Below are 56244 nucleotides of genomic sequence, written 5' to 3' on the forward strand. Positions count from 1 at the left end.
CAAGCGGCCATGACGGCTCCCGCGCATCGGGCAGATCGGGGCTGAACAGAAGCCAGGCCAGATCGCGCACGGCCGGCTCGCGCAGCGACCCGAGCCGGCCGGCCGCGATCGACGGTACGCCCGGCGACGCATCGGCGGCGCGGCCGGCGGCGTTCATCCCTCGCCGCCGCCCGCCGAGCGCCAGGTGTCGCGCGCGAGGCACAGGTCCGTCCAGGCCTTGGACTTGTCGTTGAGGCTGCGCAGCAGGTACGCCGGGTGGTACGTGACGATCACGGGCACGCCCTCGTAGCGGTGCACGCGGCCGCGCAGCGACGCGATGCTGCCGTCGGTCTTCAACAGGCTTTGCGCGGCGAAGCGGCCCAGCGCGACGATGATCTTCGGCTGCACGAGCGCGACCTGGCGCTGCAGGTACGGCTCGCAGCGCATCACTTCGTCGGGCTCGGGATTGCGGTTGCCGGGCGGCCGGCACTTGATGACGTTCGCGATGTAAACGTTCTTGCCGCGCGCAAGCGAGAGCGCGTGCAGCATGTTGTCGAGCAGCTTGCCGGCCTGGCCGACGAACGGTTCGCCCAGGCGGTCCTCGTTCTCGCCGGGCGCCTCGCCGACCAGCATCCATTCGGCCTCGCGATCGCCGACGCCGAACACGGTGTTGGTGCGGCGCTCGCAGAGCCGGCATTGCTGACAGGCGGCCACGCGCTCGCCCAGTTCTTCCCAGCCGAGCGTGGCGACGGCGTTGCGAGAGGCGTCGGCGGCGATCGGAGCGGCGGCATCCGCCGGCTGCGCGCGATCCTCGGGAGCCGCCGCGGGATCGTCCAACCAGGCGAAATCGTCGTCGGGCCCGGACGGGTTGGCGGCGTTAGGGGCGGCCGGCGGCCTCGTGCCCGCCTCCGGCCGCGCAACGGACGGCGTCGAAGGCGCCCGCGCAGACGCTACCGTCGCATCGAAGGCGGCCGGTTCAGACAAGGCGTCCTCGCGTGCTCCGTCGCTCACGTCATCATCGCGCCCGGCGACGGCGAGCGACGACGACGATTCGCCGGTCTTCTGCGCCGCCGGCGCGCGTCCGCGGCTCACCCAGCGCGGCATCAGCCCCAGTTCGGCGAGCGCGATCTCATCGAGCGACATTCGCGCCCTCCCCTGCAAACGAAAAGCGCATCACGATGGCATCCTCGCGGCTGTGATAACGGGCCGGATAATAATTCTTGCGTCGTCCGATCGACAGGAAGCCGAACTGCTCGTACAGCCGGATTGCCCGTTGATTGGACGGCCTCACTTCGAGCAGCAGTCCTTCGAGTCTCGCGGTGCGCGCAATCCGCGCCGCCTCGCGCAGCAGCGCGAGGCCGGCGCCGGCGCCCTGCGCGGCCGGCGCCACGCACAGATTGAGCAGATGCATTTCGTCGACGACCGGCATCAGCACGCAATAGCCGATCAGCGCACCCGTCAGGTGCCGCATGCAGACGCCGAAATAGCCGTTGCGCAGCGAGTCTTCGAAGTTGCCGCGCGACCACGGGAATTCGTAGGCGGCTTTCTCGACCAGCACCACCTCGTCGAGGTCGCTTTCGGTCATTTGCGCCATGTAGCGGTCGGTCAGCAACACGCCGCTCATCGACGGACCTCGCCGCCTTCTTCGCCGGCCTTCGCGGAACGGGCCGCCAGCCGCTCGGCCGTCGTCTGGGCGACCTTGTCGCGCACGTATTCCGGGGCCGCCTGATCGGCCCTCACGGCCCGACCGGCGCGCAGCGCCCGCAGCGCGGCGAAGGCAAGCGGCCGGGCATGAGGCAGCGCCTCGCCGTCGACCGTCCTCGCCCGCGCCGCCGCGGCGAGCCGCGCACCGAACGCGGCCGCGGCATTGCCGGCCAGCGTGAACGGCGCGTCGGGCGGGGGAATCTGTTCCGGCGCGTCGAGCGCGGCCGACCGCAGCGTGCGCCATTCTCCGGCCGCCTCGTCCCAGCGATAGTCGGCCCAGTAGGCCTCGTCCATGCGTGCGTCGAGCGTCGCCAGCACCCGCGTGACCGACGGGTCGCGCAACCGCGCGCTTTCCGCGCAGACGAGCAGCGTGCCGACCGGCACGACCGGAATGTCGAGCCCGAACGCCAACCCCTGCGCGACGCCCGTCGCCGTCCTCAATCCCGTGAACGAGCCGGGACCGGCGCCGAACGCGATGGCATCGCACCGGGCCAGTTCGAGCCCCGCCTCTTCGAACAGTTCGCCGACGGCCGGCAGAAGCCGCGTGCTGGATACGGCGCCGGTGGCTTCGTGACGGACCCACACGCGAGGTTCGGGCGCGGGCGCACTGTCGGCAGGCGCGGCGGCGGCGCGCAGCAACGCGACCGAACAAAACTCGGTGGAAGTATCGAGGGCAAGCAGCACGGTTTCTGTCATGACCGCTATTGTAATGCGGCGCCCCTGCAAGCCGCGCGCCCGCCTCGCGACGCCGGGTCTGGAGGAATCACTCCAGACATACGCCGATTTGCGCTGCTACCATCGTCTCCACTGTCGATCAAGATGGAGCAAACCATGAGCGATGTCGATGTGCAGTTCGTGCAGGCCCAGGAAGACGTGAAACAACTGCCCGAGCGCCCGGGCAACCTGACGCTCTTGCGTCTGTATGCGCTCTTCAAGCAGGCGACGCTCGGCGACGCCCGCGGCGACACGCCCGGGCTTACCGACATCATCGCCAAATACAAGCACGACGCCTGGGCGGCGCTGCGCGGCACGCCGCAGAACACGGCCAAGCAACGCTATGCCGAACTCGTCGAGGCGCTGAAAAACGGCAGCGCCGCGTAAAGTAAATCCACGGCAAGCCCCCCGCCGCGTCAGTCATCCCATCCGCCGTCCCGCCGCTCCGCCTCGCGCTTTCGCGCGCGGCCGGACGCGCCGGAGAAGGCAATGCCGGCTGCCCGAACATCCCGCTGGCGCGGCGCAGCAAAAATCCTTATAATGGCGGCTGCGCTTGGTCGGAGCCGCTCCGGTTCACCGGATCTGTCCCGAATCCGCGCTTCGTTGCGTTAAGCTCCAATCCAGTTTAGAACCTGTCCCCTCCTGCCGTGGCCCTTCGGGCCGTCATATACCAGGCTGGCGACAAGCCACTTCCGGCGCGTCGCATCCGATACAGCTTCTAACGAAAAAACTCGCCGTGGTTGCGAGTTGCCCCACGTTTTTCGATTTGCTCGCTGCTTCATTGCTCGCTGAATCCGACGACCAGGGTATGCCGATTGGCGCCGACGTTTCATTTCCTGCGTACCAAGGATTTTCAATGACTTCGAGCAATACCCCCAGCCCGCTCAACGCCCTCGCCGATCAGGTCTTCGGCGCCGACGACGCAGCTCCCGCAACGCACGACGATCACGCCACCGTCGAAGCGACGCCCGAAGGCCCGACGTTCGCCTCGCTCGGCCTTTCGCCCGAAATCGTCTCCGCGCTGACCGCCGCCGGCTACAAGATGCCGACGCCGGTCCAGCAGCGCGCGATTCCGGCCGGGATCGCCGGCCGCGACCTGCTCGTGTCGAGCCCGACGGGCTCGGGCAAGACCGCGGCATTCATGCTGCCGGCCATCGAGCGTTTCGCCCAGTTGCAGAAAACCCAGGCCGCGCAGCCGCGCGAGCCGCGTCCGGCGAATTCGGCCAATCCGGCGGGCGATCGCCGCCAGCGCGGCCCGCAACCCGTAGCGCGCCCCGGCCTGCTCGTGCTCACGCCCACGCGCGAACTCGCCATGCAGGTGACGACGGCCGCCTCGGCCTACGGCAAGCATCTGCGCCGCCTGCGCACCGTCAGCATTCTCGGCGGCGTGGCCTACGGCCAGCAGTTGATGCTGCTCGCGAAGAACCCCGAGATTCTCGTCGCGACGCCGGGCCGCCTGCTCGATCACCTCGAGCGCGGCCGCATCGACCTCTCGCAACTGCAAATGCTCGTGCTCGACGAAGCCGACCGGATGCTCGACATGGGCTTCATCGACGACATCGAGACGATCGTCGCGGCGACGCCCGAAACGCGCCAGACCATGCTGTTCTCGGCCACGCTCGACGGCAAGATCGGCTCGCTCACGGGCCGCCTGCTCAGGAACCCCGAGCGCATCGAAATCCTGCAGCGGCTCGAGTCGCGCACGAACATCGCGCAGACGGTGCACTACGTCGACGACCGCGACCACAAGAACCGCCTGCTCGACCACCTGCTGCGCGACTCGGGCCTCGACCAGGCCATCGTGTTCACGGCCACGAAGATGGACGCCGACCAGCTCGCCGGCCGTCTCGCGGACGCGGGCTTCGAGACCGCCGCGCTGCACGGCGACCTGCCCCAGGGCGCGCGCAATCGCACCATCAAGGCGCTGCGCGAGCGCCGCGTGCGCGTGCTCGTCGCGACCGACGTCGCCGCGCGCGGCATCGACATCCCCGGCATCACGCACGTGTTCAACTACGACCTGCCGAAGTTCGCCGAAGACTACGTGCACCGCATCGGCCGCACGGGCCGCGCGGGACGCTCGGGCATCGCGGTGAGCCTCGTGCATCACGCCGAGCAGGGCGCGCTCAAGCGCATCGAGCGCTTCGTGCACTTGACCCTGCCCGTCAACATCGTCGAAGGCTTCGAGCCGCGCAAGGCGCCCCCGGCGAACAATCGCGGCGGCTTCGGCCGCGGCCGGCCCGGTGGCAATGGCAACGGCGGCGGCAACGGACGGCGCTACGGCAGCGGTAACGGCGGCAAGCCGGGCGGCTATGGCAATGCCGGCAACGGCGGCGGACGCGGCGGCTGGAGCGGCAAGCAGGCCGAGGCCGGCGCGCGCAGCGGCGGCTTCGGCGGCCAGTCGCGCGATGGCGGCTACGGCGCGCGCGGCAACGCGGGCAATACCGGCAATGCGCCGCGCAGCGGCCAGGGTCCGCGCGAAGGGTTCGGCCGTTCGCGCGACGGCGGCTACGGCGCGCGACGCAACGACAACCCGCGCGGTCCCCGTCGGGATAGCTGATCCGCCCGCAAGGCATCCTCGACGCGGAAAGATTCGTCATCCTCGATAAAAGACCGGCGCCCTGTTCACACAGGGCGCCGGTTTTTTTCATTTCTCGCCGTCTCGCGCGATACGCGCCGTTCTACCGGTAGACGATCACCGGAATCTTCGTGTGGCTCAGCACGCGCTGCGTCTCGCTGCCGATCAACAGGCTGCCGAGCCCCCGCCGCCCGTGCGAAGCCATGAAGATGACGTCGCAGCCGCCGTGCTCGGCGGCCTCGATGATGCCGAGCCACGGCGACGGATGCACGCTAGTCCGGCTGCGGCAATCGACGCCGGCATGACGCGCGGCCTCCTCCACCTCACTCAGATGCGTGCGCGCCTCGTGTTCGCTGCGCCGCTGAAAGTCGCCCGGCGGCTCGATGGCGACGTCCGAATACGGCGAGCACGGATACTGCGGCAGGCATGCGTAAGCGGTCACGCGCGCGCCGACCGTGCGCGCGAAGTCGAGCGCGCCGTCGACGGCCTTCCTCGACAGGTCCGAGCCGTCGGTCGGCAGCAGGATGTGCTTGAACATGGGGCGTCTCCGTGTTCGACAGCGGCTATGCGGCAACCCGGCCCCGGATCGTCCGGCCGGTCTTCTCCGCGACTGGATTGTAGTGTGCCCGCGCGCGCGGCAGCGCGCCCATGCGTGTATTCCCGATGGCGTCGATGCGTCGTTCGCGCGAACAGGGCGCGTTAGCCCTGGCCCCAGTAATCGGGATGTCCGTAGGTATGCTTGAGAAGATCGAGAAAGAGCCGGACTCGCAGCGGCAAATGCCGGCGCTGCGCAAACACCGCGTGGATGCCGACCGGCGGCGCCTCGAACGCGTCGAGCACGCTCACGAGCCGACCCGCGGCGATGTCCTCGCCCACCTCCCACCACGAACGCCAGGCGAGCCCGCGTCCGTCGAGGCACCACTCGCGCAGGACCGCGCCGTCCGAGCATTCCACCGTGCCCGAGACGCGGACCGACACCACCTTGCCGTCCTGCCGGAACGTCCAGCCGCGCTGCTGGTTCGCGCTCGCGCCGAGCGCAAGGCAGTTGTGACGCGCGAGATCGGCAAGCGTGACGGGCGTGCCGCGCGCCTTCAGGTAGGGCGGCGCGGCCACGCAGACGCGCCGGTTCTCGCCGAGCCGCAGCGACACCAGCGACGAGTCGGGCAGCTCGCCGAGCCGCACGGCGCAATCGAACCCCTCGTTGACGAGATCGACCATCCGGTCCGACAGGTCGAGCGTGATCGTGACGTCCGGATGCTCGCGCGTGAACTCGGGCACGAGCGGCGCCACGTGGCGGCGGCCGAAACCGGCCGGCGCGGACACGCGCAAATGCCCGCTCGCCCGCACGCCGCCGGCCGAGACGCTCGACTCGGCGTCCTGCATGTCCTGGATGATGCGCTGACAGTCCTCGAGGAATGCCGAGCCCTCGAAGGTCAGCGTGATGCGGCGCGTGGTGCGCACCAGCAGCTTGACGCCGAGACGCGCCTCGAGCGCGTCGATCCGGCGGCCGATCACGGCGGGCGCCACGCCTTCGGCCTGGGCGACGGCCGACAGGCTCCCTCTCGCCGCCACGGCGGCGAAGGTCTCGATCTGCTTGAAACGGTCCATCGGGCGGGTACGAAAACAGGCGGAACGGGATTGAAGGGATTGAACGGATCGCAGATTATGTTCTTAAAAGTAAAAGATCAAGTGCGTTCTGATTTATTTATAGCGACTCCCATCACGAATAAGATGCCTCTCGATCTTTGAACCCAACCGATCAGGGAGCCATCATGGCGAACACGTTGTCACTGCCCCAGGGCATGCAGATCACCGGAAACATCCGGCCCGGCTTCGAAACGATCCTCACGCCGGCGGCGCTCGCGCTCGTCGCGCAGTTGCATCGCGCGTTCGAGCCGCGCCGCCAGGCATTGCTGACGGCGCGCGAGGCGCGCACGCAGCGCCTCGACGCGGGCGAGCGCCCCGACTTCCTGCCCGGGACGAAGTCCGTCCGCGAGGGCGACTGGAAGATCGCCCCGCTGCCGCTGGACCTCGAATGCCGGCGCGTCGAGATCACGGGCCCGGTCGAGCGCAAGATGATCATCAACGCGCTGAACTCGGGCGCCGATGCCTACATGACCGACTTCGAGGATTCGAACACGCCGAACTGGGACAACCAGATCACCGGCCAGATCAATCTGCGCGACGCCGTGCGCCGCACGATCTCGCTCGAGCAGAACGGCAAGTCGTACCGGCTCAACGAGAAGACCGCCACGCTGATCGTGCGCCCGCGCGGCTGGCACCTCGACGAGAAGCACGTGAGCGTGGACGGCCAGCGCGTCTCGGGCGGGATCTTCGACTTCGCGCTCTACCTGTTCCACAACGCGAAGGAACTGCTCGCGCGCGGCAGCGGCCCCTACTTCTACCTGCCGAAGCTGGAAAGCCATCTCGAAGCGCGGCTCTGGAACGACGTGTTCGTCGCCGCGCAGGCAGCGCTCGACATCCCGCGCGGCACGATCCGCGCCACCGTGCTCGTCGAGACGATCCTCGCCACGTTCGAGATGGACGAGATCCTCTACGAGCTGCGCGAACACAGCGCCGGCCTGAACGCGGGCCGCTGGGACTACATCTTCTCGGCCATCAAGAAGTTCCGCAGCGACGGGGACTTCTGCCTCGCGGACCGTGCGCAGATCACGATGACGGTGCCGTTCATGCGCGCCTACGCGCTCGAACTGCTCCGGACCTGCCACCGCCGCAACGCGCCGGCCATCGGCGGGATGAGCGCGCTCATCCCGATCAGGAACGATCCGGCCGCCAACGAAAAGGCGATGGGCGGCGTGCGCGCGGACAAGGCTCGCGACGCGACCGACGGCTACGACGGCGGCTGGGTCGCGCACCCGGGCCTCGTGCCGATCGCGATGGAAGAATTCGTCAAGGTACTCGGCGAGAAGCCGAATCAGATCGCGAAGCAGCGCGACGACGTGAAGGTGTCGGCGAAGGACCTGCTCGACTTCCGCCCCGAAGCGCCGATCACCGAAAACGGCCTGCGCAACAACATCAACGTCGGCATTCACTACCTCGGCTCGTGGCTCGCGGGCAACGGCTGCGTGCCGATCCACAACCTGATGGAAGACGCCGCGACGGCCGAAATCTCGCGCTCGCAGGTCTGGCAGTGGCTGCGCTCGCCTAAAGGCAAGCTCGACGACGGCCGCAAGGTTAGCGCCGAACTCGTGCGCGAGCTGATTGCGCAGGAGCTCGCGAAGGTGAAGGCCGTGGTCGGCGGCGACACGAAGCCCTACGATCGCGCCGCGCAAATCTTCGAACAGATGTCGACGGCCGACACCTTCACGGCATTCCTGACGCTGCCGCTCTACGAGGAAATCTGACGAAAGCCGCCTTGCGCCCGCCCGCCTCGGCCAGGCGGGGTGCGGGCGGCCGCGATGCTTCGGGCGGATCGTTACCCCCGAGGCATCGCGTAAATCACCGGCGCAGCACCCGCGAACGGCTCGTGAATCGCCCGGGGATCAATCCGGGCCGCCGCCCGAATCCCGCGCCCGCCGGTACGCGACCCAGTCGCCGCCGGGAATCTCGGGCAGCCCGGCCACCGACTCGCGCGCGACCGGGTAAAAGAGGCACGGCACGCCGCGGCCGTCGATCTCGACGACGATCTCCCGCGCGAGGAACAGGCCCTCCACGCCCGGATACACCTCCTCGATTTCGTCGAGCACGGCGACGAGAGCGTTTTCGATCCCATAGACGTCGCCCACCACGCGCGCGTTACCCTCCCCGACGACGAGCCCCGGATAGGCGCCGAAATCGAACAGCCGCCCGGCCACGGCGGCTTGCCCCACCCGCTTCGGCGCGGCGATGCCGGCACGCGCGGCCGCGACGCCGATGTCGTTGATTTCGCCCGCCCGCAACGTACCGTAGACGAATACGTATCGCATGGTCCCGCACACCCCCCTCGAATTGTCGGTCCGCGTGAAGCCGGCGGCCCGACGCGAACGCCTACAATAGCAAAAGCCCGCGTCCCCGCCGCACCCTCATGCCTTCGTCCGCCCGCACTACGCCGCGCCGCACCGATTTCAACGACATCCCGCCGGAGTTCGAGCCCACGCGCACGCATCCGATCCGCGTGCGCTCGCGGCCGATGCCGGACAGCGTGCGCATCGCGGAGCACACGCACGGCTGGGCGCAACTGGCCTACGCCTCGCGCGGCGTGCTGCGCGTGACGACGCCGGGCACGACGTGGATGGTGCCGCCCTCGCGCGCCATCTGGATACCGCCGCGCGTGACCCACGAAGTCCTGATCGTCGAAGAGGCCTTTCTGCGCACGCTCTACGTCGACGAATCGATCGTGCCTCGCGAGCTCGCGGCCTGCCGCGTGGTCGAGGTCTCGGGCCTGCTGCGCGAGGCCATCGCGGCGCTCGACGTGCGGGATTTGCCCCACGCGCGCGAACGGCTGCTCTGCACGCTCGCGCTCGATGAAATCATACGGTCGGCGCCGCTGCCGCTTGCCGTGCCGATGCCGCGGGAAAAACGCCTGCGCGCCCTCTGCGAAGCGCTGCTCGCCGATCCGGCCCATCCCGGCTCGCTCGAGCATTGGGCCGCGCAGGTCGGCGCGAGCTCCCGCACGATCGCGCGGCTCTTTCGGCAGGAGCTCGGCCTGAGTTTTTCGCACTGGCGGCAACAGGCAATCCTCGCCCGCGCCATCCCGCTCCTCAACCAGGGCAAGCCGATGTCGTTCATCGCCGAGACGCTGGGCTACCGCAGCCAGAGCGCGTTTTCCGCGATGTTCCGGCGCGCCTTCGGACAAAGCCCCCGCGCGTTCATCGCACCGGGCAACGCGCCTCACGCCGACGGTCGCACGGATACGGATGGACACGAAACAACCGCCGGCAAGGCCCGGGAAAGGGAGAAGAAAACGGACGACGACTTGGGGTTGTCCGGCGTCAGGGACGACGACGGCAACCGGCAAGAGAAACGGGACGGGACGCGTTCAGACCGACCGGGTCATATGACGGATCAGGCCTAGCTGCGCGAGCCGCGGCCCGGCGAGCCGATAGCCCATGCGCCAGTAAAGACGGGCCGCGGGATTGTCGACGAACACCCGCAACTGCAGTTCGCGCAGCCCGCGCTCGCGCGCCCAGCGATGCGAGGTGTTGAGCAGGAACGTGCCCGCGCCCTGCCCGCGGTATCCGCTCGCGATCTGCAGGTCGCGGATATGGAGCGAGTCGCCTTCCTCGGTCAGGCGCAACAGGCCGATCGGCTCGCCGTCAGATTCGAGAATGTAATTCTCCGATTGACGATAACTGGCCAGAAAGAACTCGCCGGCCCAGGTCAGACGATGGCGAGTGTAGTAGCCGACCATGTTGGTGCGCGTCAGCGTTTCGGCGAACGCGGAATCGTCCATGCCGGCGGCACGCAAATGGAATCGCGACGAGAGATCGTTCAGGGCGAACATAGGCAAAATTATGAGTCGGCCAGGTCATTCCGGATAGACGTTAAGGTACCGCGCGCCCGCCAGCAATGGAAGCCGGAGGAGCGCGGAGTCCGGGCGCGAAAGTGGACGGGATCGCCCCGGCCGTCAACGCATGCCCTTCGGCGCCTTCCACTCGGGATACAGGCCGCCGTTCGTGGGCGGCTTCGACACGGAGCCACTGCCGTTCTGGCCGATGAAGTTGGGATGCCGACGGTCGTTAACCGGAACCCACTGGATACGGTCGGTTCCCGCCTCCTGAACCATGGCTGGCATCAAATCTTGCCGGTGGCGGTTGTAGTTCTGTTCGGAGAAATGGTTGTCGAGCGCAGCGCTACGCTCCTCCGAGTCGGGCATCCGCGAACGGCCGGACTTTACGGGCATGTGCTGCAGCGAGGATGAGGCGGTCTGCCGCGTACTGTAGCTTCGCGTGGAAGACCGCGAGGACGGACCCGAACTGCGGCTCCGGAAAGTGTCCGTGTCGCTCGGCCACCCGCCGGGCACGCGTTCATTCCCGCTATGGATTGTGTTACTAGAAACATTTCCCATCTCGAGCTCCTGTTTTCAAAGTTCGGTTCAGTCATGGCGGATCGTCGAATTGCCGGGCGAAGAAGGCGAAGAAGATCGTTCCCGGGAACGCTTAAACGCCCTCTCGCGCCCGCGCCTCGACGACCAGAGCATAGTGGAGAGGAAATCGGACCTGAAAACGGCGTTTCGCGTAGGCGGACGTCATTTCGTTTCCCGGTCGGAAATCTGCGGTTGCGGCGATGACCCGCCCGATGCGGCGCGCAGATAAGTGCCACGAGGAGATGGAAAGGGAGCGAGACGGCAAGCGGGCACGCCGGCACCGGGTTTGGCTATCGCCGGCCGGACAATCGTGGCTTCAACCGGGCGATTCAGGACAAATCCAGGACACGGCGCCCGGAAAACACAAAAGGGTTACGTCGCATTCGACGTAACCCTTTAATTTGACTGGCGGAGCGGACGGGACTCGAACCCGCGACCCCCGGCGTGACAGGCCGGTATTCTAACCAACTGAACTACCGCTCCAGTCTCGATACGCATGCGGGCGTCGGTCGTTTCCCGCATGGCGCGGCGCCATTGCATGGCACTGCGAATGTCTGGCGTCCCCTAGGGGATTCGAACCCCTGTACTCACCGTGAAAGGGTGATGTCCTGGGCCTCTAGACGAAGGGGACCGCAACCCAAGGCTTACACCTTTAATTAAAAAGCCCGCTCAAGCATACTTGAACGGGCTTATCTGGCGGAGCGGACGGGACTCGAACCCGCGACCCCCGGCGTGACAGGCCGGTATTCTAACCAACTGAACTACCGCTCCAGTTTCGACACACACGCGGACGTCGGTCGTTTTCCGCATGCTGCGGCTCCATGCTCATGGCGCCGCGAAGTCTGGCGTCCCCTAGGGGATTCGAACCCCTGTACTCACCGTGAAAGGGTGATGTCCTAGGCCTCTAGACGAAGGGGACATAATCTTTGCAGATTTGTCTCGTACCCGCTGCCAACTTTCGTCAACAGCGAAGAACGACATTCTAGCTGCTTTACCGCGCATTGTGAAGCCCTTTCTTCGGACCCTTCTTTGCGCAGCTCATGCGTTCGCTACAACCGGCACGCACAACCTCTTAACCACCTCTAACCACCGGCAGCCACCGCCGAACGCAGATATTTGCCGGAAAGTCTTGTGAAGTGCTTCCTGCGTTTTGCCGTGCTTTCCCGCATAAATCGCGGAAATCGACTGCGAAACCATCGTCAGCGAAGTCGGCGATTATACGCAGCCACGCCGGGCCCGCGCAAGCATTTTCGATTTGCCGAAGCAGGCTGGGCATGGCGCAAGAGGTCAAGGACAGGTGCAAAGACAGGGGCAAATACAAGGGCCGAAGACAGGACTAAGGACACGGCCAAAGGCGCCCCATCCGGAGGCATTCGAGACCGGCATGCCGCGCTCGCCGAGCGTGCATCGAGCACGTTCTCATCGTGCGCCGCGCATCGTCCGGCCTACGGACACGGCCATCGCCCATCCGGCCGTCGCGCTCATGCTACGATTCAGCCCTCGTTGCCACCCTGCCTCTTCACGATGCGCTGCTCCCTGTGCAACCGGATGCTCAAACAACCGGATGCCAGCTCACCCCACTCCGCCCTCTCGCTGTTCGGCAGCCCCCGCAAACTGCGTCCCATGCTTCGCCGGCCCGTCGTGTTGACGCGCTACTGTTGCGGCCTTTGCGGCACGCAATGGCTGCACGACGCCGACCCGTTGCAGCCCGTCGGCCAGCGCTGGATCTGTCTCGAACGCGCGGCGAGCGTGCTCGCCCCGCTCACCATCCGGCTTTCGGCCACGATCGCGCCGTCCGTCTGCTGAGCGGCCCGCGCCGTCGCGACGGCGCGGGCCATGCGTCATCGCCATGTGCGCGATCGATCGACGCGACCCGCGCGCCGTCGGCTCACTCGGGCAACACCTCGCCCTTCGTCTCCGGCGCGAACGGAATGACGAACAGTCCGACCACGAACGCGATCGCCGTCAGCGCCACGGGCACGCCGAGCGTGTGCATGTTCAGCACCGCCGCGCCGAGCAGAAAGTTCACGCCCGCACCGACGAAGCGGCCGAACGACGTGCAGAACGCGAACGCGGTCGCGCGCACACGCGTCTCGAACTGCTCGGGCAACCAGAGGCTGAAGAGTGCGAAGTTGCCGCCGAAGAAGCCGAGCACGACGAGCCACGCAATGAACGGCGCGAGCCCGTTCGGCAGGTAGTAGGCCCAGCCGAAGCTGCCGACGATCGACACGGCCATGCCGACGAAATAGATCGCCAGCGTCCAGCGGCGACCGATGCGTTCGGCAAGCGGCGGCAGCGCGAGACAGCCGAGGATCGTCGCGACGGACAACAGCCCCGTCGCGATCGAGGCCGTGCGGATCGCGTCGGGTTTGCTCGCCCCCGCCTTCGTCGCGAGCTGGATCACGGCCGACGGCTCGTAGACGGCGCCAGCCCACAGCCCGATGATCGCGATCGTCAGCAGAATGCTGGCGGCCCAGGTGCGGCGCCGGTAGGCCGGCGCGAAAATCTCGCGCAGCGGCCGGCTGCGCACGACGCGTGCGTCGACCTTCTGCCACTTCTCCGGCTCCTTCACGCGCAGTAGCACGAGAATCGCGACGACGACGGGCACGGCGCCGGTCAGGAACATCGCGCGCCAGCCGTAATGCACGCCGATCGTGTAGTTGAGCGCCGCGGCAAGGAAAAAGCCTGCGTAATAACCCGTCTGCAAATAGCCCGCGCCCATCTTGCGGCGGTCCTCGGGCCACGACTCGGCCACGTAGGTGCCCGCCAGCGCCCACTCGCCGCCGATCCCGACGCCCGCGAGAAAGCGGTAGAAGCCGAGCTCCCAGACGTTCTGCGCGGTCGCCGCGAGCCCCGTGAAGACCGCGAACATGAAGATCGTGCCGGCGAGCACGCGCGTGCGGCCGAAACGATCGGCCAGCGGCCCCCAGATAAACGACAGCCCCCAGCCGACGAGAAACAGCGCGAACAGGATCGAGCCCGCGAGCCCGACGTGACCCGCCGTCGGCGCATAGCCCGAGCGCGGCAGCAGTTCGGTGAGCGCCGGCGTCAGCACGAGCGCGTAGATGAACGAATCCATGCCGTCGAGCGTCCAGCCCGCCCATGCGCCCCAGAAACCGGCGATCTGCGAGCGGTTGAGCCGCGTGCGCGTGCGCCCGCGCGCGCCGCGCGCAGGCTCGGTGATCGAATTCATGATGCTCCTCTCTGCGGTGCTACGGTTATCGATGGCGGTGCCCGAACAAGACACGGGGCCCAACCGCGCAGCCCACCACGGACCTTGCGTCCGCGGCGCGCCTCCTCCTGATACGGCCCGTCTGGCGCGGGCCTGTCCGGCTGGCGCCGGCTTCGTTTTATATATAATATTTGATCCCATGAGCGACGCAACGAATGGTTTTCCCCTGGAGCGCGCGGGCGTGACGAACGGTCTGCCGGTTGCTGCGGCGCCGCGCACCAGCACGTCGAGGATGGTCGCGGACGCGCTGCGCGCGGCGATCGTCGAGGGCGCGCTCGCGCCCGGCGCGCCGCTGCGTCAGGACGCGATCGCCCGTCACTTCTCGGTGAGCGCAATTCCCGTGCGCGAGGCGCTGCGCCAGCTCGCCAGCGAAGGCTGGGCGAAGATCGAAGTGCACAAGGGCGCGAGCGTCGCGTCGCTCTCCACGGGCGAGGTGCGCGAAATCTACGAGATCCGCTCGGCGCTCGAAAGCCTCGCGCTCGGCCTCGCCATCCCGCATCACACCGACGCCTCGCTGCGCGAGGCGCGCGCGCTGTGCGACGCAGCAAAACGCGAGCGCGATCCGTCGCGCTACGTCGCGCGCAACGAGGCGTTCCACATGAGCCTCTACGCGCCCTGCCGCCGGCCCCAGTTGCTCGACATGCTCGAAACGCTGCACCGGCGCGGCGAGCGCTATCTGCGGCTCAAGTTCGGCTTTCCGGACTACAAGCGCGAGTCCGACGCCGAGCACGCGGCCCTCCTCGCCGCCGTGAAGCGCCGCGACGTCGCCGCCGCGCAATCGCTCGTGGCAGCCCACCTGCTCGGCACCGGCGAGCTGATCTGCAGCGTGCTCGACGCCGGCACCGAACCCGACGCATCCGCCGATGCATCTGCCGACACGAAGCGGCGCCCGCCGAAGCGACGCGCGCCGCCGTCCCGCACCCGGAGTTGAATACGCCGATGACGCCTACCGCCACCACCCCATCCCCGTCGCCGCAGCCGACCCGTTCGTGGACCACGCGACGCGACGAGAAGCACCGCCGTCTCGCGGCCGTCGCCGGCTGGCTCGAGGACGGCGTGCTGCCCGCCGCCCGCATGACCGACGCGCTCGAACTGCTGATCCGTCCGGGAGACCGCGTCGCGCTCGAAGGCGACAACCAGAAGCAGGCCGATTTCCTCTCGCGCGCGTTCGCGCGGGTCGATCCGGCGAAGGTGCACGACGTGCATCTGCTGATCTCGAGCATCAGCCGCCCCGAGCACCTGACGCTGTTCGAGCGCGGCATCGCGCATCGCGTCGACTTTTCCTACGCGGGCGCCCAGAGCCTGCGCGTCGCGCAACTGCTCGAAGACGGCCAGCTCGAGGTCGGCGCCATCCACACCTACGTCGAGCTCTATGCGCGGATGTTCGTCGACCTGATTCCGCAGGTCGCGCTGCTGTGCGCGGAAAAGGCCGATCGCCACGGCAATCTCTACACGGGCGCGAACACCGAGGACACGCCGACCATCGCCGAGGCCGCCGCGTTCAGCCAGGGCATCGTGATCGTGCAGGTCAACGAGATCGTCGACACGCTGCCGCGCGTGGACATTCCCGGCTCGTGGGTCGACCTCGTCGTGCAGGCGGACCGGCCGTTCGCGGTCGAGCCGCTCTTCACGCGCGACCCGCGCCACATCGGCGACCTGCAGGTGCTGACCGCGATGCTGGTCATCAAGGGCATCTACGCGCCCTACGGCATCACGTCGCTGAACCACGGCATCGGCTTCGACACCGCTGCAATTGAGTTGCTGCTGCCCACCTACGGCGAATCGCTCGGGCTCAAGGGCAAGATCTGCCGCAACTGGACGCTCAACCCGCATCCCACGCTGATCCCGGCCATCGAGTCGGGCTGGGTCGAGAGCGTGCACTGCTTCGGCAGTGAGGTCGGCATGGAAGGCTACATCGCCGCGCGACCCGACGTGTTTTTCACGGGCTCGGACGGCAGCCTGCGCTCGAACCGCGTGCTCTGCCAGATGGCGGGACAGTACGGCGTCGATCTCTTCATCGGCTCGACGCTGCAGATCGACGCGGACGCGAATTCCTCGACGGTCACGCGCGGACGGCTCGCGGGCTTCGGCGGCGCGCCGAACATGGGACACGACCCGCGCGGGCGGCGCCACGCGAGCGAGGCCTGGCTCAAGCTGCTCAAGGATGCGGGGCCGGTCTCGCGCGGCCAGAAGCTCGTCGTGCAGCTCGCGGAGACCTGGAAGAAAGGCGGCGAACCGACCTTCGTCGACGAACTCGACGCCGTCGCCGTGGGCCGCAAGAGCGGCATGCCCGTCGCGCCCGTGATGATCTACGGCGACGACGTGAGCCACGTCGTCACCGAGGAAGGCATTGCGCATCTGCATCGCGCGCAAGGCGTCGACGAGCGGCGCGCGGCGCTCGCGGCCGTCGCCGGCGTCACGCCGATCGGCCAGCGCGCGCAGCCGGAGAAAACCGCCGACCTGCGCCGGCGCGGCATCGTCCAGTATCCCGAGGACCTCGGCATCCGACGCGGCGACGCGAAGCGCTCGCTGCTGGCCGCGCGCAGCATCGACGATCTCGTCACCTGGTCCGGCGGGCTCTACGAGCCGCCGGCGCGTTTTCGCAGTTGGTGAAGAACGTCATGCGCGCGCCTGCCGCTCCGCCCCGAACCGATGCCGCGCCGCCCGTCTGCGAACGGGCCGGCGCAGGACGCCCGTGCCCCGATGCGCGCGCATCGGACGAGACGCGCGAGCCGTGCGGCCGACGCGAGGCGCACGACGCCCTGCTCGCGCGTCTCGCGATCGACGCGCTGACCGACGAGGCGCGCCTCACGCCCAAGCCCGCGCTCGTCGATGCGCGCGGCAGCGGCGCGCACCACGACCTCGATCTCGCGACGATGCTGCGCTCGGCCCATGCGCTCGCGCCCACGTTCCGGGCGCTCGCGCGCGCCTCGCGCGGCGCCGCGCCGGGCGTTGCGCTGCGCACGGAACTGGCGCGCCTCGGCCGTGCCGGCGAAGCCGCGATGCTGCGCGCGACGAACGGCAGCAACGCGCACCGCGGCGCGATCTGGATCGTCGGGCTGCTCGTGGCCGGCGCGGCGATGTCGCCCATACTCGCCGTGCCCGCCGCCCGCGCCGCGCGGATCGACGCCATCGGCACCATCGACGCGATCTGCACACTCGGCGCGCAGATCGCCCGCTTCGACGACCGTCTCGCCGTGCCGACCGACAGCCACGGCGAGCGGGCGCGCCGCCGCTACCGCGTGGGCGGCGCGCGCCGCGAGGCGCAGGAAGGCTTTCCGCACGCGCTCCACGTCGGCCTGCCCGCCCTGCACCGGGCCCGCGCCGACGGCCACGACGAAAACACGGCGCGCCTCGATGCGCTGCTCGCGATCATGTCGTCGCTCGACGACACCTGCCTGCTGCACCGCGCGGGCCTCGCCGGCCTCGCTGCCGCGCAGCGGGGGGCACGCCGCGTGCGCGCGCTCGGCGGCATCGCGACTCGCGCGGGACGCGACGCGTTCGACGCACTCGAGCGCACGCTACTCGCGCTCAACGCTTCGCCGGGCGGCGCGGCCGACCTGCTGGCCGCGACGCTCTTTCTCGACGCGCTCGTCGCGCGCCGCCTCGAACCGGGAACCGTCTCATGGAACAACTGACCTTCGATTACCCCGCGCAGCGCGCCGTGACGGCGCGCGCGCACGTCGGCGTCGTCGGCTCCGGCGACCTCGAAGTGCTGCTGCAGCCGGCCGGCGCGATGCGCTCGCGCGTCGTCGTCCACACGAGCGTCGACGGCTACGGGCACATCTGGCAGCGCGTGCTCGACCGCTTCTTCTCGCGCTACGACGGCGCCGCGCTCATCGAGATCAACGACTTCGGGGCCACGCCGGGCGTCGTCGCGCTACGGCTCGCCGAAGCGGTCGAAGCCGCTGAAACCGCCGAGGCGACAGCCGAAGCGAACGGAAACGCCACGCCGGGAGGCACCCGATCATGAGCACCGTCGAAACCGTCCAGCCGCGCACGCTGCTGCGCGAGAGCTTCATCGAACTGTCGGCGCGCGAGCGCTCGCGCGCGCTGCTCGACGCCGGCACGTTCCGCGAACTGCTCGGCCCGTTCGATCACCTCGAATCGCCGTGGCTGCCGTTGCAGGGCATCGTCTGCCAGGCCGACGACGGCGTCGTGATCGCGCGCGGCACGATCGACGGCGAACCGGCCGTCGTCGCCGCGATCGAGTCGGCATTCCAGGGCGGCAGCATCGGCGAGGTTGCCGGCAGCAAGATCGCGGCGGCGCTCGAGCTCGCGCTCGCGGACTGCGAGCGCGGCACGCTCGTGCGGCCCGTCGTCCTGTTCGAAACCGGCGGCGTGCGCCTGCAGGAGGCCAATCTCGGCCTCGCCGTCATCGCCGAGATCCAGGCGGCGATCGTCGCGTTGCGGCGCCACGTCCCCGTCGTCGGCGTGGTGGCCGGCATGGTCGGCTGCTTCGGCGGCATGTCGCTCGCCGCGGGCCTCTGCTCGTTTCTCGTCATGACGAAGCAGGGCCGGCTCGGCATGAACGGGCCGGAAGTGATCGAGCAGGAAGCCGGCATCGACGAGCTCGACGCGAGCGACCGGCGCCGCATCTGGCAACTGATCGGCGGCGAGCAGCGCGCGCGCACGGGCTTTGCCGACGCGCTCGTCGAGGACGCCGCGGACGCCGTGCGCGACGCCGTGCGCACGGCCTTTTCAACCGGCGGGCGCGCCGCGCATCGCAGCGAGCAGATCGAGACGTATCTGGCGCGTCTCGCGCAGATCGATCCAGCCAACGCGACGCCCGAAACGATGCGCGCGGCGTTTCCGGCCGCCGCCCGGACCCCGAACGGAGGCGCAGCATGAACGACAGCACCGACCTCGCAACGAGCCGCGGCGCGCGCTGGCTGCGCGCGCTGGCGGGCGAAAGCGCGACGGCCGCGCCGGTCTGGCAGGCCGACGCGCCGCTCGGCGGCGAGACCGCGCGTTTCATCGCGGTCGTGCCCGACGCTGCAAACCGCTTTCCGCGCGCGAGAGAGAACGTCGTCGGCCTCGAACAGGGCTGGCGGCTCGCGCAGGCCGTGCGCGACGCGATCGGGCAGGACGCGGCAACCGACGCGCGCCGCCCGATCGTCGCGATCGTCGACGTGAAGAGCCAGGCCTACGGCTATCGCGAGGAAATGCTCGGCATCCACCTCGCCTGCGCCTCGGCCGTCGACGCCTATGCGAGCGCGCGCCTGGCCGGCCACCCGGTCGTCGCGCTGATCGTCGGCCCGGCGATGTCGGGCGCGTTCCTCTCGCACGGCTACCAGGCCAACCGGATCGTCGCGCTCGACGCGCCGGGCACGCTGGTCCACGCGATGGGGAAAGAAGCGGCCGCGCGCGTGACGCGGCGCAGCGTCGAGGCACTCGACGCGCTCGGCGAGACGATCGTGCCGATGTCGTATTCGATGGCCTCGTTCGCGAAGCTCGGCCTGCTCGACGCGCTGATCGAGGGCGTGGACGCCGACGCGCCCGATGCCGCGCAGATCGAGCGCGTGCGCGCCGTGCTCGCCGCGATGGTGCGCGACGCGCGCGCCGACGCGACGCGCGACCTCTCGCATCGGCTGCGCCAGGAGGCGGCGCAGCGCACGCGCGCGGCGTCGATCGAGGTCCGGCGCCGGCTCGCGCAGCAATGGAACGCGGGCTGATCCGCCGATGCGCGACGAGGATGACACGCCGGCCATCGTGAACGCGCGCTGGCGCGCGCACGACCTGCTGCGCGCGAGACGGTTGCCGGCCGTCGACGGCGAGGCGCCCGCCTGGCTGCGCGACGCCTTCGCCCGCGCCCCGTTCGCCGTCGTGCGCCGCGCGCGCGCCGCGCCCGGACGCGTGGCCGTGGGGCTGCGCGGCACAACGCGCGCCGAGCGCCTCGCCGCCTGGCTCGACGCCGACGACGTCGAGGCCGCGTACTCGCCCGAGGACCTCGTCGCCCTCGCCCCGCTCGCGGATCGCGCCGCCCTGCCCGCCTTCGCCGCGCTCGCCGCGTTGCGCGACGCGCCGGCCTCGCCGCTGCATGCCTTCGCCTGGGGGCCGACCGGCAGCGCGGGGTTCGAACTTGCCGCGCGCACGCCCGCCGTCCAGGCGTCGAGCGACCTCGATCTGCTGATCCGCATGCCGCGGCGCTGCGATCCCGATACCGCTCGCGCGCTGCTCGATGCGCTCGACCGTGCCGCCCGCACCGCGCACGTGCGCATCGACGCCCAGCTCGAAACGCCCGCGGGCGGCGTCGCGCTCGCCGAACTCGCGGCGGACAAGCCGCGGGTGCTCGTGCGCGGCGCCGACGGCCCCTACCTGAGCGCCGACCCGTGGCGCGCGCCATGACGCTCGCCTGCGTCTTTCCGGGCCAGGGCGCGCAAAGCCCGGGCTTTCTCCACGCCCTGCCGTCGCATCGGGCCGTGCAAGACACGCTCGACGAAGCCTGCGCCACGCTCGGCGTCGACGTGCTCGCGCTCGACACCGCCGAGGCGCTGCGCTCGACCGTCGCCGTGCAGATCGGACTCGTCGTGGCGGGCGTCGCCGTGGCGCGCGCGCTCGCCTGCGAAGGACTCGTGCCGCAGTTCAACGCCGGGCTCTCGGTGGGCGCCTACGCGGCGGCGGTGAACAGCGGCGCCGTCGCCTTCGACGACGCGCTGCGCATGGTTCGCGAACGCGCCCGGTTGATGGAGCGCGCCTGGCCGTCGGGTTATGGATTGGCTGCCGTGGTCGGTCTCGGCGAGACGCAGATCGAAGCGCTCGCCGACGCGCAGGCGCGCGAAGACGGCTCGCGCGTCTACGTCGCGAACGTCAACTCGCCGCGCCAGATCGTGATGGCGGGCTCGGATGCGTCGCTCGACGCGTTCGTCGCGCGCGCGCTCGCCGCGGGCGCGCGCCGGGCGCAGCGGCTCGACGTGGCGGTGCCCTCGCACTGCGAACTGCTCGACGAGGCGACGGGCACGCTCGCGGCCTATGCGCGCGACGTGCCGTTTCGCGCGCCGCACGGCACCTACGTCGGCAATCGCGGCGCCCGCCCGCTTCATACCGGCGAGGCGATCCGCGACGACCTCGCCACCAACATGCGCCACACGGTACGCTGGTTCGACGCGCTGACGGTCATGATCGAAGCGGGCGCGACCGTGTTCGTCGAGGCGCCGCCGGCCCAGGTGCTGACCGACATCGCGCGCGAGCATTATCCCGACGTGACGGCGCTCGCGGCATCGACGCTGCCGCTGGACCGGCTCGCCGCCGTCGTCAGGCGGCGCCTCGAAACGGCGGGCGCCTGAGCCTCGCCGGTCGGCTCTCCCCGGCGCATCGGCTCCCCGGCCCATCAGGCCGGTCCCGTCTCCGATACCGAAACCGATCCGGCATCGGCCAGCTCGCGGTAAGCCGGCCAGAAATAAAGCGCCACGGCGCCGCGCAGCCCCGGGCCCTGGCGCGTCGCGCTGACCTGCCGCTCGCGGAACCAGAACGCCAGCGAGACGACGGCCGTACCGGGCCGAAGCATGCGGTCGAACTGGCCCGCCAGCTTTTTCATCGGCTTCATCATCAGGTAGCAGGTGACGGCGTGCGCGTCGCGCAAATCGCAGGCGTAGAAGTTGGCGCGCGTCAGGCGGACGTTGGGCAGGTTCCGGGTTCGGAAACGGGCGACCCAGTACGGCAGCGGCGACCATTCGATGCCGCGGATGCGCGCGTCGGGAAACGCCTTCGCCAGCGCGACGACGAGCGAGCCCCAACCGCTTCCCAACTCGTACACGACGGCTTGCCCCGGCAAATCGGCCTGCGCCAGCAGGGCCACGACGTCGGCGGCTTCGGCTGCGCTCGACGAAAGCGGCGGCACGCCGGTCCGCGCCTGAAAGACCAGCAACGACCCGCAGAGCAACAGCACGACCGCGAGCAGAATGAGCGAAGGAATATCCGACACGGACCACCTCTCTTCGATGCCGGACCGTCCTCGCCACGCGAGCGCGAGCGGGACGCCGGCGCGCCACCCAGGCCGGCGAACCGGCCTGCCCCGCCGGACCGCGAGTCGTGGCTCGCGCGGCGCGGGCCAAAGTATGCCGAATATCGCGGCGCTCGCGCAACGCCGGCTTCGGCGGATACGTCGCGGCGGATGTCGGGGCCGGCCGCCGGTTCCGCTGGTTTTGCCGGAAATCGCCGGGTTTGCCGGCCAGTACCACTCGCGGGCCCGGCCCGCGCGGCACGATGCCCTGAATTGCAGTCGGCCGACCAGGATCGGGTCGGCCGGCGGAGCGGCGCGCGGCGCTGCACGCAAACGGACCCTCGAACGGACCGCCCGCGGGGTCCATCCCGGGAGCGCGGCTGCCCGGAGAGTCCGCCCCGAAACCCGATCAGCCGCGAATCGCCGGCTCCAGTTGACGCGCAACGTCGAGCAGCGCGAGGTCGCCATCGTAGCGGCTAACCAGTTGCACGCCGATCGGCAACCCGTTCGGGCCCGTACCGACCGGAAGCGTCAGCGCCGGCACGCCGAGCAGCGACCACATCCGGTTGAAAACCGGGTCGCCCGTCGCCGCGATGGGGGGCGCCTCGCCCGGCGCGGCCGGCACGAGTATCGCGTCGAACGTCCGCGCGATCGCATCGAACGCGGCGCGCGCCGCGCGCGTCGTCTCGCGGTAGCCCAGGTAGTCCTCGAACGGCACGCGCCAGCCCTGCTCCATCACGGCCGACGTCGTGGCGGCCATCAGCGCGCGGCGCGGCGGCTCGTATTCGTACAGATGGTTGCGCGCGACCTCGTAGGCCATCAGCGCCGCATGCACGTCGTTCAGCTCGGCGAGTGCGGCCGGCATCGCGACCGGTTCGAGCGCGAACCCGACGCCGGCCAGCCGCGCGCAGGCGCGCGCGAGCCCGTCGGCGTCCGCCGCCGGCGCCGGCGCGAACGGCGGCTGCCAGAAGCCGATCCGCAGCCGCTCTCCCGCCTTGCGCGGCCGGGTGGCCGCCGTCGCGGCGGGCAGTCCGGCGAACACGTCGTACATCAGCAGCAGGTCGTCGATGCCGCGCGCGAGCAGACCCAGCGTGTCGAGCGACGCGGCCAGCGTCTTCACGCCCTCGATCGCGAACGTGCCGAAGCTCGGCTTGTAGCCGATCACGCCGCAGAACGCGGCGGGCCGGATGATCGACCCCGAGGTCTGCGTGCCGAGCGCGACCGGCACGTGGCGGTCGGCGACGGCCGCGGCCGAGCCGCTCGACGAGCCGCCCGGCGTATGCGCCGGATTGTGCGGATTCGCCGTCTTGTTGGGCTGGTACATCGCGAACTCGGTGGTCACGGTCTTGCCGAGCGCGATGCCGCCCGCGCGCCGGATCAGCGCGACGCAGGCCGCGTCGCGCAACGGCCGGTGGCCGCGGTGAATCGCCGAGCCGTATTCGGTCGGCATGTCGGCCGTGTCGATCACGTCCTTGACGCCGACGGGCACGCCGTGCAGCGGGCCAACGCCCGTCCCGGCCGCCGTGGCCGCGTCGCAGGCGCGCGCCGCCGCGCGCGCGCGCTCGGGGTCGAGGAACGCCCACGCGTTCACGACCGGCTCGCGCTCCCCGATGCGCCGCAGGCACGCGTCGACGAGTTCGAGCGAGGTGATTTCCTTCGCCCGGATCGCCGCGGCCGCTTCGCTCGCCGACATCGATGTCAGATATTCCATGTGTACGTCTTCGCTCCGTTGAAAATCAGTGGGCGCGATTCGTCGCGCCGCGATCGAGCGCGCTGCGCGAGAGGCCGACCAGCAGGCACACCGCGCCGGCCGCGAGCAGCGCGGCCATCGCGTAGAGGCCGCTCGCGAGGCTGCCCGTCGCCGTCTTGAGCCAGCCGACGATGGTCGGGCTCACGAAGCCGCCGATGAGCCCGAGGCTGTTGATGAGCGCGATCGCACCGGCCGCGCCGTTCGTGCCCGCGAAATACGCGGACGGGATGGCCCAGAAGAGCGGCAGCGTCGAGTAGATCGCCGTGGTCGCGACCGTCAGCACGACGAGCGACAGCGCAAGGCTCGTGTGCACGAACGGGATCAGCGCGAGCATCGCGGCGCCGACCCACGCGCAGGCCGCGAGGTGCCAGCGGCGCTCCATGCGCGCATCCGAGCGGCGGCACAGCAGCACCATGCCGACGGCGCTCACGGCGAACGGGATCATCGAATAAAGGCCGATCTGCGTGACGTCGTCGACGCCGGCGCTCTTGATGACGGTCGGCAGCCAGAAGCCGATCACGTAGATCCCGCAGATGAACGTGAAGTACGCGGCCGCCATCACGTAGAGACGCGGATTGGCGATCGCCTGCAAAAACGTGTAGGCCGTGTGCGCCTCGCCCGCGTGCTCGGCCCGCAGTGCGTCGGTGATGACGCCGCGTTCGCGCTCGTCGAGCCAGCGCGCGCGCTCCGGCGAATCGGCGAGGAGCAGCGGGCAGACGAGGCCGAGCAGGACGGCCGGCACGCCCTCGACGACGAACAGCCACTGCCAGCCGTGCAGCCCCCACACGCCCTGCAGGTCGTGCATCGCCCAGCCGGCGAGCGGGCCGCCGACCACGCCCGAGAGCGGCATGCCGAGCATGAACAGCGAGATCGCGTTGCCGCGGCGCTGGTTCGGGAACCAGTGCGTGAGGAAATAGAGCGCGGCCGGCACGAGGCCCGCCTCGAACGCGCCGAGCAGAAAGCGCGTGACGTAGAAGCTGGTCGCGTTCGACACGTGGATCATCGCGATCGAAACGAGCCCCCACGGCACCAGAATCCGCGCGAGCGTCCAGCGCGTGCCGAAACGCTTGACGACGAGATTGGTCGGCACTTCGCACAGCGCGTAGCCGAGGAAGAAGACGCCGGCGCCGAGGCCGTAGACGGCGTCGCTGAAGCCGAGGTCCTGCTTCATCTGCAACTGCGCGAAGCCGATGTTCGTGCGGTCGAGGTAGGCGACCACGTAGCAGAGGAACAGGAACGGCAGCAGCCGCCAGCCGGCCTTGCGGAACGTGTGCGCGACGGCGCCGGCATCGGCGCCGCGCGCGGCGGCACGGCTCAGGGTGGATTGGGACACGATGATTCTCGCTGACAGGATAGGAATGGCACTCAATCTATCTGCTGCGTCGCGGAAAAAAAATACACGATAAAATGAGCCAGCCTTCGGCCCAGACGAAGGCTGATTCGCCCCTCCCCCTCCGGAGCTCTCGTCCATGCGCTTCGACCTGAACGACCTGCAACTGCTGATCTACATCGCCGATTCCGGCAGCATCACGGCCGGCGCGCAGCGGGCCAACCTCTCGCTCGCGGCGGCGAGCGCGCGCGTGCACGGCATGGAGCTGGCGCTCGGCGTGCCGCTTTTCGAGCGCGGCCGGCGCGGCGTGCAGCCGAGCGCCGCCGGCCATGCCGCCGTCCACCACGCGCAGCGCGTGCTGCAGCAGATCGAGCGGATGCACGGCGAACTGAGCGAGCACGCGCAGGGCATGCGCGGCCAGATCAGGATGCTCTCGAACACGGCCGCGCTGACCGAATTCCTGCCCGACATCCTCAGCGACTTCCTGACCCGGAACCCGACCATCGACATCGACGTCGAGGAGCGGCCGAGCCAGGACATCCCGCGCGCGCTGATGGAGAACCGGGCGGACATCGGCGTCATGGCGAGCACGGCCGACATGAAGGGACTCCAGACGTTTCCGTTCCGCACCGACCGGCTCGTCGTCGTCGCGCCGAAGTCGCATCCGCTTGCCGCGCGCGCGGCCGGGCCAGGCGTCGCGTTCGCGGAGATCGTCTCGCAGGACTTCGTCGGGCTCGCCGACGGCAGCGCGTTGCAGGAGCATCTGGCGCGGCACGCGGAGCAGCTCGGCAAGCGGCTCAAGTACCGCGTGCGGCTGCGCAGCTTCGACGTGATCTGCCAGATGGTCGAGCGCGAGGTCGGCATCGGCATCCTGCCCGAGCGCGCGGCCGAGCGCTGCGCGCGCACGCTCGCGATCCAGGTCGTGCCGCTCACCGACGAATGGGCCTCGCGCGAACTGCGCATCTGCCTGCGCAGCTTCGACGACCTGCCGGCGTACGGCAAACGGCTCATCGAGGCGCTGCGCGGCTGACGCCGCGCGCCGGCCGAAGTGACCGGTGCCGCCGGAAGCCCAGGGAATCGCGCCGATTCCCGCGCGCCCCCACCACGCACCGGTCACAACGCGCCGGTCACAACGGATAGTCGCGCGCGAGGATTTCCGTGAGGAAGCTCGCCACGGCCCGGATACGCGGCACCCGTCTCAAGTATTGGTGCGAGCTCATCCAGACCGTGCGCGAAACGTCGATCTGGCCCGCCAGGATCGGCGTCAGGCCGAACCGCTCGGGCCGCGCGAACGCCGGCAGCATGACGATGCCGCCGCCGGCCGCCGCCGCGAACATCTGCGCGAGCATGCTCGAGGAATGGAACGCGATGGCCGGGTCCGCGATCACGTCGTTGAGCCAGCGCACCGCGTCGAGCTGGATCAGGTCGTCGATGTAGCCGACGAAGCGGTGCCGCGCCAGGTCGGCCAGCGTGCGCGGCGTGCCGTATTCGGCGAGGTAGTCCGCGTGCGCGTACAGGTTCAGCGCGAACCGCCCGATCTGCCCGATCTCGAGGTTGCTGCCGCGCGGCTCGAAAAACCCGAGAAAGAGGTCGGCTTCGCGGTGCGAAATGCGCACGTCGGTAGCCGAGGTCACGAGCTCGATGGTGATGCCGGGCTGGCGCCGCCGGAATTCGACGAACTCCCCGCTCAGGTAGAGCGACGCGATGCCCTCCATCGTCGCGATGCGCACGTGCCCCGAAAGACCCGGCCGGTCGGCGTTCAGCACGTCGCCGATGGTCAGGATGTTCGCCTCCACGGCCTCGACGGACGCCAGCATCTCGCGGCCCTGCGCGTTCAGCCGGTAGCCCTGCCGGTCGCGCTCGAAGAGCGGCGTCTCGAGCGCGAACTCGAGCGCCGAGATGCGCCGCCCGACGGTGGCGTGGTCCATGCCGAGCATGCGCCCGGCCCGAGAAAGATTGCCGGCGCGCGATACCGCCAGGAAGACGCGCAGGTCGTCCCAGCTCAGGCGGTTCAGGTTCATGTCGGGCAGCCGTCCAGTGTTCGGGCCGCCATTGTCGCTGTGCAATTTTGCACATGCCAGAGATTGTTTTCCGGTTCGCGCGGCGCGGCCGCGTTCGTAGACTGGCCTCCGAAAACCGGACAGGTGTCCGGACGACCTGCTCCGACCGGAGGAATCGTGACGGACAACGACATCGACTGGGAAGCCGTACTCGCAAGCGAGCGCTTCAGACGGCTCGCGCGGCAGCGGCGCAACACGCTCGTCGTGCTGGGCCTGCTCGCCGCCGTGTATTACTTCTCCATTCCGGCGCTCATCGCCTGGGCGCCCGGCCTCTTCAGGATGCGGCTCGCCGCCGGCCTCAACCTCGGCACGGTGTTCGCCGTCTCGCAGTACCCGTTCGGCGGGCTCGTCGCCTACGTCTTCATGCGCCGCACGGCGGCCATCGACCGCTCGTCGGCCCGCCTTCGCGACGAAGCGCGCGCCGCCACGCCGGAGGAACGCCATGCGTACTAGCCGCCGCGCCCTCCTCGCCGCGGCCGCCGCCGTCGCCGCCTGCGCCTCGGCCCCGGCGCGCGCCGACACCGTGTCGGGCTCCGCCATCAGCCACCCCGCGCTCACGTTCGCCGTCTTCGGCCTCGTGATCGCGTCGACGCTCGTCATTACCGGGTTCGCCTCGCGCCGCAACCGGACGGCCGGCGACTTCTACACGGCCGGCGGCGGCATCAGCCCGCTCAGGAACGGCCTCGCCATCGCCGGCGACTATCTTTCCGCGGCCGCGTTCCTCGGCGCCTCCGGGCTCATCGCGCTGTACGGCTTCGACGGCATGATCTACCTCGTCGGCTTCTTCGCCGCGTTCATCCCCGTCCTGCTGTTCATCGCCGAGCCGTGCCGCAACCTCGGCCGCTACACGATCGGCGACATTCTCGCGACGCGCAACCGCTTCCGCACAACGAAGGCCGTCTCCGCCGTGTCGAGCGTCGTGGTCGCGCTCGCGTACATGATTCCGCAGATCGTCGGCGGCGCCGTCATCGTCCGCGCGCTCGTCGGCATCGACTACGACGTCTCGGTCGTCGGCGTCGGCGCGCTGATGCTGCTCTACGTGGCCTGCGGCGGCATGCGGGCGACGACGTGGGTGCAGGTCATCAAGGCCGTCCTGCTCATCGGCGCCTCGTTCGTTCTCGTCGTGCTCGCGTGGTTGCCGTTCGGCTTCCGCGTGCCGGCCTTCATGGACGCCGTGGTGCACAGCCCGTTCGTGCAGGCGCACGTCGCCGCGATGGCGGCCGGCCGCGGGCTCGCCGGCGACGAACTGGGCTGGCGCTTCCTCGAACCGGGGCTCTTCCTGACCCAGCCGCTGGAATTGCTCTCGCTGGGGCTCGCGCTCGTGCTCGGCACCGCGGCCATGCCGCACATCCTGATGCGCTTTTTCACCGTGAAGGACGCGAAGGCCGCGCGGCATTCGGTGATGTGGGCCATGCTCGGCATCGGCGCCTGCCACCTCTTCATCATCGTGATCGGCTTCGCCGCCGCCTACTTCGTCGGCGCGCCGCTGATCGCCGCGGTCGACAAGGGCGGCAACCTCGCCGCGCCGCTGCTCGCGCAGGCGTTGACGGGCGGGCGCGGCAGCGTCGGCGGCGACCTCATGATGGCCTTCATCGCCGCCGTCGCGTTCGCGACCATCGTCGCCGTCGTGGCGGGGCTCACGCTGGCCGCCGCCTCGTCGCTCGCGCACGACGTCTACGTCGGCGCCGTGAAGGGCGGCCATGCCACGGAACGGCAGCAGGTCGTGGCCGCCCGTGTGTCGACGCTCGTCGTGGGCGCCGTCGCGATCGTCGTCAGCATTCTCGAACGCGGGCAGAACGTGGCGCAGCTCGTGGGGCTCGGCTATGCCGTGGCCGCATCGGCGAACCTGCCCGCCCTCGTACTCACGCTGTACTGGAAGCGCACGACGACCCAGGGCGTGGTGGTCGGCATCGTCGGCGGCACGCTCGCCGCGATCGCGCTCGTGCTCGTCTCGCCGAACATGACCTACCCGGCGCTCGTGCGGCAGGCGGCGCTGACCCAGGTTGCCGGCCTCGACCGGCAGCTCGCCGCGCCGACGCTCGACGCCGCGCAACGCGCGCCGCTCGAAAGCGCGCGCGCGAAGGCCGAGGCGACCGCCGACGCCATCGCGCCCGGCGCGACGAGCTTAGTCGGGCTGAGCGCGCCGCTCGTCAATCTTCGCAACCCCGGCATCCTCTCCATCCCGATCGGCTTTCTGCTCGTCATCGTCGTGTCGCTGCTGACGCGCGACCCCAACGCCAGCCGGCGCTGGCCGGAACTCGTCGTGCGCCGCGAAACGGGGTACGGGGCCGCCGGCGCCATCGACCACTGACGGCTGCCGCTTTTCGAATCCACTGAATCCACCGAATCGACTGAATCCACCGGGTCCACATCATGTCCTACCTGCCTACCGTCCGCGTGGCGGCGGTCCATGCCGCCCCCGTGTTCCTGAACAAACAGGCCACCGTCGCCAGGGCCGTTTCGCTGATCCGCGAGGCGAGCCGCCACGGCGCCCAGCTCGTCGCGTTTCCCGAGTCGTACATTCCGGCCTTTCCGGTCTGGGCCGCGCTTTGGGCGCCCATCGACAACCACGACCTTTTCGCGACGTTCGCGAACGAGAGCCTCTACGCCGACGGCGGCGAGCTCGCGGAGATCGCCGCCGAGGCCGGGCGCAGCGGCGTGTTCGTTTCGATGGGTTTCAGCGAGCGTTCGCGCGCGAGCGTCGGCTGTCTCTGGAATTCGAACGTGCTGATCGACGACCGCGGCACGATCGTCAACCATCACCGCAAGCTCGTGCCGACGTTCTACGAAAAGCTGGTCTGGGCGCCCGGCGACGGCGCCGGACTGCAGGTGGCCGACACGCGCATCGGGCGCATCGGCGGCCTGATCTGCGGCGAGAACACGAACCCGCTCGCCCGTTATTCGCTGATCGCGCAGGGCGAGCAGATCCACATTTCGAGCTGGCCGGCGCTGTGGCCGACGCGCCGGCCCGTCACCGGCGGCAACTACGACAACGTGGCGGCCAACCGGCTGCGGGCCGGCGCGCATTCGTTCGAGGCCAAGGCGTTCGGCATCGTCTGCGCCGGCTACATGGACGCGACCATGCGCGACTTTCTCGTCGCCCGCGATGCCGGTGCCGCCGCCGTGCTCGACGGCTCCCCGCGCGCGGCCACGATGTTCGTCGACCCGACCGGCGCGCAGATCGGCGATCTGCTCAGCGACGAGGAAGGCATCGCGTACGCGGAATTCGACCTGAACCGCTGCGTGGAGCCGAAGCAGTTTCACGACGTGGTCGGCTACTACAACCGCTTCGACGTGTTTTCGCTGAGCGTCAACCGCGAGCGGCTCGAACCGGTCGCGTGGCGCAACGGGGCGCATCGCGCGGCCGAGCCGCAGCCGGGCGCCGAAACGGCGCTCGCCGACGATCTGGGTTAGGGCCGGCTCAATTCCACGCGTGGCGCGCGGGCTTGACGCCGTTCAGGTAGTAGTTGCCGACGAGGTGATATTTCCAGCGCACCGGGTCGTGCAGCGTATGCGTGCGCGCGTTGCGCCAGTGGCGGTCGAGATTGTGTTCGGCGAGCGCGGACTGCGTCCCCGCGAGCTCGAACAGCTTTTCGCCGGCCAGCAGCGCGATTTCGGTGGTCAGCACCTTCGCCTCGCCGACCGCCACCGACGCGCGCGCGACGTCGTCCCCGGTCGGCGCTTCCGGCCGCGCCGCGATCTCGTCCAGCACGCGCGCCGCGCGTTCGAGCAACGCCTCGGCCGCATGTAGCTGGATGTGCAGGCGGCCGACCTCGCGCAGCACGAGCGGATCGTCGGCCGCGCGCTCGACGCCGCTGTCGACCCAGGGCCGCGCGCGTTCGCGCACGAACGTCAGTGTGTCGTCGATCGCCGCGCGCGCGATGCCCGCGTCGATCGCCGCCTGAATAATCTGCGAGACGGGGCCGTTCAGCGTCGGACGCTCCGACACCTGGTGCGCGGGAAACACGTGCGAGGCCGGCACCCGCACGCCGGACGCGCTCACGGTGCCGCTCGCGGTCGTGCGCTGGCCGAACCCTGACCAGTCGTCGACGATCTCGAGCCCCGCCGTGCCCTTCGGCACGTAGGCGAGCCATCCGCGACGCGCCTCGTCGAGACCGAGAATCGGCACGTAGTCCGCGAACAGCGCGCCGGTCGAATAGAACTTCGTGCCGTCGACCACGTAGTCGTCGCCGTCCTTCGCGATGCGCGTGCGCAGGTCCAGCACGTTGCGCGTGCCCTTCTCCGAGAAGCCGTTGCCGAAGCGCCGGCCCCTCAGCACTTCGTCGAAGAAGAACTGCTTCTGCGCCTCGGTGCCCGTTAGCGCGATCACGTCGACGAGGCCGAGATGGTTCTGCGGCAACTGCCCGATCGAAGGATCGGCCGCCGCGACGGTCTCGATCACCTGAGCCAGCGTGACGAACGACACGCCCGCGCCGCCGTATGCCTTCGGCACGGTGATCGCCCAGAGGCCGGACTGCGAAAACGCGTCGACTTCCGCATACGGCAGCCGGCGCTCGCGGTCGCGCTGGCCGGCCTCCTTCGCGAGTTCGGCGGCCAGCTCGCGCGCGACGGCGAGCGCCTCGGCGTCGTCGCGAATCACGCGGGCGGCGGGCCGCTCGGCATCCGCCGCGACGGCTTGCGTGCCGCGCGCGGCAACATCGGGAATCGCTGACATCGGTCACTCCCTGAACATCCGGTTGCCCGGCACCCTTCGTTCAATCCGTGCGTCCGCGGCGGTCGTTCGGGCAAATGCGAACGGCGCCGCGCCGCAGCGCTCAGGCCGCGGCCTCCTCGTCGTCGATGTCGTGCGCGGTCGGCTCGTGACGGATCAAGAACAGGAACACGATCGGCGTGACCGCCGCCACCGCGACGATCCAGAACATGTCGGTGCCGAAGCGCGCCTGCAGGATCGGCAGCACGAACAGCGCGAGCGCGCTGCCGATGCCGGTCAGCGAGCGGCCGAAACCGACGCCGGTGCCGCGAATCGAGGTCGGATACGACAGCGCCGGGTAGATCATCATCTGCGCGCCGGGGCCGAAGCCTTCGGCGAACAGCCAGGCCCCGAGCATCAGCAGCGCGAAGCCGATGCCGAGCGCCGCCTGCGGATGGCCGACCAGCGCGAGCGCGACGAGCGACACGAACTGCAGCGCGAAGCCCGCGATCGCGACGTGCCGCGACGGATAGCGGTACGCGAGGCGCATGCCGAGCAATCCGCCCGTCAACGCGAACAGCAGGTTCAGCGCGAGCGACGCGGCGATCGTCTCGAACACGCCGGCGCCGAGGAACTGCGACAGGATCGACGGCAGGAAGAACGCGATCGCGGTGTATTCGAACGGAATGCACAGGTTCATCACGCTCGCGACGATCGTGCGTTCGAGGTACGGCCGCTGGAACAGCACGCGCAGGCTGACCGGCGGCTGCTTCGACGCGGGCTCGCCGGCATCGGGCGCCTCGTGCGCGTGAATGCCGTACGACTCGCGCAGGATGCGCACCGCGTTTTTCAGGTCGCCCTGGTTCGCCGCCCACAGCGGCGACTCGTTCATGAAGCGGTTGCGCACGAGAATGATCACGAGCGCCGGCACCGCGCCGAAGATCAGCGAGGCGCGCCAGAGCCAGCCCGCGTGCGCGGGCGGCAGCAGGAAGTACAGCGCGAACACGATCAGGAAGCAGACCGACGACGCCGCGTACCACATCGGACACCACGCGGCGAGCCGCGACGCCTTGTTGCCGCGCCCGCTGAACTTCGAGAACTCGGCGAGAAACGCCATCGCGACCGGCAGGTCGATGCCGACGCCGAGCCCCATCACGAAGCGCGCGCCGATCAGCACCCACACGTTCGGCGCGAGCCCGGCCGCGATCGCCGCGACGACGAAGAACAGCATGTCGGCCATGAACACCTGGTAGCGGCCGATCCGGTCGGTCAGCCAGCCGCCGGACACGCTGCCCAGAATCGTGCCGATCACGATCGCGGAACTGACGAGACCGGTCAGCGAGGGCGTCAGGCCGAATTCGCGCGTCACGTCCTGGATGCCGTACGAGAGCGTCGTCAGATCGTACGCGTCGAGAAACACGCCGCCGAGCGCGAGCAGCACGATCACGCGCGCATGGCTGGCCGCGGAGCCGCCCGCGTTGATCAGCCGCGAGACGTCGCTCGCGGAACGGATCGGCGTGGAAACCGGCAACGGGGTATCGAATTCGACAGTGCTCAACGCTCACCTCCAGAGTTCGGATTGCTACGGGACGTCAAGCAGTTATACGAAGCGGGGAGACTTCCGGCAACGAACGAGTTGTGCTTTCGATATGAACCGCGCGCACCGCTTCGCGAGGCGGCCGCGCCAACGCCGAAAGGCACGCTGCACCGGCGCGTGCCGATTCGAAGCCGCTGCGTGCGCGGGACGGATCAGCCCCGGGAGACGGCTTGCCTGGCAACGTCGGCCGCTGCCGTCGCGTCGGCCTGCCGCGAAGCGTCCCGTTTCACGCGTTCGATGTCGCGATACCGCGCGGCCGGATGATCGTCGGGCAGCGTCGCGCCGGCGCCGAACAGCTTCTCGCGCAGCGTGCCCGCGCGATAGGCCGTCGGATAGACGCCGCGGCGCTGCAATTCCGGCACCAGGTGATGCACGACGTCCTCGAACGTCTCGTGCGCGACGGCATAGGCGAGATTGAAGCCGTCCACGCCGGTCGCCTCGGCCCACTGCTGGAGAATGTCGGCCACCGTCGCCGCCGAGCCGACGAACACCGGCCCCATGCCGCCGATGCCGCCCCACGCGGCCAGCTCCCCGATGCTCCACGACCGGTCGCCGCCCGCAAGATGCTCGACCGCCGAGACGATCGCGTTCGTCTCCACCCGCCTGACGAGATCGGTCGGCGCGTACTGGCCGAAGTCGATGCCGGTCCAGCCGGACATGAACGCGAGCGCGCCGTCGTACGACGCGTAGCGCCGGTACTCGTCGAATTTCGCCTGGGCCTTCGAGTCGGTTTCGTCGACGATCACCGTCACGAGGTTGTAGATCAGCAGCCCGTGCGGATCGCGGCCGGCCTCGGCCGCCTGCCGCCGCACGTCGGCGACGTACTGCCCGAGCACCGCCTGGGTCGGCGCCGAGACGAACACGCATTCGGCATGCTGCGCGGCGAAGGCCTTGCCCGGCCCCGACGCGCCCGCCTGGTAGAGCACGGGCGTGCGCTGCGGCGACGGCTCGCACAGGTGATAGCCCGGCACGTCGAAAAAGCGCCCGCGATGCCCGATCTCGTGCACTTTCTCCGGATGCGTGAACACGCGCCGGTCGCGGTCGCGCACGACCGCGCCGTCTTCCCAACTGCCCTCGAACAGCTTGTAGAGCACCTCGACGTATTCGGCCGCCACCTCGTAGCGGTTGCCGTGGTCGCGCAGGCCGCCCTGCCCGATATTCCTCGCGCCGCTCTCGAGGTACGACGTGACGATGTTCCAGCCGACGCGGCCCTTCGTGTGATGGTCGGCGGTCGAAAGCCGGCGCGCGAACGTGTACGGATGCTCGAACGACGTCGACGCGGTAATGCCGATGCCGAGATGCGTGGTCGCCATCGCGATCGGCGCGGCGAGCTGCAGCGGGTCGTTCACCGGAATCTGCGCGGCCTGGTGCAGCGCGTGGTAGTTGCTGCCCTTGTAGACGTCGTAATAACCGATCACGTCGGCGATGAAGATACCGTCGAAAATGCCCTTTTCCAGCAGCTTCGCGAGATCGGTCCAGTATTCGAGGTCCTTGTACTGCCAAGAGCGGTCGCGCGGATGCGCCCACAGGCCGGGCGACTGGTGCCCGACGCAGTTCATCTCGAACGCGTTGAAGCGGATCGGCCGGCTCATCGGCGCGCTCCCGTCCCGCTCGCGGGCCCGTTGCCGATCTGCCAGACGTACGGCGGCTCGGTGCCGTTGATCGTCCAGTCGCCGACGATGCGCGCCTTGTAGACGAGCGGATTGTGCGACGACACGGTGCGCGCGTTGCGCCAGTGGCGGTCGAGCGCCTGGGTCGCGCTCGTCGCCGAGGCGCCGAGCGCATCGAACAGATGCGTCGTCGCGCGCAGCGCAAGGTCCGAGACGACGAGCTGGCTCTGCGCCGACTCGATCTCCGCGTCGACGTTCGCCGCCCGCTCCGCGTCCGCGTCGTTGCCGAAGCGCGCCTCGTATGCGCGCTGCAGCGGCTCGGCGGCACGCAGCGCGATCGCCTCGGCGGCGTACGCCCACGACGCGAGTTCGCCGACGACCTGCTGGATCTGCGCGTCTTCGCTCGCGCGCGGCGCGTTGCCGTGGCTGTAGATGCGCGTGCGCGCGCGGACCCGCTCGGCCGCGTCGCGCTTCACCGCCTGGGCGATGCCCGCCAGCGTCGCGACGTGAAAGAGCTGATAGAACGCCGTCTGATAGCGAAAGCGCTGGGCGAAGTCGATCACGTTCCGCGTCTCGACGACCGCGCGCTCGAAGCGGGTCGTCCCGCTCGCCGTGCCGACCTGGCCGAAGCCGTCCCAGTCGTCGTCGAGCCGCACGCCCGGCTGATGCCGGTCGACCACGGCGATCACGTCGCCGCCGTCGTCCGCGCGGCGCGCCAACACGTCGAGCCAGTCCGCGAACAGACTGCCCGTGCTGTAGTACTTCTCGCCGTCGAGCGCCCAGCCGTCGCCGTGCCTCGACAGCCGCGTGCGCACGTCGCCGATCGCGACGTTGCCGACCTCGGTCCAGGCGCCGCCGACTAGCTGGCCGCTGACGAAGCGGTCGAACCACACGCGCTGCCCCGCGTCGGCCGGCGCGTTGAGCCGGTCCTCGACGAACGCGAAATGCGAGCGCAGCGCCTGCGGCAGGTTCGAATCGGCGGCGGCCAACCCGACGATCAACCGGAATAACTGCGGGATCGACGCGCCGAAACCGCCCTGCGAAACCGGCACGCGCAGCGCGCCGAAGCCGGCCGCCTTCAGCCAGCCGATCGCTTCGCGCGGCAGCGCGCGGGTGCGGTCGCGCTCGGCGGCGCCGACGGCGATCCGCTCGAATAACGGCCGGAAACGGGCGGCGAGTGTCGCATCGTCGGCGCCCGTCGAAAGTGCTGTCCCTTCGGGATCGTTCGGCAACGGAGTCATCGGCAGGTCCGTAACGAGGGCCCGCATCGGGTGTCTGCGCGGCATGCGGGCCGGATGAGCGTCGCGGCGGCGCTGATGGTCCGCCGCGTCGAACCTATTAGACAAGCTCCGGCCCGCAACGCCTACCACTGAATCGTTAGTAGCTAATGAGCTTTTGTTGATTCGGCGGCGCGCGTGAAGACGTCGCCAACGATGCAGCCGTTTCGATGCGGCTGCGTCGGGCTGCGCGCCGCGATGCACACCTGGCGGCCGAGGACGCGGGCGATGCGTTTCGGTTTCGGGAGACGCCCGGAAGGAGCGCTATCGCGCAACGACAAGCACAAGCGCGCTTTCGGACCGCGGGAAAAGAATGCCCGACCCCATCCGGCATTCAGCCGCGCACAGCGCTGTTGCGGTCGATGCTGTATTCGTACGGCGGCAGACCGTCGAGCGAGCGCCGCGCAACCCCGCCCGGGTCCAGCTCGATACGGCTCTCGACGTCGAGCCTCATCGTCGCCCGGTTCGTCGCGTCGTACTTCGGCCAAGACGGCAACGCCGGCGTGTTCGGATCGCCGGTGCGCGCGAACGCGGTCCAGGCGCCCATCACGTCGCGCGACAGCCGCTCGAGATGCGGGCCGCGACCCACGAGGCCCGACGCGGCGTCGATCGTGCCGAACACGAACGGCACCTCGATCGTATGTGGCGAGCGCAGCACGCCGTCCATGACCGGCGTGTGCCAGTCGAACACGTAGTCGTATACCGGCGCCTGCGCCGACTGCAGCGCGGCGATGCGCGTCGTGTTGCGGCGAAACACGTAGTCCGTGCTGACCGCCGCCAGCACGTCGCTGGCCGACGCCGATGCGTTCGCACCACGATACGCGTCGACGACTCGCGCAACGCCCGGGTCGTCGAGACTCAGCAACCGCCCCAGCCGGCGCCTGACGGTCGGCCAGTCGAGCGCGAAGTTGCGCGGATCGGCGGCCAGGTAGAGCGTCATCTCGGTCGCCGCGTTGCCGACGAGGAGCGGCACCGAAGCGGACTGCGGCGGCGCGTCGGGGTCGAACGGATGGCGCGTGAAGCTGCGGCCGTCGAGCACCGGCCGGAACGGATCGCTAACCGAACGCATCGCGGCGAGCAGCGTCGCGACCGGCAGCGCCTGCAACGCGGCGCCGTCCGGCCGCGCGAGGCCCAGTTTCGCGCACAGCGCATGCGTCTGCCTCGCTGCCTCGTCCGGCGTGTCGACGTGCAGCCCGCCCGAGCAGCTTTCGACGACGGCCTTGTGAAAGAGCCCACGCGCCGCAGGCATGTCCATTAGCGCCGCGACCTTCGCCGCGCCGCCGGACTGCCCGAAGATCGTCACGTTGCCGGGATCGCCGCCGAACGCGGCAATGTTCTGCCGGACCCAGTTCAGCGCCGCGACGAGATCGAGCATGCCGGCATTGCCCGCGTCGGCGAAACGCGCGTCCGCCTCGCCGAGAGACAGATAGCCGAACAGGTTCAGCCGATGGTTGACGGTGACGACGACCACGTCGCCGCGCTGCGCGAGACGCGTGCCGTCGAAGCCCGGCGCGGTGCCGGCACAGCCCCACCAGCCGCCGCCGTGTAGCCAGACCATCACTGGCCGCTTCGCCTGCGCGCGAGCGGATGACGGCGCGAACACGTTCAGATGCAGGCAGTCCTCGTCGATCGGCTCGATCGAGGCATACCATGCATCGAGCGCGCCGAGCCGGTCCACCTGCTGCGGCGCGGACGGGCCGAACGCCCGCGCGTCGCGCACGCCGGACCACGGCGATAGCGGTTGCGGCGGCAGGAACCGGTTCGCGCCGGCGGTGCTGGCTGCGTAATGGATGCCCTTGAAAACGTCGACGCCCGCCGCATGCAGACCGCGCACGCGGCCCACCGCCGTCTCGATCACCGGCGCGGCCGCGCTTGCCGCGCGCGCGGCGGACGTGAAGAGCGCGGGCGCGAAACCGCCGCCGGCCGCAAGCGCAAGCCCCTTCAGAAGCGCGCGCCGCGCCGGGCTGGACGGCGCGACGGCGGCAACGGTTGCGACGGCTGCGGTATCGCCCAGCGCGGCCGGTCGGGCGTCGTTTTTCTTGTCTGCCATCGTCTGCTCGTCTCCTGTTTCATTGTTCTGCATTCCGGATGAATATGGCATGCCTCGATGCCGCCGCATCGTCCTGCCCTTCAGTTGGCGCCGATCCCTTCGCACCCGAGCGCGCCAACGAGCGCCGATTCGTCGAAGCGGTAGGCCATCAGCGCCGCCAGTCCGCGCCGCCCGTCGATCGACGCCGGCGCGCTGGTGAAGCCGTGCTTCGCGAGCAGCGCGGCCTCGACGGCGTCGGCGGCCGCCTTGCCGGTTTCGAGCGCCGCGATCGGGCTGCCGGCGTTATGCGCCAGGCCCGCCGCCTGGGTCGCGACGATGCCGAGCGCGTGGCGCGCGCGCGTCGCGTCGAGCCGCAGCAGGCGCGCGAGCGCCAGCACCGCGCCGAGGCCACCGAGCGCGGAGGCGACGTTCCAGCGCGCGCGGAACGCGTCGTCCTCGACGGCGGCCGCGACGCGCGCGGCCGCCTCGATGCCGATCGCCGCGGCCGCGGCGAGGTCGTCGTCGGCCGTGCCGTGCGCTTTGCCGTTCACCTCGCCGTACGCGAGCACGACGGCCAGCACCGGGACGGCGCGCGACGCCGGCGCGCGCGACGCAAGCCGTACGCCGAGACGCCAGGCGCGCGCGCGCAGATCGGAGCCGAGCGCGGCGAGCGCGCGCGCCGGCTGCGCGGAATCGTCGGCGGTACGCACCTGCTCGCGTGCCGCGGCAAGCGCGCGACACGCGACCTCGACGGCGGCCGGGTCCAGCCCGTCGCGCGGCGCGGCGGCAAAAGCGACGAGCGCGTCGGAGACGGCAGATTGGGCGGTGGCGTTATGCATGACTCGGTTCCTTGTTCAGCGTCCGTGCGGTACGGGGGGTGCAAAGCGCCCAGAGCGCGTCGAGGTCCGGCGCGCTCCCGATCGAGGCGATCTGCGCAGCAATGCGCGCGGCCGCGCCGGCGCCGAGTACCGGATCGACGAGCCGCGTGACCTTCGCGTTCAGCTCGGCGTCGTTCAGCGGTCGCGCGAGGCTGCCGCGCGCGTGCTCGACGTGGTGCTCGACCGTGCGGCCGTCGGCGAGACGCGCGGCGATGAACACCTCGTCGCGCGCCACTGCACCGTCGGGCGCGAGCATCGTCTTCGCGCGCAGCGCGCGCAGGTCGTCGCGCACCACGCGCGCGTCCTCGTACTGCGCGAGCCCGACTTCGCGGTCGCACAGCGCGGCAGCCACGCCGTGAATCGCGCTGAAGCGCGCCTGCAGGCCGTCCTTCGGCTGCGGGTTGCCCATCAGTTCCGGCACGAGCGGATGGCAGCGCACCGTGACCGCCTCGATCGCGGCCGGATCGGCGATCGACTGCGCGAGCGCGAGCCCTGCGTCGATCGCCGGATGCGCCACGATCCCGCACGGATAAGGCTTGTAGGTGTTGAACAGCAGCTCCCAGCGCTGCCCCATCTGCCCGGTCATCTGTTCGAAGTCGACCCGTGTCGAGAGCGCGTGCGCATAGCCGCCCTGCGCCTCGAAGATGTCGGCAGCCGGCTTCAGTCCCTGCTGCGCCAGCCGCGCGGCCGCGATCCCGTTGGCGGCGGCCTTGCCCGGGTGATACGGCTTGGTCATCGTGCCGAACGCCTCGCGCTGCCCGACGAACATCGACGCGGCCAGCCCGATCGCGTCCGCGAGTCGCGCCGCGTCGAAACCGAGCAGCAGCGCGGCCGTCGCCGCACAGCCGATCACGCCGCAAGTCCCGGTGATGTGCCAGCCGCGATCGTAGTGTTCGGGCGAAATCGCGACGCCCACGCGCAACTGCGCCTCGCAACCGAGCGCGAACGCGCGCAGTGCTGCTTCCCCGCTGGGCCGCGCCTCGCCCGCCAGCGCGGCCAGCACCGCGAGCACGGAGGCGGCCGGATGGATCACCGTCGCGAGATGGGTGTCGTCGTAATCGTCGAGATGGCCCGCGAAGCCGTTCGCGAGCGCGGCGAAGTGCGTATCGACGCGCTCGCCGGTGCCGAGCACGGGCGCGTCCGACACGTCGGCCCCGGCGCCGAGCTCGCGCGCGGTCGCGAGAATCGCGGCGAGCCCGGGATGCCCCGACGCGCCGACGGAGGTGCCGACGACGTTGAACAGCGAGCGCCGCGCCTCGGCGGCGACCGGCTCCGGCAGCGGCTGCTGCGCGAGCGTATGCAGGCCGTGCGCGAACACGGCGGCGATGGAACTCATCGGGACAACTCCTCGAGACGGACGCCATTGGTCTTCGGACCGAGCAGCCCGACCATGATGACGATCACCAGCATCGCTGACGAAATCAGCGCGAATACGGCGGGCACGCCCGAATGCTTGAGCAGCGCCGCCACCCAGAACCCCACGAAGATCGAGCTGAGCCGGCTCCAGCTAAACACGAACCCCACCGCGCGCGCACGGATGCGGGTCGGATAGAGCTCGGCCTGATAGCTATGGAAAATGCCGATCAGCCAGTTGTTCGCGATCGTCACCGCGCTGCCGCACAGCAGGATCGGCGCCGGCGCGCGCGCCATGCCGAACAGCAGCCCGCCGATCGCGACGACGACCGCACAGCCGACCAGTTGCCACTTGCGCTGCAGCCGCTCGGCGCAGAGGATCGCGCCGATGGCGCCGAGCGGCGTCGCGAACGCGATCACCATCGTGTAAAGCAGCGAGTGCGTGAGCGTGACGCCCTTCGTATAGAGCAGCACCGGCACCCACGAGCCGAAGCCGTAGACGCCGAAGGTCTGGAAGAAGTTGAAGCACGACAGCATGATCGTGCGTCCGAGGTAAGGCCGGCGCCAGATCTCGGACCACGCGCCGGGCCGCTCGTCGGCGACGCGCGACGCCTCGGCGGTCGGCGGCGGGAGCGGGCGCCCCGTTTCGGCCACGACGCGCGCCTCGATCAGGTCGACGATGCGGCCGGCCTCGTCCGCGCGGCCCCGGCTCTCCAGCCAGCGCGGCGACTCGGGCAGCCCGCGGCGGATGAACCCGATCAGCACCGCGCCCGCCGAGCCGACAATCATCACCCAGCGCCAGCCCTCCAGACCGAAAAGCCGTTGCGGCACGAGCAGGAACGACAGCACGGCGACGACCGGCACCGAGGTCAGGATCACGAGAATGCTGAACGCCATGTAGCGCCCGCGGCTGCGGTGCGGCGTCAGTTCCGAAACGTAGGTGTCGACGGTGATCAACTGGATGCCGATGCCGACGCCGGCCACGAAGCGCCAGGCGTCCATCGCGACCGGCTCGTGCTGGAACGCGGCGACGAACGTCGCGAGCGAATAGGCGAGCATCGCGAACGTGAACACCGCGCGCCGGCCGAAGCGGTCCGTCAGCCCGCCCATGCAGACCGTGCCGACGAACATGCCGGCGAAAAACGCACCGAGGAAGCTGGCGAAGCCGTCGACGTCGAAGAGCCCAGCGGTCGTGGCGCGATACAGCCCGCTGCGGATCAGACCGAGCGCGATGTAGGCGGCCATGAACATCTCGTAGAACTCGAACCAGCCGCCGATCGCGATGCGCGCGACGAGCCCCCGGAAGTAACGCGTGGGCGGCAGCCGGTCGAGCCGCGCCGAGACCGTCGCATCGCTGCGGGGCACGACGATGACGTCGGGCTGCGCGGACTGGACGTCTCCTCCTGCCGTTGCGCTGCGCGTATTCATAGTGTCGACATATTCGTTCTAATTCAGTCCACTTTAGTATCTGAAGCGCCATATTTCCACATAGTGTATACACTTAGAGGAAAACGCCACCCTCCAGCGCCGACGCGGCCGGGTGCCGGTTTGCTAGAATCCGCGCAGGATCGGGGCCAGCCGGCGGAACACGGGACGATGCGGGGGAACGGAATGTCTGAAGATGTCGACAGCGCGGTGGAAGACGACGCGGTCTCGCCGGTGGCCGAGATCGTCGACTGGGTCGCGCGCGGAATCATCGAGGGCAAGCTGTCGCCGGGCGACGACCTCAATTCGGTCGATCTCGCGAGGCGCTTCGGCGTGAGCCGCACGCCCGTGCGCGAGGCGCTCTTCGCGCTGACCCGCGAGGGCCTCGTCGACTGGTCGCCGCGCCGGCGGCCGCGCGTCTCGTCGCCGAGCCTGAAGGAGGCGCGCGAGATCTACCAGTTGCGCGCGATCCTCTACCAGCAGGTTTCCCAGGCCATCGTGGAACGCGCGAACGCGGAGGACGTCGACGCCCTGTGGCGCGCGCATCGTCCACTGGCGGAAGCGGCCGACCGCGAGGACGTCGACGCCTACTTCTGGGCCAACGTCGCGTTCCGCGACGAGGAGTTGCGCATCGCCGGCAACGGCATCTACCGCGAAGTGCTCAACTCGCTGCGCATGCGCATCAACCGGCTGCGCCATCTGAGCACGTCGCTCCCCGGCCGCCTGAAGCACTCGTGCGCCGATCACGAGCGGCTGTGCCAGGCGTATGCGGAGCGCGACGGCACGCTGGCCGCCGCCCTGAACCGCTCGATCGTGCTCGGCGCGCTGCGCGCGATCGAAGCGGCCTGGCGGGAATGATGCCCGGAAGCGCGCTTCCCCTCCCCAAACGCCCGGACGGCCCGGCGCGCCCCGCGGCCGGCGTATCGAATCGGGCGCCCGGCCCCGCCGGGCAAGGCCCGGCCATCTGCTAGAATTCCCGACACTCTGGCCAGCAAGCCCGCTCCGTGCGGAGGTCTTTCCCTATGAAGGCGCGTTGTATTCTCGAGAACAATCCGACGATCACCGCGTATCGGATGAGCTTCCTGACGCAGCGCTACATCACGAAGTTAAGCCGGCTTCTGGAAGACGAGCACGATCTGCTCTTCCACGAGTGGGCGCTGGTCTTCATCCTGTTCCTCAAGCCCGACCTGACGGCCACCGACCTGGTGGAGGTCACCGGGCGGCCGAAGAACACGATCAGCCGGGCGTTGAGCAAGCTGATCTCGATGAAACTCGTCAAGAGCTCGAAAGACGCCAGCGACAGCCGATCCAAGGTGCTCAGGCTGACCGCGCAAGGGCGGTCGCTATACGAGTCGTTCACGCCCGTCGTCGAAGGCATCGAACGCGAGATGTATTCCGTCCTGAGCGCGCAGGAAAGCGCCGCGCTCAACGCCTGCCTCGCCAGGGTCATCGACAGCGAGATCGTAAAGGCCGGTTTCTAGCGGGAACGGCTCGATAGCGCCGTCTTGCGCGCAAAGCGGCGCGACGTTCCCGGCGCCTTTTCGCCCCGCCGCGCAAGCCGAGTCGCGATAGCCGGCTCCCGTGTTCGCCTGCGGCCGCTCGTCGTGCCTGCGGTTCAGGCGTCCCCCTCTTCCCCCTTTCTCCGCCGGCAATTTCCGCGCCGATCCGACCGGCATCGCAAGCGCTTGACGCCAATTTTTTGTCCGACTACTCTCGCAAATAGTTCTATTTGGAACCATTTGCGATGGCGCGCGCCACGCATGTCGAGAGGATGACTGATCATCGACCGGCATGCCGGGGCGATGCCGTCGATCGTCCGCGCGAATCGCGTTTCATCGCGTCCCCCGAACCGGTTTATTGGCAAGCGTTTCCGCATCGAGGTAAAGAATGAAGCAGCGTCCCCTCTGGGCGTACAGCGGCTGCGAACTGAGCGCGGCCTATGCCTCGGGAAGCGCAACCGCCACCGACGCGTTCGAGAGCGTCGCGGAGCAGATCGACAGGCTGAATCCGGCGTTGAATGCGTTCGCGACGCTCGATTACGCGGGAGCGGCCCGGTCAGCGGCCGACAGCACGCTGCGCTGGAAGGACGGTTGCGCGCTGGGCCGGCTTGACGGCGTTCCGGTCAGCGTGAAGGACAACCTCTACGTACGCGGCTTGCGCGCCACGTGGGGAAGCGCCCTGTACGAGCATTTCGTTCCCGAGGTCGACGACCTTCCGGTATCGCGATTGCGTGCCGCGGGCGCCGTCATCCTCGGAAAAACCAACGTTCCGGAATTCACCGTCCACGGATATACGGACAACCTGCTATTCGGGCGGACCGTCAACCCGTGGGACGTCGCGCTGACGCCGGGCGGCTCGAGCGGCGGCGCGGTCGCCGCCGTTGCGGCCGGCATGGGCCCGATCGCGCTCGCGACGGACGGCGGGGGCTCCATCCGGCGACCGGCTTCCCATACCGGCCTGATCGGCCTGAAACCGTCGCGCGACGAGGTGGCGTGCGGAGCCGGCTTTCCGGACATCCTGTCGGGCCTGATGGTGACCGGACCCATTGCGCGCAGTGTCGAAGACGTCGTCGCCGTCATGCAGGTCATCGGTCGGCCGCAAGGCGTTTTCTCCGAGCATGACGACGGGCCGGAGCGGTTCGACGGCAACGGCCGGCGAATCCTGCTGGTGATCGAGCCCGACGCCCATCCGGTCGACCCCGAGATTCGCGAGCAGGTCCGCCATGCCGCCCGCACGTTTCGCGAGCTCGGTTTCGCAATCGAGGACGGGCAGTTGCCCATCGATCTCGACGAAGTGGCGGACCTCTTCTCGACCATCAGCCGATCCCATCTGAAGGCGCTGCTCGACGGCTTTCCGGGGGGAAGCGAACGAATCGGCCCGGCCAACAAGGCGCTGGTCGACTCGGCGGAGGTCGGCGGACCGTCGCTCGCCGCCGCGCTGGCCCGGCGCGACGCCATCGCCGGGAGCGTCACGCGGCTGCTCGGCGAATACGACTTCGTCATGACCCCGAGCGCCGCCGCCATGCCGTGGGAGGCGGGAACCGTCTACCCGGCAACCATCGATGGCCGGAACGTCGGGCCTCGCGGGCACGCGATATTTACCGGGTTCGTCAACATGACGGGATGTCCGGCCGTCAATTTGCCCGCGCGGGCATCGCGTTCGGGCATGCCGATCGGCTTTCAACTGATCGGCCCGATGGGCAGCGACGCCGTCCTGTGCCGCCTGGGACAGGCCTATCTGGAGCGTGGCGGACTGTCGTGGTCGTGGCCGAAACGGGTCGCCACGCCCTGACGGCGCCGGATGCGAAACAGGCCCGATGCGGGCGCGTGCTTATTGAAGAGGGTGAGATGTTGAGGATATTGATCGGTTTCGTCGTGCCGTACCTGGGCGTCATCGCCGCCTTGCCGGTCGTCGCGAAAGTCGACGCGACGGTATTCGGCATTCCGTTTGCCTATGCCTGGATATTCGCGTGGTTCTTCATCACGTCGGGATGCCTGTGGACCTGCTGGCGGCTGTTCGACAGAAAGCCCGACGCGCAGGAAACAGACATCGAAACCCACTAGAACGGAAGATTGATCCGACATGGCTACCCTGGTATTTTGCTTCCTGATGCTGCTGTCCGTCGTGTTGGCGCTGCTTTCGAGGCGCGGACACGCCCGGCAAGGCGTGCGGGACTTTTTCGTGGCGTCGCATCAATTCGGCCCGTTCCTCGTGTTTTTTCTGTCCGCCGGCGAAATCTACAGTCTCAGCACCATGATGGGATTCCCCGGCGGCATCTACGCCAAGGGCGTGAGCTACGGCGTCTGGTTCATGGGATTCGTGCTGCTGGCCTACCCGGTCGGCTATTTCCTCGGGCCGAAAATCTGGGAAGCGGGAAAGAAGTACGATGCCATCACCCTCCCCGACCTGTTCAAGGGTCACTTCGAAAGCCGCTTCGCGGAGACGATGGCCGCATTCACGGCGATCCTGTTCCTGCTTCCGTGGGGCCAGTTGCAGTTTACGGGCCTGCTGTTCGCGCTGAAAGGCATGGAATGGGGGTTCAGCTCGCTGCAACTCATCGCGCTCGCCGCATGCTTCGCGTTCGGCTACGTCGCCATAGCGGGCGTGCGCGCCTCCGCCTTCATCGCGATTCTGAAAGACGTCCTGATGGTGGTGGCCATCGCCGCCGTCGGGCTGGCCGTGCTCAGCAAGGTCGGCCTCCAGTCCGTGTTCGAGGGCGCCGCGAACCGGGCGGGCAACAGCATGAATTCGACCCAGCTCGTGTTTTCGATGAGCACGATGCTGTTCCAGTCGCTGGGCCTGTATATGTTTCCGTACAACGTGCAGAATCTTTTCACGGCGAAGAGCGCGAACACCATCCGGCGGACCCAGATGGTCATGCCGCTCTATATGCTGATGTTTCCGTTTCTCGTGCTCGCCGCGCATTTCGCGTCGGGTCACGAGATGAAACTCGCCTCCGCGAACGACGCCTTTTTTGCCACCGCGTCGGCGTTGCTGCCGAACTGGATGCTGGGCATGGTGGCCGCGGCAGCGGCGCTGTCCGGCCTCGTCGTGCTGGCGGGACTGTGCCTCGCGATCGGTCCGATCTTTACGCGCAACCTGATGCCGGGCCTGTCGGAAGCCAGGCAAAAGAGCGGGTCGAAGGCCGTCATCCTGGTCTACCTCGGACTGTCGATGGTGCTGGCCGTCTCCTCGTCCAACCTGATGGTCACGATCCTCAATACGGCCTTCAACGGGATCACGCAATTTTTCCCCGGCGTGCTGATCGTGTCGCTCGGCATGCGCGTCAAAGGCTATGCGGTGGCCGTCGGCATGCTCGCCGGGCAGATTCTCTCCGTCGTCCTGTATCTCGAGAACGTGACGCTGTCCGGCATGAACGTCGGGCTCGTCTCGCTGCTTGTCAATGTGGTGATCGTCCTGCTGCTCAACGCAGTAACCGGAAAGCGCACGAGCGCGATGTCCGCCCAGTAAATCGGCCGGTAAGCCGCTCAGCAAGCACGGGCGCCCGGCCCGCAATTTGCCGGCGTCGGTCCGGCGCGAGCCGCGTCCTTCCGCGATCGCCCGTCCGATGCTCCGGGCGGCGCGGCACGAAACGTGCTGCGCCGCCCGGGCATCGGATCGTCCGCTGCGAACCGGAGACAGAACTATGACCTCACTTTCGTCGCGACCGTCCGGGCGCGTCGCCGCTGCGCCGGTGCCGGGCGTGTCGCTCGCCGAGTCGGCCTACGGCACGACTCGCGACGGCCGCGCCGTCGGCGAATACACGTTTTCGAACCGCCACGGCGTGACGCTGAAGGTGATCGCCTACGGCGGCATCGTCACGGCGCTGCACGTGCCGGACCGGCACGGAGAAGCCGCCGACATCGTGCTCGGGTTCGATACGCTCGGCGATTACGAGCGGTACAACGGGAACATCCACTTCGGCGCGCTGATCGGCCGTTACGCCAACCGGATCGCGCGAGGCCGCTTCGAACTCGGCGGCCGGTCCTGGCAACTGCCGCTCAACGACGGACCGAACACGCTGCATGGCGGCCCCGGCAGCTTCGACGCGCAAGTCTGGTCCGTCGTCGGGACGCATCGCGGCGCCGCGGCGGCAAGCGTCACGCTGCGCTACGTCAGCCCCGACGGCGAAAACGGCTTCCCCGGCACGCTGACGACCGACGTCACCTATACGCTGACCGACGACAACGCGATACGAATCGACTATCGCGCGACGACCGACAGGGATACCGTCGTCAACCTGACGAACCACAGCTATTTCAATCTCGGCGGCGCGTCGAGCGGCAACGTCGAGCGACAACTCGTGCAGATCGCAGCATCGCGCTTCACGCCGACCGACGGCACGTCGATTCCGACGGGCGAACTCGCGAACGTCGCCGGCACGCCGCTGGACCTGCGCCAGCCGACGCCGATCGGTTCGCACCTGCGCGAGGCGCATCCCCAGCTTCTGCTTGCGCACGGCTACGACCAGAACTGGGTGCTGGACCACTACGACCCCAACCGCCGGGACGACGGCGGCCGGCCCGTGCCCGTGTTCGCCGCGCGTGCCAGCGATCCGGCGTCGGGCCGCTGGCTCGAAATCCATACGACGCAGCCGGGCTTGCAGTTCTACACGGCGAACGGGCTCGACGGCAGCGTGGCGGGAAAAGGCGGCACGGCCTATCGGCAAACCGATGCGTTCGCGTTCGAGGCGGAGCATTTCCCCGATTCGCCGAACCATCCGTCGTTCCCATCGACGACATTGAAGCCCGGCGAAACGCTGCACGAAGTGACGGTATGGAAGGTCGGCGCGCATTGAGAATGCGGTGCGCACGGCTGCATGGAATGCGGAAAAAGCAAAGCCCCGATTTCCCGGGGCTTTGCCTGCATCGACGGCGACGGACGAACGGCGGACAAGACAAAACGGCAAGCGGGGACCGAAAAACCGGCCGCCCCGAAATCAGAAACCGGGCATCGACACCGCGATCCCGCCGACGATCCCGAACAGCACCACCGCGACCGCGACCAGCGTCAGCACGCGCGGACGGAACGAGCGCGAAAGCATCGCGAGCGACGGCGCGCTGACGGGCGGCAGCGTCATCAGCAGCGCACCGGCCGGGCCGACGCCCATGCCGAGCGAGAGCATCGCCTGGATGATCGGCACCTCGCCGGCGGTCGGGATCACGAACAGCATGCCCGCGACCGAGAACGCGACGATCCAGCCGATGCTGCTCGTCACCTCCGGCCCGACGTGCGGAAACAGCCACGCGCGCGCGGCGCCGAGCAGCAGCACGAGCAGCAGATATTCCGGAATCAGCCGCACCGCCATGCGCACGAAGAGCCGCAGCCAGTTCGCGAGCGGATGGCCGCTCGCGCGCCGCGCGGCGAACTGCGCCAACTGCGCGTCCGCGGCCTCGGCTTCGGCCGGCGTGACGAAGCGGTTCACGAGCCAGCCTAGCCCGAACACCATCGCGATGCCGAGCACGAGACGCAGCGCGGTCCAGTGCCAGCCGAGCACGAAGCCCATGAATACGAGCGTCGCCGGGTTGAGCACCGAATTGCCGAGCCAGAACGCGAGCGCGCCGCCGGCCGACGCGCGGCGTTCGCGCAGGCCCGCGACGACGGGCGCCGCGCAGCACGTGCACATCATCCCCGGCACCGCGAGCAGGCCGCCGGCGGCGACGCTGCCGAAGCCGCGGCCGCCGAGCGCGCGCGCAATCCACTGCGCCGGCAACAGCGCCTGCACCGCCGAGCCGAGCAGCAGGCCGAGCACGAGCGCCTGCCAGATCGCCTTGCCGTACGCCCACGCATAATCGAACGCGGCGGCGAACGAGGCCGCGGGCGGCGTCGCCGCCTTTCCCATCAGGATCGAATTGCCGATCGAATGCGTCGCCTCGGCGGTAAACGCGCGATGGTAATACGGCGACCATTTCACGTAGAACAGGCCCAGCACCGCGACCAGCAGGAAAACCGGCCAGCCCCAGGAAGGCGCCCCCGGCGTACTACGCACGGTATTCATGGAGTCCTCGCTTAAACGCCATCTGTTGGAACAGGAATAACAACGCGGAAATTAACATACCGAAGCGTTTTTCAGTCCCAAAGCGGCGTGGCCGGCGAGGCATGCCGGGGTGGCGCTATTGCTGCCCGCTGTCCGCGTCGAGCGCCTGGGCCGGCCCGAAGAATTCGTAGCGAATCCGTTCGTCGGGCAAGCCGAGATCGCGCAGCATCCGCCGGATGCACACCATGAACGGCTTCGGCCCCAGGAAATAGGCGTCGAAGTCGGGCGCGGCCGGCAACCAGCGCTTCAGTTGGGCCGCGTCGGGACGACCCGTGGCGTCGGGCTGGCGCGCCGCCGTCGCGTCGTGCCGCTCGTAGACGACATAGGCCTTGAAGTGCGCATGGCGCGCGGACCACGTGTCGAGCAGGTCGCCGAATGCGTGGACGTCCGCGTGACGGGCATAGTGGATAAACCTGACCGGGCGGCCGGCTTCCAGCGCGGCCTCGGCCATCGCGAGAGTCGGCGTGATGCCGACGCCGCCGCTGATCAGCGCGATCGGCCGGTCGCTCGTGCCCAGCGTGAATTCGCCCGCCGGCGGGAACAGCTCGAGCGTCGCGCCCTCGGACACCCGGTCATGCAGGAAGCCGGAGGCCCGTCCGTGAGGTTCGCGTTTGACGCTGATCCGATAGCTCTGTCCGTCCGGCGGGGCCGACAGCGAATAGTTGCGACGGATTTCTTCGCCGTCGACGATCAGTTTCAGGCCGATGTACTGGCCCGGCCGGAAGCGGACGACCGGACGACCATCGACCGGCTCGAGATAGAACGAGGTGATTTCGGCGCTTTCCGGCACTTTACGGACCACGCGGAACGCGCGTGCGCCGCGCCACCCGCCGGGGGCCTGCGCCAACTGATCGTAAGCGTCGCGTTCGGCGCCGATCAGGAGATCGGCGAGCTGCTGGTAGGCGGCGCCCCAGGCGTCGATGACGGCGTCGGTGGCGATTTCCGCCCCGAGCACTTCGCGGATCGCCCGCAGCAGACAGGTTCCCACGATCGGATAATGCCCGGGCAGGACTTGCAGCGCCACGTGCTTGCTGACGATCTGGGCGGCGAGCGGACCGAGCGCTTCCAGACGGTCGATGTTGCGCGCATACATGAGCACGCCGTTCGCCAGCGCCCGGGGCTGCGCGCCGCTTGCCTGATGCGCCTGATTGAACAGCGGGCGCACCTCGGGGTATTCCGCGAGCATCGTCCGGTAGAAGTGGGTGGTGAGCGCCTCGCCGCCCGTCTCCAGCACAGGCACGGTCGCCTTGATGATGTTGCTTTGAGCGTTGCTCAACATGATTCGACGTTCCCGATGATTGATGGGAACCGGTACAAGGCAGAATCCGTGCCATTTACAAAAGCCATATAAATCAATGACGAATTCTTAATAGAGTCAAAAAATAATGTTATTTTGACTCCAACAACGAATAACGGAGTTGTTTTTTTGACTCAGATATCGAACGTACTGGATGCCCTGGTGCCTTTGATCGCGGACCTCGCGCAAGACGATTTGCCCGCCGAGCTCCGCTATCAGCGCCTGCTCGACGCCCTCCGCCGTCTCCTTCCCTGCGACGCGATCGCCCTGCTGCGCCTCGACGGCGGCGCGCTCGTCCCGCTGGCGGTGCTGGGCTTGAGCGCCGATACGCTGGGGCGGCGTTTCGCGATCGACGCGCATCCGCGCCTGCGGACGTTGCTGGAATCGCCGCGCGCCATGCGCTTCCCCGTCGACTGCGCGCTGCCCGATCCCTACGACGGCCTCGTCGAAGGCCGGGACGGCGATCTCGAAGTACACGACTGCATGGGCTGCGCCCTGCGTGTCGGGCAGGACGTATGGGGGCTGCTGACGCTCGATGCGCTGGACCGGGACCGTTTCTCGCGTTCGGACCTCAGGATTCTCGACACCTTTGCCGGTCTCGCGACGGCCACGGTGGCCGCCATGACGCGCTTCCAGCAACTGTCCCGCTCGGTGGAAGACGCGCGCAGGAAGGCCGAGGCCTATCGCCTGGCCGCCCGCGAGCCCAGGCATCAACTGGTGGGGCGGAGTCCGGCGTACCGGCAGATGATCTCGGAGATCGACCTCGTCGCGCCGAGCGACCTGACGGTGTTGATCACCGGAGAAACGGGCGTCGGCAAGGAACTGGTCGCGCGCCGGTTGCACGCGGAATCCGCCCGCGCGGACAACCTTCTCGTGACGATCAACTGCGCGGCCCTGCCTGAAAATCTGGTCGAGAGCGAACTGTTCGGCCACGTCCGGGGCGCGTTCTCCGGCGCGGTCAGCGACCGCCCGGGCCGGTTCGATGCAGCCGACGGCGGCACGCTGTTTCTCGACGAAATCGGCGAGCTGCCGTTGCGCGTGCAGGCGAAGCTATTGCGCGTCCTGCAGGACGGGCAGTTGCAGCGGGTCGGCTCGGATCGCGAGCATCGGGTGAATGTCCGGCTCATTGCCGCGACGAACCGTTCGCTGGCCGACGAGGTACGGGCGGGCCGGTTTCGCGCCGACCTGTATCACCGGCTCAGCATCTTTCCGTTGCAGGTTCCCCCGCTGCGGGAGCGGCGTCAGGACATTCCGCTGCTCGCGGGCGCGTTCCTCGAGGAAAACCGCCGCCGGATGGGCATCCGGGCGCTGCGTCTTGCGCCCGCGGCGCAGGACGTCCTCGTGAATTACGCCTGGCCGGGCAATGCGCGGGAACTCGAACACCTGATTGCCCGCGCGGCGCTGCGCGCCGAAGGGCGTCATGCCGACGGCAAGACCGGCGCGCCGAGATCGGGCATCGTGACGCTGACTCCCGACGATCTGGATATCGCCGGCCCGGAAACCGCCATGTCGCCCGCGAGAGAAGAAGGATTATCGGCGGGAATGGAGCATGTGCCGCCGGGCGCCGCGGACCTTCGCTCCCAGGTCGACGCGTTTCAGAAACACCTGATCGAAAGATCGCTCCGCGAGCATGACGGCAACCTCGCCGCCACCGCGCGGGCGCTGGGGCTGGATCGCGCGAATCTCACGCGGCTGGCGGCAAGGCTCGGGGTTCCCGTGGCGAAAAAAAGGACGGCCGCCGACACGCGGCCGGATGCTCCCCAGAAACACTGATCGTCGATACGCTCTGCCTGCTGCCCGCCATCGCGGTGACGTCTTCGCGGCTGGGGGCGCCGACGGCCTTCGTTCAGTCAGTCAGTCGGTCAGGATCGCAAATCGACGACTAACCGGCGAGCCCCGCAGAACCAACCTCATGCTCCAGCGACAGGCCGGCGTGCCAGCGGGCGGAACGCGTTCCGCTCCGGTTCGTCGAGCTGGGCGAGCAAGCCGAGCTCCCAGGCCAGATATTCGCGGGACGCCGCCTTGTTGCCCGCATGCCGGTCGTGCGTGAAGAACAGGTAATCGATCCGCGCCGACGGCGGCAAGGCATCCGCCGGCGCCGCCGCCTCGGGGCCGCCGCTCGCCCGCCACGCGGCGAATCCGCCGTCGAGTACGCTGAACGCGTAGCGCTGCGCGTCGGGCAGATCGGCCACGGCCCAGGCGGCGATGCGCGAATCGTCGGCGACCAGCGTCACCGCGTGCCCGCCTTGCGCCAGGGCTGCCGCAAGACGCGGGCGAATCGACCAGACGCTGCCGGGAATGTGCGCGCTCAACCAGGCGGCGCTCGAGCGCAGATCGACGACCGACACGCCGCCTTGCGCGAGACGGCGGGCAAGCGTCTGCGCATCGATGACCGGCAGCGCGACCGGGTCGGGCACCGGCGCATCGGGCAGCGCGAGCCCGCTGTCCAGCCCGTGCTCGAGCACCGACGCTTCATGTCCGAGCTGGCGCAGCCAGCTTGCCGTCACCGGCGCGCGGATGCCGTCGTCGTCGAACAGCACGACGCGCGCATGGCGCACGCCGATGTATTGATCGGTCGCCTGCTGCAGTTGACCGCCCGGCGCATGCTGCGCGCCGGGCAAGGTCCGCGCGGCGAATTCTTCCGGCGTCCGGACGTCGCACAGATACACCGTGCGGTCGTCCTCCGCCAGCCACCGTCGGACCGTCCCGGCATCGACCCACTCGACGCCTGCGCGCGCCGCCAGGGCGCGCGCCGCCGCGACACGCTCGGGCCGAGGTTGCACGTCGGCCGGATAGCGCCGCTGCTGCCCCCGTTCGAGCGGCCGGTCCGCGAGCAACCAGCCCTGCGTGCCGTTCTCGAGCGCGTACACCGGATTGGGGATGCCGAGATGCAGCAGCGTCTGCGCACCGATGATGCTGCGGGTACGCCCGGCGCAATTGATGACGACCGGCGTGCGCGCATCCGGCACGAGCGCGTCGATCCGCAGCGCGAGTTCGCCGTTCGGGCAGCACGACGCGCCCGGAATGTTCATCGCGCGATATTCGCTCAGCGGCCGTCCGTCGAGCACCGTCGGCGGCGTATCCGACTGCTGCCATTGCGCCAGCGTCTGCGCCGGGATATGCGGCGTCTGCGCGACCTGTTCGACCCATTCGCCGAAGGCCTTGGACGGCACGTTCACGCCCTTGAACAGCACGAAGCCCGCGTCCTGCCACGCGCGCGCGCCGCCGTCGAGCGTACGGACCGACGTATAACCCAGTGCCTCCAGCCGGTCGGCCGCCCGCGCGGCCGGTCCGTCGCCGTCGCTATCGCCGTCGTCGAACACGACGACCCGCACGCGCCGGTTCGGCGCGAGGCGTCCCACGTCGCGCTCGAGCACGCTGTACGGCAACGGCACCGCGTAGAACGGGTGGCCTTCGCCATACTGCCCATGCTCGCGCACGTCGAACAGCGCAATTTCGTTGCCGTCGTGCAGCTCGCGCTTCAGCGTCGCGGCGGTGATTCGGGTTGGCATCGTTCCGTGTCCTTAGTCGATGGGCGTCCGGCGCCCGTTCTCATGCTGCCGCCGCCGGCTGCGGGCAGGCGCGGGTATCGATACGCGGCAGCATCGCGTACCGTCCGAAGCACGGCGCGGGTCGAGGTGCCCGGCCGAAAGAGGTCGCGCAACCGCGCATCAGTTCTTCGACGGGATCGGCCAGATCGCCTTTTGGGCCGCGTTGAACCGCGGATCGTATTCGACCGCGACGTTCACCTTCTTCCCGATCGCCTTGCCGGCGTACAGGATGTCCGCGATCCGCTGCTCCTGACCGATCAGGCCGGCATCGAACCTGACGAAACTGCCGCTGCGCACTTCATATTCGAAGGCGGCGCGCTGGTCGGAAATCCCGAGCGTACTTTTGAGAACGCCGATGACCTCCGCCCGGTGCGCGTTATGCCAGGCCCAGTATCCGGACAGGCGGCCGAAGAAATCCTGGAGCGCCGCCACCTTGACCGGGTCCTTCAGATCGGCGGACGTCGTCGTCCATACGTTGAGCGCCGGGATCTGCGTATCGCGGTCCGTCAGCAGGATGCGGCCCGCGCCCGACCGGATGGTGGGCAGGATCGGCCCCAGCCCGCCGACGCAGATGTCCACCTCGCCTGCGTTGAAGGCGGCGGCCGACGTCGCCGCATCGCTGAACTTGATGGGCTGGACGTCCTTTTCCGTCAGCCCGGCCTTCACCAGCGTCGCCAGATATTGGGCATCGGCGTAGCCGCCGTAGTTGTATCCGAACGTGTGCCCCTTGATGTCCTGCACGCCTTTAATGTTGGCGCGGGTCCGTACCGCCGTGACGAGCGCCGGATAGTCGCCCGAATAGAAATTGCGCCAGCCCGCCACGATGCGCAGCGGCGCGGTGGCGTTCGTCCATTCCGTGCGCGCGTTGGCCTGCTCGATCGTGAGCGAGGTGTCGCCCATGTGGCCCAGGTCGATCCGGCCGGCGTAAAGGGCGGACAGGTTGGCGGCAGGGCCGGTGAGCAGGACCCATTCGATCTGGTAGGGCGCGCCGTCGACCAGGCCGGACTTCCGGACCAGGGCGGGAAAGGCCGGGTCCTGATAGGCGACGACCAGTTTTTCGTGCGTCAGATCCGGCCGCGTCTGGGCGCCGGCCGTACCGGACGCGGCCGCGGCCACGGCGGCGAGCAGGACGGCCATGCCGGTACTCAGGAATTTTTTCAGCGACATAAATACCTTGTTGGATGAGATGGGCGAAGACGGAAAGACTCAGGACAGGCTGAGCGAGAACTGACCGAGCAGGTCGCGCTTGAGGGCGTTGAATTCCGGCGAGGTCACGTCGCGTTCGCGGGGCAGATCGACCCGCGTTTCGTGGCAGACCGTGCCTCTCGACAGGAGGATGACGCGGTCGGCGAGTATCAGTGCCTCGTCGAGGTCGTGCGTCACGATGACGGCGCCGAACCGATACCTGGCCCACAGCTTCAGGACAAGGCCCTGCATGCTGCGGCGCGTGAAGGCGTCCAGCGCGCTGAACGGCTCGTCGAGCAGCATCAGGTCCGGACGACGGCTGAGCGCCCGGGCGACGGCAACGCGCTGCGCCTGGCCGCCGGAAAGACTGACGGGCCAGCTCTCCAGCTTGTCCTCCAGCCCGACGTCCTGCAGCGCGCCGCGCGCCCGCGCCCGGGCGTCCGGCCCGCGCGCGTCGTCCAGCAGCACGTTCTTCCACACGCGCAGCGCCCCGATCAGACGCGGCTCCTGGAAGACGACCGAGGTGTTCCCCGATACGTCCGC

General features: G+C 69.1%; 52 protein-coding genes and 4 tRNA genes (2 of these 56 cut by a window edge). 25 read left to right on the top strand and 31 right to left on the bottom strand.

Annotated features, from left to right (window positions below):
• The 4 genes in view from CY652_RS12030 to tsaB are tightly spaced (each overlapping or abutting the next) and all read right to left on the bottom strand, a layout consistent with a single transcriptional unit that may run on beyond the window.
• Positions 1-157: the 5' end (the start) of a DUF1853 family protein gene (locus CY652_RS12030; RefSeq protein ID WP_102130945.1), read on the bottom strand. The gene continues 869 nt to the left of window position 1, outside the view; only the first 157 of its 1026 coding nucleotides appear in the window; the start codon lies at positions 155-157; its stop codon lies beyond the left edge, outside the window.
• Complete coding sequence (locus CY652_RS12035) at positions 154-1122, bottom strand: uracil-DNA glycosylase (protein ID WP_102130946.1); 969 nt, start codon at positions 1120-1122, stop codon at positions 154-156. Before CY652_RS12035 ends, CY652_RS12030 begins: the two co-directional genes overlap by 4 nt.
• Positions 1109-1603: a ribosomal protein S18-alanine N-acetyltransferase gene (gene rimI, locus CY652_RS12040; RefSeq protein ID WP_102130947.1), complete on the bottom strand. Its 495-nt coding sequence runs from the start codon at positions 1601-1603 to the stop codon at positions 1109-1111. The genes CY652_RS12035 and rimI overlap by 14 nt, the downstream gene beginning before the upstream one ends.
• A complete protein-coding gene (gene tsaB / locus CY652_RS12045; RefSeq protein WP_102130948.1) occupies positions 1600-2379 on the bottom strand; it encodes a tRNA (adenosine(37)-N6)-threonylcarbamoyltransferase complex dimerization subunit type 1 TsaB in 780 nt (259 codons plus the stop codon). The genes rimI and tsaB overlap by 4 nt, the downstream gene beginning before the upstream one ends.
• 135 nt (positions 2380-2514) lie before the next feature.
• Here tsaB and CY652_RS12050 point away from each other — a divergent pair, with 135 nt between their 5' ends.
• A complete protein-coding gene (locus CY652_RS12050; protein ID WP_102131060.1) occupies positions 2515-2784 on the top strand; it encodes an acyl-CoA-binding protein in 270 nt (89 codons plus the stop codon).
• A 469-nt stretch (positions 2785-3253) separates the two neighbouring features.
• Entirely contained in the window at positions 3254-4954 is a 1701-nt protein-coding gene (locus CY652_RS12055) for a DEAD/DEAH box helicase (RefSeq protein WP_102130949.1), read from the top strand.
• Between the two features lie 121 nt (positions 4955-5075).
• Here the strand turns inward: CY652_RS12055 and CY652_RS12060 are convergent, their stop codons facing one another.
• Together CY652_RS12060 and CY652_RS12065 are read right to left on the bottom strand one after the other, a co-directional pair.
• On the bottom strand, positions 5076-5510 hold the full coding sequence (locus CY652_RS12060) for a universal stress protein (protein WP_102130950.1): 435 nt from the start codon (positions 5508-5510) through the stop codon (positions 5076-5078).
• Between the two features lie 161 nt (positions 5511-5671).
• Positions 5672-6580, bottom strand: a complete 909-nt coding sequence (locus CY652_RS12065) for a LysR family transcriptional regulator (protein WP_102130951.1) — start codon at positions 6578-6580, stop codon at positions 5672-5674.
• A gap of 164 nt (positions 6581-6744) precedes the next feature.
• On the opposite strand from CY652_RS12065, the gene aceB reads away from it, so the two are divergent.
• The gene (gene aceB, locus CY652_RS12070) at positions 6745-8337 is read left to right on the top strand and encodes a malate synthase A (protein ID WP_102130952.1); all 1593 of its coding nucleotides are present in this window, start codon (positions 6745-6747) and stop codon (positions 8335-8337) included.
• A 138-nt stretch (positions 8338-8475) separates the two neighbouring features.
• On the opposite strand, the gene CY652_RS12075 is transcribed toward aceB, so the two are convergent.
• The gene (locus CY652_RS12075; RefSeq protein WP_102130953.1) at positions 8476-8898 is read right to left on the bottom strand and encodes a gamma-glutamylcyclotransferase family protein; all 423 of its coding nucleotides are present in this window, start codon (positions 8896-8898) and stop codon (positions 8476-8478) included.
• Positions 8899-8996: 98 nt separating this feature from the next.
• On the opposite strand from CY652_RS12075, the gene CY652_RS12080 reads away from it, so the two are divergent.
• Positions 8997-9986, top strand: coding sequence for an AraC family transcriptional regulator (locus CY652_RS12080; protein WP_102130954.1), 990 nt, complete (start codon positions 8997-8999; stop codon positions 9984-9986).
• Here CY652_RS12080 and CY652_RS12085 read toward each other — a convergent pair.
• Together CY652_RS12085 and CY652_RS12090 are read right to left on the bottom strand one after the other, a co-directional pair.
• Entirely contained in the window at positions 9951-10415 is a 465-nt protein-coding gene (locus CY652_RS12085) for a GNAT family N-acetyltransferase (RefSeq protein WP_102130955.1), read from the bottom strand. The two genes, CY652_RS12080 and CY652_RS12085, sit on opposite strands and share 36 nt — an antisense overlap.
• Before the next feature lie 123 nt (positions 10416-10538).
• Positions 10539-10787 carry a hypothetical protein gene (locus tag CY652_RS12090; protein ID WP_102130956.1) on the bottom strand — a complete coding sequence of 83 codons (249 nt, stop codon included), beginning with the start codon at positions 10785-10787 and terminating at the stop codon, positions 10539-10541.
• A 121-nt stretch (positions 10788-10908) separates the two neighbouring features.
• On the opposite strand from CY652_RS12090, the gene CY652_RS24000 reads away from it, so the two are divergent.
• Positions 10909-11226: a hypothetical protein gene (locus CY652_RS24000; RefSeq protein ID WP_146010079.1), complete on the top strand. Its 318-nt coding sequence runs from the start codon at positions 10909-10911 to the stop codon at positions 11224-11226.
• Positions 11227-11403: 177 nt separating this feature from the next.
• On the opposite strand, the gene CY652_RS12095 is transcribed toward CY652_RS24000, so the two are convergent.
• The 4 genes from CY652_RS12095 to CY652_RS12110 form a co-directional block, all read right to left on the bottom strand.
• Positions 11404-11480 (bottom strand) — tRNA-Asp (locus CY652_RS12095).
• A gap of 72 nt (positions 11481-11552) precedes the next feature.
• Positions 11553-11628, bottom strand: a tRNA-Glu gene (locus tag CY652_RS12100).
• 63 nt (positions 11629-11691) lie between these two features.
• Positions 11692-11768 (bottom strand) — tRNA-Asp (locus CY652_RS12105).
• Positions 11769-11840: 72 nt separating this feature from the next.
• A tRNA-Glu gene (locus CY652_RS12110) sits at positions 11841-11916 on the bottom strand.
• Positions 11917-12545: 629 nt separating this feature from the next.
• Between CY652_RS12110 and CY652_RS12115 the strand changes: the two genes are divergently transcribed.
• Complete coding sequence (locus CY652_RS12115; protein ID WP_146010080.1) at positions 12546-12803, top strand: hypothetical protein; 258 nt, start codon at positions 12546-12548, stop codon at positions 12801-12803.
• Positions 12804-12885: 82 nt separating this feature from the next.
• On the opposite strand, the gene CY652_RS12120 is transcribed toward CY652_RS12115, so the two are convergent.
• Positions 12886-14190 carry an MFS transporter gene (locus tag CY652_RS12120; protein ID WP_102130958.1) on the bottom strand — a complete coding sequence of 435 codons (1305 nt, stop codon included), beginning with the start codon at positions 14188-14190 and terminating at the stop codon, positions 12886-12888.
• A 178-nt stretch (positions 14191-14368) separates the two neighbouring features.
• Between CY652_RS12120 and CY652_RS12125 the strand changes: the two genes are divergently transcribed.
• Genes CY652_RS12125 through CY652_RS12160 form a run of 8 tightly spaced genes read left to right on the top strand, consistent with a single transcriptional unit; the run spans position 14369 to position 21515 of the window.
• On the top strand, positions 14369-15160 hold the full coding sequence (locus tag CY652_RS12125) for a GntR family transcriptional regulator (RefSeq protein WP_102130959.1): 792 nt from the start codon (positions 14369-14371) through the stop codon (positions 15158-15160).
• 8 nt (positions 15161-15168) lie between these two features.
• On the top strand, positions 15169-16842 hold the full coding sequence (gene mdcA / locus CY652_RS12130; protein WP_102130960.1) for a malonate decarboxylase subunit alpha: 1674 nt from the start codon (positions 15169-15171) through the stop codon (positions 16840-16842).
• A gap of 8 nt (positions 16843-16850) precedes the next feature.
• The gene (locus CY652_RS12135; RefSeq protein WP_102131061.1) at positions 16851-17867 is read left to right on the top strand and encodes a triphosphoribosyl-dephospho-CoA synthase; all 1017 of its coding nucleotides are present in this window, start codon (positions 16851-16853) and stop codon (positions 17865-17867) included.
• The gene (locus tag CY652_RS12140; protein WP_102130961.1) at positions 17855-18202 is read left to right on the top strand and encodes a malonate decarboxylase subunit delta; all 348 of its coding nucleotides are present in this window, start codon (positions 17855-17857) and stop codon (positions 18200-18202) included. The genes CY652_RS12135 and CY652_RS12140 overlap by 13 nt, the downstream gene beginning before the upstream one ends.
• A complete protein-coding gene (locus CY652_RS12145; protein WP_102130962.1) occupies positions 18199-19080 on the top strand; it encodes a biotin-independent malonate decarboxylase subunit beta in 882 nt (293 codons plus the stop codon). Before CY652_RS12140 ends, CY652_RS12145 begins: the two co-directional genes overlap by 4 nt.
• Positions 19077-19904 carry a biotin-independent malonate decarboxylase subunit gamma gene (mdcE, locus tag CY652_RS12150; RefSeq protein WP_102130963.1) on the top strand — a complete coding sequence of 276 codons (828 nt, stop codon included), beginning with the start codon at positions 19077-19079 and terminating at the stop codon, positions 19902-19904. Before CY652_RS12145 ends, mdcE begins: the two co-directional genes overlap by 4 nt.
• Before the next feature lie 7 nt (positions 19905-19911).
• A complete protein-coding gene (locus tag CY652_RS12155) occupies positions 19912-20577 on the top strand; it encodes a malonate decarboxylase holo-ACP synthase (protein ID WP_102130964.1) in 666 nt (221 codons plus the stop codon).
• Entirely contained in the window at positions 20574-21515 is a 942-nt protein-coding gene (locus CY652_RS12160) for an ACP S-malonyltransferase (RefSeq protein WP_102131062.1), read from the top strand. The genes CY652_RS12155 and CY652_RS12160 overlap by 4 nt, the downstream gene beginning before the upstream one ends.
• Positions 21516-21559: 44 nt before the next feature.
• On the opposite strand, the gene CY652_RS24450 is transcribed toward CY652_RS12160, so the two are convergent.
• From CY652_RS24450 to CY652_RS12175, 3 genes are all read right to left on the bottom strand, one after another.
• Entirely contained in the window at positions 21560-22153 is a 594-nt protein-coding gene (locus tag CY652_RS24450; protein ID WP_102130965.1) for a class I SAM-dependent methyltransferase, read from the bottom strand.
• 427 nt (positions 22154-22580) lie between these two features.
• Positions 22581-23882 (bottom strand): amidase, encoded by a 1302-nt coding sequence (locus tag CY652_RS12170; RefSeq protein WP_102130966.1) that lies wholly within the window; start codon positions 23880-23882, stop codon positions 22581-22583.
• 25 nt (positions 23883-23907) lie between these two features.
• A complete protein-coding gene (locus CY652_RS12175; protein ID WP_258002289.1) occupies positions 23908-25254 on the bottom strand; it encodes an MFS transporter in 1347 nt (448 codons plus the stop codon).
• A gap of 136 nt (positions 25255-25390) precedes the next feature.
• On the opposite strand from CY652_RS12175, the gene CY652_RS12180 reads away from it, so the two are divergent.
• A complete protein-coding gene (locus tag CY652_RS12180; RefSeq protein WP_102130968.1) occupies positions 25391-26281 on the top strand; it encodes a LysR family transcriptional regulator in 891 nt (296 codons plus the stop codon).
• A gap of 97 nt (positions 26282-26378) precedes the next feature.
• On the opposite strand, the gene CY652_RS12185 is transcribed toward CY652_RS12180, so the two are convergent.
• The gene (locus CY652_RS12185) at positions 26379-27272 is read right to left on the bottom strand and encodes a LysR family transcriptional regulator (protein WP_102131063.1); all 894 of its coding nucleotides are present in this window, start codon (positions 27270-27272) and stop codon (positions 26379-26381) included.
• Between the two features lie 156 nt (positions 27273-27428).
• Here CY652_RS12185 and CY652_RS12190 point away from each other — a divergent pair, with 156 nt between their 5' ends.
• The 3 genes from CY652_RS12190 (at position 27429) to CY652_RS12200 (ending at position 30725) form a co-directional block, all read left to right on the top strand.
• The gene (locus CY652_RS12190; protein ID WP_102130969.1) at positions 27429-27764 is read left to right on the top strand and encodes a DUF485 domain-containing protein; all 336 of its coding nucleotides are present in this window, start codon (positions 27429-27431) and stop codon (positions 27762-27764) included.
• Positions 27754-29622, top strand: a complete 1869-nt coding sequence (locus tag CY652_RS12195; RefSeq protein ID WP_102130970.1) for a solute symporter family protein — start codon at positions 27754-27756, stop codon at positions 29620-29622. The genes CY652_RS12190 and CY652_RS12195 overlap by 11 nt, the downstream gene beginning before the upstream one ends.
• 62 nt (positions 29623-29684) lie before the next feature.
• Complete coding sequence (locus CY652_RS12200; RefSeq protein ID WP_102130971.1) at positions 29685-30725, top strand: carbon-nitrogen hydrolase family protein; 1041 nt, start codon at positions 29685-29687, stop codon at positions 30723-30725.
• Positions 30726-30732: 7 nt separating this feature from the next.
• Here the strand turns inward: CY652_RS12200 and CY652_RS12205 are convergent, their stop codons facing one another.
• The 8 genes from CY652_RS12205 to CY652_RS12240 all read right to left on the bottom strand — a co-directional run bounded on the left by CY652_RS12205 (position 30733) and on the right by CY652_RS12240 (position 42134).
• The gene (locus CY652_RS12205; RefSeq protein ID WP_102130972.1) at positions 30733-31986 is read right to left on the bottom strand and encodes an SfnB family sulfur acquisition oxidoreductase; all 1254 of its coding nucleotides are present in this window, start codon (positions 31984-31986) and stop codon (positions 30733-30735) included.
• Between the two features lie 100 nt (positions 31987-32086).
• A complete protein-coding gene (locus tag CY652_RS12210; RefSeq protein WP_102130973.1) occupies positions 32087-33520 on the bottom strand; it encodes an MFS transporter in 1434 nt (477 codons plus the stop codon).
• Between the two features lie 191 nt (positions 33521-33711).
• Complete coding sequence (locus tag CY652_RS12215; protein WP_102130974.1) at positions 33712-35151, bottom strand: LLM class flavin-dependent oxidoreductase; 1440 nt, start codon at positions 35149-35151, stop codon at positions 33712-33714.
• Positions 35148-36410, bottom strand: coding sequence for an acyl-CoA dehydrogenase family protein (locus tag CY652_RS12220; RefSeq protein ID WP_102131064.1), 1263 nt, complete (start codon positions 36408-36410; stop codon positions 35148-35150). Before CY652_RS12220 ends, CY652_RS12215 begins: the two co-directional genes overlap by 4 nt.
• 370 nt (positions 36411-36780) lie before the next feature.
• Positions 36781-38496, bottom strand: coding sequence for a carboxylesterase/lipase family protein (locus tag CY652_RS12225; protein ID WP_180970550.1), 1716 nt, complete (start codon positions 38494-38496; stop codon positions 36781-36783).
• Between the two features lie 80 nt (positions 38497-38576).
• Positions 38577-39314, bottom strand: a complete 738-nt coding sequence (locus tag CY652_RS12230; protein ID WP_102130976.1) for an MmgE/PrpD family protein — start codon at positions 39312-39314, stop codon at positions 38577-38579.
• The gene (locus CY652_RS12235) at positions 39307-40689 is read right to left on the bottom strand and encodes an MmgE/PrpD family protein (protein ID WP_102130977.1); all 1383 of its coding nucleotides are present in this window, start codon (positions 40687-40689) and stop codon (positions 39307-39309) included. The genes CY652_RS12230 and CY652_RS12235 overlap by 8 nt, the downstream gene beginning before the upstream one ends.
• Complete coding sequence (locus CY652_RS12240) at positions 40686-42134, bottom strand: MFS transporter (protein WP_102130978.1); 1449 nt, start codon at positions 42132-42134, stop codon at positions 40686-40688. The genes CY652_RS12235 and CY652_RS12240 overlap by 4 nt, the downstream gene beginning before the upstream one ends.
• A 183-nt stretch (positions 42135-42317) precedes the next feature.
• Here CY652_RS12240 and CY652_RS12245 point away from each other — a divergent pair, with 183 nt between their 5' ends.
• The 6 genes from CY652_RS12245 (at position 42318) to CY652_RS12270 (ending at position 48429) form a co-directional block, all read left to right on the top strand.
• A complete protein-coding gene (locus tag CY652_RS12245) occupies positions 42318-42989 on the top strand; it encodes a GntR family transcriptional regulator (RefSeq protein WP_102130979.1) in 672 nt (223 codons plus the stop codon).
• 164 nt (positions 42990-43153) lie between these two features.
• Positions 43154-43612 (top strand): MarR family winged helix-turn-helix transcriptional regulator, encoded by a 459-nt coding sequence (locus CY652_RS12250; protein WP_102130980.1) that lies wholly within the window; start codon positions 43154-43156, stop codon positions 43610-43612.
• Between the two features lie 406 nt (positions 43613-44018).
• Positions 44019-45422 carry an amidase gene (locus CY652_RS12255; protein WP_102130981.1) on the top strand — a complete coding sequence of 468 codons (1404 nt, stop codon included), beginning with the start codon at positions 44019-44021 and terminating at the stop codon, positions 45420-45422.
• Positions 45389-45694, top strand: coding sequence for a DUF3311 domain-containing protein (locus CY652_RS12260; RefSeq protein WP_374703653.1), 306 nt, complete (start codon positions 45389-45391; stop codon positions 45692-45694). Before CY652_RS12255 ends, CY652_RS12260 begins: the two co-directional genes overlap by 34 nt.
• A 19-nt stretch (positions 45695-45713) precedes the next feature.
• Entirely contained in the window at positions 45714-47102 is a 1389-nt protein-coding gene (locus CY652_RS12265; RefSeq protein ID WP_102130983.1) for a sodium:solute symporter family protein, read from the top strand.
• A 175-nt stretch (positions 47103-47277) separates the two neighbouring features.
• Positions 47278-48429, top strand: a complete 1152-nt coding sequence (locus CY652_RS12270) for an aldose epimerase family protein (protein ID WP_102130984.1) — start codon at positions 47278-47280, stop codon at positions 48427-48429.
• Between the two features lie 141 nt (positions 48430-48570).
• On the opposite strand, the gene CY652_RS12275 is transcribed toward CY652_RS12270, so the two are convergent.
• Both CY652_RS12275 and hmpA read right to left on the bottom strand, forming a co-directional pair.
• Positions 48571-49629: a permease gene (locus tag CY652_RS12275; protein WP_102130985.1), complete on the bottom strand. Its 1059-nt coding sequence runs from the start codon at positions 49627-49629 to the stop codon at positions 48571-48573.
• A 115-nt stretch (positions 49630-49744) separates the two neighbouring features.
• Positions 49745-50947 carry an NO-inducible flavohemoprotein gene (hmpA, locus tag CY652_RS12280; RefSeq protein ID WP_102130986.1) on the bottom strand — a complete coding sequence of 401 codons (1203 nt, stop codon included), beginning with the start codon at positions 50945-50947 and terminating at the stop codon, positions 49745-49747.
• 147 nt (positions 50948-51094) lie between these two features.
• Between hmpA and norR the strand changes: the two genes are divergently transcribed.
• Positions 51095-52738 (top strand): nitric oxide reductase transcriptional regulator NorR, encoded by a 1644-nt coding sequence (gene norR / locus CY652_RS12285; protein WP_102130987.1) that lies wholly within the window; start codon positions 51095-51097, stop codon positions 52736-52738.
• 137 nt (positions 52739-52875) lie between these two features.
• Here norR and CY652_RS12290 read toward each other — a convergent pair whose 3' ends face one another.
• The 3 genes from CY652_RS12290 to CY652_RS12300 all read right to left on the bottom strand — a co-directional run.
• Positions 52876-54477, bottom strand: coding sequence for a rhodanese-like domain-containing protein (locus CY652_RS12290; RefSeq protein ID WP_102130988.1), 1602 nt, complete (start codon positions 54475-54477; stop codon positions 52876-52878).
• 159 nt (positions 54478-54636) lie between these two features.
• Positions 54637-55653, bottom strand: coding sequence for an ABC transporter substrate-binding protein (locus CY652_RS12295; protein WP_258002290.1), 1017 nt, complete (start codon positions 55651-55653; stop codon positions 54637-54639).
• Between the two features lie 69 nt (positions 55654-55722).
• Positions 55723-56244 carry the 3' portion of an ABC transporter ATP-binding protein gene (locus CY652_RS12300; protein ID WP_102130990.1) on the bottom strand. The gene runs 216 nt beyond the window's last position, so the window shows 522 of its 738 coding nt (coding positions 217-738); its start codon lies beyond the right edge, outside the window — the gene reads right to left on this strand; its stop codon occupies positions 55723-55725.

The sequence above is a fragment of the Burkholderia sp. WAC0059 genome (genome assembly GCF_002870125.1).
GTDB lineage: Bacteria > Pseudomonadota > Gammaproteobacteria > Burkholderiales > Burkholderiaceae > Paraburkholderia.

Excerpts from the sequence above, each read along its gene's own strand:
- CY652_RS12035 (WP_102130946.1), bottom strand. The coding sequence starts at position 1,122 with ATGTCGCTCGATGAGATCGCGCTCGCCGAACTGGGGCTGATGCCGCGC.
- rimI (WP_102130947.1), bottom strand. The coding sequence starts at position 1,603 with ATGAGCGGCGTGTTGCTGACCGACCGCTACATGGCGCAAATGACCGAA.
- tsaB (WP_102130948.1), bottom strand. The coding sequence starts at position 2,379 with ATGACAGAAACCGTGCTGCTTGCCCTCGATACTTCCACCGAGTTTTGT.
- CY652_RS12050 (WP_102131060.1), top strand. The coding sequence starts at position 2,515 with ATGAGCGATGTCGATGTGCAGTTCGTGCAGGCCCAGGAAGACGTGAAA.
- CY652_RS12055 (WP_102130949.1), top strand. The coding sequence starts at position 3,254 with ATGACTTCGAGCAATACCCCCAGCCCGCTCAACGCCCTCGCCGATCAG.
- CY652_RS12060 (WP_102130950.1), bottom strand. The coding sequence starts at position 5,510 with ATGTTCAAGCACATCCTGCTGCCGACCGACGGCTCGGACCTGTCGAGG.
- CY652_RS12065 (WP_102130951.1), bottom strand. The coding sequence starts at position 6,580 with ATGGACCGTTTCAAGCAGATCGAGACCTTCGCCGCCGTGGCGGCGAGA.
- aceB (WP_102130952.1), top strand. The coding sequence starts at position 6,745 with ATGGCGAACACGTTGTCACTGCCCCAGGGCATGCAGATCACCGGAAAC.
- CY652_RS12075 (WP_102130953.1), bottom strand. The coding sequence starts at position 8,898 with ATGCGATACGTATTCGTCTACGGTACGTTGCGGGCGGGCGAAATCAAC.
- CY652_RS12080 (WP_102130954.1), top strand. The coding sequence starts at position 8,997 with ATGCCTTCGTCCGCCCGCACTACGCCGCGCCGCACCGATTTCAACGAC.
- CY652_RS12085 (WP_102130955.1), bottom strand. The coding sequence starts at position 10,415 with ATGTTCGCCCTGAACGATCTCTCGTCGCGATTCCATTTGCGTGCCGCC.
- CY652_RS12090 (WP_102130956.1), bottom strand. The coding sequence starts at position 10,787 with ATGCCCGACTCGGAGGAGCGTAGCGCTGCGCTCGACAACCATTTCTCC.
- CY652_RS12115 (WP_146010080.1), top strand. The coding sequence starts at position 12,546 with ATGCTCAAACAACCGGATGCCAGCTCACCCCACTCCGCCCTCTCGCTG.
- CY652_RS12120 (WP_102130958.1), bottom strand. The coding sequence starts at position 14,190 with ATGAATTCGATCACCGAGCCTGCGCGCGGCGCGCGCGGGCGCACGCGC.
- CY652_RS12125 (WP_102130959.1), top strand. The coding sequence starts at position 14,369 with ATGAGCGACGCAACGAATGGTTTTCCCCTGGAGCGCGCGGGCGTGACG.
- mdcA (WP_102130960.1), top strand. The coding sequence starts at position 15,169 with ATGACGCCTACCGCCACCACCCCATCCCCGTCGCCGCAGCCGACCCGT.
- CY652_RS12135 (WP_102131061.1), top strand. The coding sequence starts at position 16,851 with ATGCGCGCGCCTGCCGCTCCGCCCCGAACCGATGCCGCGCCGCCCGTC.
- CY652_RS12140 (WP_102130961.1), top strand. The coding sequence starts at position 17,855 with ATGGAACAACTGACCTTCGATTACCCCGCGCAGCGCGCCGTGACGGCG.
- CY652_RS12145 (WP_102130962.1), top strand. The coding sequence starts at position 18,199 with ATGAGCACCGTCGAAACCGTCCAGCCGCGCACGCTGCTGCGCGAGAGC.
- mdcE (WP_102130963.1), top strand. The coding sequence starts at position 19,077 with ATGAACGACAGCACCGACCTCGCAACGAGCCGCGGCGCGCGCTGGCTG.
- CY652_RS12155 (WP_102130964.1), top strand. The coding sequence starts at position 19,912 with ATGCGCGACGAGGATGACACGCCGGCCATCGTGAACGCGCGCTGGCGC.
- CY652_RS12160 (WP_102131062.1), top strand. The coding sequence starts at position 20,574 with ATGACGCTCGCCTGCGTCTTTCCGGGCCAGGGCGCGCAAAGCCCGGGC.
- CY652_RS12170 (WP_102130966.1), bottom strand. The coding sequence starts at position 23,882 with ATGGAATATCTGACATCGATGTCGGCGAGCGAAGCGGCCGCGGCGATC.
- CY652_RS12180 (WP_102130968.1), top strand. The coding sequence starts at position 25,391 with ATGCGCTTCGACCTGAACGACCTGCAACTGCTGATCTACATCGCCGAT.
- CY652_RS12185 (WP_102131063.1), bottom strand. The coding sequence starts at position 27,272 with ATGAACCTGAACCGCCTGAGCTGGGACGACCTGCGCGTCTTCCTGGCG.
- CY652_RS12195 (WP_102130970.1), top strand. The coding sequence starts at position 27,754 with ATGCGTACTAGCCGCCGCGCCCTCCTCGCCGCGGCCGCCGCCGTCGCC.
- CY652_RS12200 (WP_102130971.1), top strand. The coding sequence starts at position 29,685 with ATGTCCTACCTGCCTACCGTCCGCGTGGCGGCGGTCCATGCCGCCCCC.
- CY652_RS12205 (WP_102130972.1), bottom strand. The coding sequence starts at position 31,986 with ATGTCAGCGATTCCCGATGTTGCCGCGCGCGGCACGCAAGCCGTCGCG.
- CY652_RS12215 (WP_102130974.1), bottom strand. The coding sequence starts at position 35,151 with ATGAGCCGGCCGATCCGCTTCAACGCGTTCGAGATGAACTGCGTCGGG.
- CY652_RS12220 (WP_102131064.1), bottom strand. The coding sequence starts at position 36,410 with ATGACTCCGTTGCCGAACGATCCCGAAGGGACAGCACTTTCGACGGGC.
- CY652_RS12225 (WP_180970550.1), bottom strand. The coding sequence starts at position 38,496 with ATGGCAGACAAGAAAAACGACGCCCGACCGGCCGCGCTGGGCGATACC.
- CY652_RS12230 (WP_102130976.1), bottom strand. The coding sequence starts at position 39,314 with ATGCATAACGCCACCGCCCAATCTGCCGTCTCCGACGCGCTCGTCGCT.
- CY652_RS12235 (WP_102130977.1), bottom strand. The coding sequence starts at position 40,689 with ATGAGTTCCATCGCCGCCGTGTTCGCGCACGGCCTGCATACGCTCGCG.
- CY652_RS12240 (WP_102130978.1), bottom strand. The coding sequence starts at position 42,134 with ATGAATACGCGCAGCGCAACGGCAGGAGGAGACGTCCAGTCCGCGCAG.
- CY652_RS12245 (WP_102130979.1), top strand. The coding sequence starts at position 42,318 with ATGTCTGAAGATGTCGACAGCGCGGTGGAAGACGACGCGGTCTCGCCG.
- CY652_RS12250 (WP_102130980.1), top strand. The coding sequence starts at position 43,154 with ATGAAGGCGCGTTGTATTCTCGAGAACAATCCGACGATCACCGCGTAT.
- CY652_RS12255 (WP_102130981.1), top strand. The coding sequence starts at position 44,019 with ATGAAGCAGCGTCCCCTCTGGGCGTACAGCGGCTGCGAACTGAGCGCG.
- CY652_RS12265 (WP_102130983.1), top strand. The coding sequence starts at position 45,714 with ATGGCTACCCTGGTATTTTGCTTCCTGATGCTGCTGTCCGTCGTGTTG.
- CY652_RS12270 (WP_102130984.1), top strand. The coding sequence starts at position 47,278 with ATGACCTCACTTTCGTCGCGACCGTCCGGGCGCGTCGCCGCTGCGCCG.
- CY652_RS12275 (WP_102130985.1), bottom strand. The coding sequence starts at position 49,629 with ATGAATACCGTGCGTAGTACGCCGGGGGCGCCTTCCTGGGGCTGGCCG.
- hmpA (WP_102130986.1), bottom strand. The coding sequence starts at position 50,947 with ATGTTGAGCAACGCTCAAAGCAACATCATCAAGGCGACCGTGCCTGTG.
- CY652_RS12290 (WP_102130988.1), bottom strand. The coding sequence starts at position 54,477 with ATGCCAACCCGAATCACCGCCGCGACGCTGAAGCGCGAGCTGCACGAC.
- CY652_RS12295 (WP_258002290.1), bottom strand. The coding sequence starts at position 55,653 with ATGGCCGTCCTGCTCGCCGCCGTGGCCGCGGCCGCGTCCGGTACGGCC.